The 57,671-nt window shown below is 38.0% G+C and carries 54 protein-coding genes and 1 riboswitch (2 of these 55 cut by a window edge); of the genes, 14 read left to right on the top strand and 40 right to left on the bottom strand.

Going from position 1 to position 57,671, the window contains the following annotated elements; translation table 11 throughout:
* Window positions 1-371, top strand: the 3' portion of a protein-coding gene (locus tag POF52_RS17795; protein ID WP_013055659.1) for a shikimate kinase. It extends 187 nt beyond the left edge of the window; the window shows 371 of its 558 coding nt (coding positions 188-558); its start codon lies off the left edge, out of view; the stop codon is at window positions 369-371.
* A 24-nt stretch (window positions 372-395) separates the two neighbouring features.
* Here the strand turns inward: POF52_RS17795 and POF52_RS17790 are convergent, their stop codons facing one another.
* The 3 genes from POF52_RS17790 to POF52_RS17780 all read right to left on the bottom strand — a co-directional run bounded on the left by POF52_RS17790 (window position 396) and on the right by POF52_RS17780 (window position 4,853).
* A complete protein-coding gene (locus POF52_RS17790) occupies window positions 396-1,427 on the bottom strand; it encodes a LacI family DNA-binding transcriptional regulator (RefSeq protein WP_013081964.1) in 1,032 nt (343 codons plus the stop codon).
* A gap of 146 nt (window positions 1,428-1,573) precedes the next feature.
* Window positions 1,574-2,899, bottom strand: a complete 1,326-nt coding sequence (locus POF52_RS17785) for an NCS2 family permease (protein WP_016763224.1) — start codon at window positions 2,897-2,899, stop codon at window positions 1,574-1,576.
* Between the two features lie 610 nt (window positions 2,900-3,509).
* Window positions 3,510-4,853: a 5'-deoxyadenosine deaminase gene (locus tag POF52_RS17780; RefSeq protein ID WP_271993744.1), complete on the bottom strand. Its 1,344-nt coding sequence runs from the start codon at window positions 4,851-4,853 to the stop codon at window positions 3,510-3,512.
* 520 nt (window positions 4,854-5,373) lie between these two features.
* Between POF52_RS17780 and POF52_RS17775 the strand changes: the two genes are divergently transcribed.
* Both POF52_RS17775 and POF52_RS17770 read left to right on the top strand, forming a co-directional pair.
* Window positions 5,374-5,943, top strand: coding sequence for a YkoF family thiamine/hydroxymethylpyrimidine-binding protein (locus POF52_RS17775; RefSeq protein ID WP_016763222.1), 570 nt, complete (start codon window positions 5,374-5,376; stop codon window positions 5,941-5,943).
* Window positions 5,944-5,996: 53 nt separating this feature from the next.
* Window positions 5,997-6,626, top strand: a complete 630-nt coding sequence (locus POF52_RS17770) for a hypothetical protein (protein ID WP_034654018.1) — start codon at window positions 5,997-5,999, stop codon at window positions 6,624-6,626.
* 243 nt (window positions 6,627-6,869) lie between these two features.
* A riboswitch (SAM riboswitch) is annotated at window positions 6,870-6,969 on the bottom strand.
* A gap of 169 nt (window positions 6,970-7,138) precedes the next feature.
* On the opposite strand, the gene POF52_RS17765 is transcribed toward POF52_RS17770, so the two are convergent.
* The 10 genes from POF52_RS17765 to POF52_RS17720 all read right to left on the bottom strand — a co-directional run bounded on the left by POF52_RS17765 (window position 7,139) and on the right by POF52_RS17720 (window position 21,626).
* Window positions 7,139-8,458: an aspartate aminotransferase family protein gene (locus POF52_RS17765; protein WP_016763219.1), complete on the bottom strand. Its 1,320-nt coding sequence runs from the start codon at window positions 8,456-8,458 to the stop codon at window positions 7,139-7,141.
* 360 nt (window positions 8,459-8,818) lie between these two features.
* Window positions 8,819-9,406 (bottom strand): histidine phosphatase family protein, encoded by a 588-nt coding sequence (locus POF52_RS17760; RefSeq protein WP_013081957.1) that lies wholly within the window; start codon window positions 9,404-9,406, stop codon window positions 8,819-8,821.
* Window positions 9,407-9,418: 12 nt separating this feature from the next.
* A complete protein-coding gene (locus tag POF52_RS17755) occupies window positions 9,419-10,225 on the bottom strand; it encodes an alpha/beta fold hydrolase (protein ID WP_016763218.1) in 807 nt (268 codons plus the stop codon).
* Window positions 10,226-10,261: 36 nt separating this feature from the next.
* Window positions 10,262-10,636 carry a J-domain-containing protein gene (locus POF52_RS17750; RefSeq protein WP_013081955.1) on the bottom strand — a complete coding sequence of 125 codons (375 nt, stop codon included), beginning with the start codon at window positions 10,634-10,636 and terminating at the stop codon, window positions 10,262-10,264.
* 454 nt (window positions 10,637-11,090) lie between these two features.
* Window positions 11,091-13,964: an ATP-binding protein gene (locus POF52_RS17745; RefSeq protein ID WP_271993739.1), complete on the bottom strand. Its 2,874-nt coding sequence runs from the start codon at window positions 13,962-13,964 to the stop codon at window positions 11,091-11,093.
* Window positions 13,954-14,322, bottom strand: a complete 369-nt coding sequence (locus POF52_RS17740; RefSeq protein ID WP_013081953.1) for a response regulator transcription factor — start codon at window positions 14,320-14,322, stop codon at window positions 13,954-13,956. Before POF52_RS17740 ends, POF52_RS17745 begins: the two co-directional genes overlap by 11 nt.
* Window positions 14,323-14,324: 2 nt before the next feature.
* Window positions 14,325-17,573 (bottom strand): hypothetical protein, encoded by a 3,249-nt coding sequence (locus POF52_RS17735; protein WP_271993737.1) that lies wholly within the window; start codon window positions 17,571-17,573, stop codon window positions 14,325-14,327.
* On the bottom strand, window positions 17,570-18,979 hold the full coding sequence (locus POF52_RS17730) for a glycosyltransferase family 2 protein (protein WP_271993735.1): 1,410 nt from the start codon (window positions 18,977-18,979) through the stop codon (window positions 17,570-17,572). The genes POF52_RS17735 and POF52_RS17730 overlap by 4 nt, the downstream gene beginning before the upstream one ends.
* Complete coding sequence (locus tag POF52_RS17725; RefSeq protein ID WP_016763214.1) at window positions 18,969-20,018, bottom strand: HEAT repeat domain-containing protein; 1,050 nt, start codon at window positions 20,016-20,018, stop codon at window positions 18,969-18,971. The genes POF52_RS17730 and POF52_RS17725 overlap by 11 nt, the downstream gene beginning before the upstream one ends.
* Window positions 20,019-21,626: a GGDEF domain-containing response regulator gene (locus POF52_RS17720; protein WP_271993732.1), complete on the bottom strand. Its 1,608-nt coding sequence runs from the start codon at window positions 21,624-21,626 to the stop codon at window positions 20,019-20,021.
* 485 nt (window positions 21,627-22,111) lie between these two features.
* Between POF52_RS17720 and POF52_RS17715 the strand changes: the two genes are divergently transcribed.
* The gene (locus POF52_RS17715; protein ID WP_016763212.1) at window positions 22,112-22,621 is read left to right on the top strand and encodes an N-acetyltransferase; all 510 of its coding nucleotides are present in this window, start codon (window positions 22,112-22,114) and stop codon (window positions 22,619-22,621) included.
* Between the two features lie 41 nt (window positions 22,622-22,662).
* On the opposite strand, the gene POF52_RS17710 is transcribed toward POF52_RS17715, so the two are convergent.
* The 18 genes from POF52_RS17710 to POF52_RS17625 form a co-directional block, all read right to left on the bottom strand.
* Complete coding sequence (locus POF52_RS17710) at window positions 22,663-23,397, bottom strand: sugar phosphate isomerase/epimerase family protein (RefSeq protein WP_271993730.1); 735 nt, start codon at window positions 23,395-23,397, stop codon at window positions 22,663-22,665.
* A 101-nt stretch (window positions 23,398-23,498) separates the two neighbouring features.
* Window positions 23,499-23,633: a hypothetical protein gene (locus tag POF52_RS17705; RefSeq protein ID WP_255293447.1), complete on the bottom strand. Its 135-nt coding sequence runs from the start codon at window positions 23,631-23,633 to the stop codon at window positions 23,499-23,501.
* Between the two features lie 142 nt (window positions 23,634-23,775).
* Entirely contained in the window at window positions 23,776-24,582 is an 807-nt protein-coding gene (locus POF52_RS17700) for a carbohydrate ABC transporter permease (protein WP_026106517.1), read from the bottom strand.
* A gap of 68 nt (window positions 24,583-24,650) precedes the next feature.
* A complete protein-coding gene (locus POF52_RS17695) occupies window positions 24,651-25,505 on the bottom strand; it encodes a carbohydrate ABC transporter permease (RefSeq protein WP_013055639.1) in 855 nt (284 codons plus the stop codon).
* A gap of 72 nt (window positions 25,506-25,577) precedes the next feature.
* Window positions 25,578-26,855 (bottom strand): ABC transporter substrate-binding protein, encoded by a 1,278-nt coding sequence (locus POF52_RS17690; RefSeq protein WP_097824219.1) that lies wholly within the window; start codon window positions 26,853-26,855, stop codon window positions 25,578-25,580.
* A 351-nt stretch (window positions 26,856-27,206) separates the two neighbouring features.
* Window positions 27,207-27,818, bottom strand: a complete 612-nt coding sequence (locus POF52_RS17685; protein WP_271993726.1) for a flavin reductase family protein — start codon at window positions 27,816-27,818, stop codon at window positions 27,207-27,209.
* Window positions 27,819-27,973: 155 nt separating this feature from the next.
* A complete protein-coding gene (locus POF52_RS17680; RefSeq protein WP_271993724.1) occupies window positions 27,974-29,242 on the bottom strand; it encodes a 3D domain-containing protein in 1,269 nt (422 codons plus the stop codon).
* Window positions 29,243-29,681: 439 nt separating this feature from the next.
* The gene (rbsB, locus tag POF52_RS17675) at window positions 29,682-30,602 is read right to left on the bottom strand and encodes a ribose ABC transporter substrate-binding protein RbsB (protein ID WP_013055634.1); all 921 of its coding nucleotides are present in this window, start codon (window positions 30,600-30,602) and stop codon (window positions 29,682-29,684) included.
* 11 nt (window positions 30,603-30,613) lie between these two features.
* Window positions 30,614-31,573 (bottom strand): ribose ABC transporter permease RbsC, encoded by a 960-nt coding sequence (gene rbsC / locus POF52_RS17670; RefSeq protein WP_271993722.1) that lies wholly within the window; start codon window positions 31,571-31,573, stop codon window positions 30,614-30,616.
* 1 nt (window position 31,574) lies between these two features.
* Window positions 31,575-33,056: a sugar ABC transporter ATP-binding protein gene (locus POF52_RS17665; RefSeq protein WP_271993720.1), complete on the bottom strand. Its 1,482-nt coding sequence runs from the start codon at window positions 33,054-33,056 to the stop codon at window positions 31,575-31,577.
* Window positions 33,057-33,070: 14 nt separating this feature from the next.
* The gene (gene rbsD, locus POF52_RS17660) at window positions 33,071-33,460 is read right to left on the bottom strand and encodes a D-ribose pyranase (RefSeq protein ID WP_013055631.1); all 390 of its coding nucleotides are present in this window, start codon (window positions 33,458-33,460) and stop codon (window positions 33,071-33,073) included.
* Window positions 33,461-34,339, bottom strand: coding sequence for a ribokinase (gene rbsK / locus POF52_RS17655; protein WP_271993718.1), 879 nt, complete (start codon window positions 34,337-34,339; stop codon window positions 33,461-33,463).
* Window positions 34,332-35,321 carry a LacI family DNA-binding transcriptional regulator gene (locus tag POF52_RS17650; protein ID WP_271993716.1) on the bottom strand — a complete coding sequence of 330 codons (990 nt, stop codon included), beginning with the start codon at window positions 35,319-35,321 and terminating at the stop codon, window positions 34,332-34,334. The genes rbsK and POF52_RS17650 overlap by 8 nt, the downstream gene beginning before the upstream one ends.
* Window positions 35,322-35,437: 116 nt before the next feature.
* Window positions 35,438-35,863, bottom strand: a complete 426-nt coding sequence (locus POF52_RS17645; protein ID WP_013055628.1) for a MarR family winged helix-turn-helix transcriptional regulator — start codon at window positions 35,861-35,863, stop codon at window positions 35,438-35,440.
* 162 nt (window positions 35,864-36,025) lie between these two features.
* A complete protein-coding gene (locus POF52_RS17640) occupies window positions 36,026-36,436 on the bottom strand; it encodes a hypothetical protein (protein ID WP_271993714.1) in 411 nt (136 codons plus the stop codon).
* Window positions 36,437-36,444: 8 nt separating this feature from the next.
* Window positions 36,445-36,975: an NAD(P)H-dependent oxidoreductase gene (locus POF52_RS17635; protein ID WP_014461382.1), complete on the bottom strand. Its 531-nt coding sequence runs from the start codon at window positions 36,973-36,975 to the stop codon at window positions 36,445-36,447.
* 18 nt (window positions 36,976-36,993) lie between these two features.
* On the bottom strand, window positions 36,994-38,619 hold the full coding sequence (locus POF52_RS17630) for a DHA2 family efflux MFS transporter permease subunit (protein ID WP_013081936.1): 1,626 nt from the start codon (window positions 38,617-38,619) through the stop codon (window positions 36,994-36,996).
* Between the two features lie 42 nt (window positions 38,620-38,661).
* Window positions 38,662-39,300 carry an HlyD family efflux transporter periplasmic adaptor subunit gene (locus POF52_RS17625; RefSeq protein ID WP_271993712.1) on the bottom strand — a complete coding sequence of 213 codons (639 nt, stop codon included), beginning with the start codon at window positions 39,298-39,300 and terminating at the stop codon, window positions 38,662-38,664.
* A gap of 352 nt (window positions 39,301-39,652) precedes the next feature.
* Between POF52_RS17625 and POF52_RS17620 the strand changes: the two genes are divergently transcribed.
* The gene (locus POF52_RS17620) at window positions 39,653-40,108 is read left to right on the top strand and encodes a MarR family winged helix-turn-helix transcriptional regulator (protein WP_016763199.1); all 456 of its coding nucleotides are present in this window, start codon (window positions 39,653-39,655) and stop codon (window positions 40,106-40,108) included.
* Window positions 40,109-40,200: 92 nt separating this feature from the next.
* Here POF52_RS17620 and POF52_RS17615 read toward each other — a convergent pair whose 3' ends face one another.
* The 4 genes from POF52_RS17615 to POF52_RS17600 all read right to left on the bottom strand — a co-directional run bounded on the left by POF52_RS17615 (window position 40,201) and on the right by POF52_RS17600 (window position 43,221).
* Window positions 40,201-40,962 (bottom strand): SDR family oxidoreductase, encoded by a 762-nt coding sequence (locus POF52_RS17615; protein WP_074893987.1) that lies wholly within the window; start codon window positions 40,960-40,962, stop codon window positions 40,201-40,203.
* A gap of 121 nt (window positions 40,963-41,083) precedes the next feature.
* The gene (locus tag POF52_RS17610; RefSeq protein WP_271993709.1) at window positions 41,084-41,911 is read right to left on the bottom strand and encodes an aldo/keto reductase; all 828 of its coding nucleotides are present in this window, start codon (window positions 41,909-41,911) and stop codon (window positions 41,084-41,086) included.
* A 31-nt stretch (window positions 41,912-41,942) separates the two neighbouring features.
* On the bottom strand, window positions 41,943-42,698 hold the full coding sequence (locus POF52_RS17605; protein WP_014461387.1) for an IclR family transcriptional regulator: 756 nt from the start codon (window positions 42,696-42,698) through the stop codon (window positions 41,943-41,945).
* Window positions 42,699-42,912: 214 nt separating this feature from the next.
* Window positions 42,913-43,221 carry a hypothetical protein gene (locus POF52_RS17600; RefSeq protein WP_013055618.1) on the bottom strand — a complete coding sequence of 103 codons (309 nt, stop codon included), beginning with the start codon at window positions 43,219-43,221 and terminating at the stop codon, window positions 42,913-42,915.
* A 499-nt stretch (window positions 43,222-43,720) separates the two neighbouring features.
* Between POF52_RS17600 and POF52_RS17595 the strand changes: the two genes are divergently transcribed.
* Both POF52_RS17595 and POF52_RS17590 read left to right on the top strand, forming a co-directional pair.
* Entirely contained in the window at window positions 43,721-44,056 is a 336-nt protein-coding gene (locus POF52_RS17595) for a DUF485 domain-containing protein (protein ID WP_042452898.1), read from the top strand.
* Window positions 44,057-44,072: 16 nt separating this feature from the next.
* Window positions 44,073-45,623: a solute symporter family protein gene (locus POF52_RS17590; RefSeq protein ID WP_013081928.1), complete on the top strand. Its 1,551-nt coding sequence runs from the start codon at window positions 44,073-44,075 to the stop codon at window positions 45,621-45,623.
* A 40-nt stretch (window positions 45,624-45,663) separates the two neighbouring features.
* Here POF52_RS17590 and POF52_RS17585 read toward each other — a convergent pair whose 3' ends face one another.
* Window positions 45,664-46,149, bottom strand: coding sequence for a DUF6985 domain-containing protein (locus tag POF52_RS17585; RefSeq protein ID WP_013055615.1), 486 nt, complete (start codon window positions 46,147-46,149; stop codon window positions 45,664-45,666).
* Between the two features lie 126 nt (window positions 46,150-46,275).
* Between POF52_RS17585 and POF52_RS17580 the strand changes: the two genes are divergently transcribed.
* The 3 genes from POF52_RS17580 (at window position 46,276) to POF52_RS17570 (ending at window position 50,068) form a co-directional block, all read left to right on the top strand.
* A complete protein-coding gene (locus POF52_RS17580) occupies window positions 46,276-48,018 on the top strand; it encodes an ABC transporter ATP-binding protein (RefSeq protein WP_271993706.1) in 1,743 nt (580 codons plus the stop codon).
* Between the two features lie 16 nt (window positions 48,019-48,034).
* Window positions 48,035-49,819 carry an ABC transporter ATP-binding protein gene (locus POF52_RS17575; protein WP_271993896.1) on the top strand — a complete coding sequence of 595 codons (1,785 nt, stop codon included), beginning with the start codon at window positions 48,035-48,037 and terminating at the stop codon, window positions 49,817-49,819.
* A gap of 114 nt (window positions 49,820-49,933) precedes the next feature.
* The gene (locus tag POF52_RS17570) at window positions 49,934-50,068 is read left to right on the top strand and encodes a hypothetical protein (protein ID WP_013081924.1); all 135 of its coding nucleotides are present in this window, start codon (window positions 49,934-49,936) and stop codon (window positions 50,066-50,068) included.
* Between the two features lie 87 nt (window positions 50,069-50,155).
* On the opposite strand, the gene POF52_RS17565 is transcribed toward POF52_RS17570, so the two are convergent.
* A complete protein-coding gene (locus POF52_RS17565) occupies window positions 50,156-51,139 on the bottom strand; it encodes a zinc-binding dehydrogenase (RefSeq protein WP_271993704.1) in 984 nt (327 codons plus the stop codon).
* Between the two features lie 163 nt (window positions 51,140-51,302).
* On the opposite strand from POF52_RS17565, the gene POF52_RS17560 reads away from it, so the two are divergent.
* Both POF52_RS17560 and rpoN read left to right on the top strand, forming a co-directional pair.
* On the top strand, window positions 51,303-51,650 hold the full coding sequence (locus tag POF52_RS17560; protein WP_034668472.1) for a winged helix-turn-helix transcriptional regulator: 348 nt from the start codon (window positions 51,303-51,305) through the stop codon (window positions 51,648-51,650).
* A 212-nt stretch (window positions 51,651-51,862) separates the two neighbouring features.
* Complete coding sequence (gene rpoN, locus POF52_RS17555) at window positions 51,863-53,200, top strand: RNA polymerase factor sigma-54 (protein ID WP_271993700.1); 1,338 nt, start codon at window positions 51,863-51,865, stop codon at window positions 53,198-53,200.
* A 57-nt stretch (window positions 53,201-53,257) separates the two neighbouring features.
* On the opposite strand, the gene POF52_RS17550 is transcribed toward rpoN, so the two are convergent.
* The 3 genes from POF52_RS17550 to POF52_RS17540 form a co-directional block, all read right to left on the bottom strand.
* Entirely contained in the window at window positions 53,258-54,109 is an 852-nt protein-coding gene (locus POF52_RS17550) for a class I SAM-dependent methyltransferase (protein ID WP_271993698.1), read from the bottom strand.
* 97 nt (window positions 54,110-54,206) lie between these two features.
* Window positions 54,207-56,582, bottom strand: coding sequence for a YhgE/Pip domain-containing protein (locus POF52_RS17545; protein ID WP_271993696.1), 2,376 nt, complete (start codon window positions 56,580-56,582; stop codon window positions 54,207-54,209).
* A gap of 192 nt (window positions 56,583-56,774) precedes the next feature.
* Window positions 56,775-57,260, bottom strand: coding sequence for a GNAT family N-acetyltransferase (locus POF52_RS17540; protein WP_271993694.1), 486 nt, complete (start codon window positions 57,258-57,260; stop codon window positions 56,775-56,777).
* Between the two features lie 175 nt (window positions 57,261-57,435).
* On the opposite strand from POF52_RS17540, the gene POF52_RS17535 reads away from it, so the two are divergent.
* Both POF52_RS17535 and feoB read left to right on the top strand, forming a co-directional pair.
* Window positions 57,436-57,666 carry a FeoA family protein gene (locus POF52_RS17535; protein WP_013055605.1) on the top strand — a complete coding sequence of 77 codons (231 nt, stop codon included), beginning with the start codon at window positions 57,436-57,438 and terminating at the stop codon, window positions 57,664-57,666.
* On the top strand, window positions 57,663-57,671 hold the 5' end (the start) of the coding sequence (gene feoB, locus POF52_RS17530; RefSeq protein ID WP_271993692.1) for a ferrous iron transport protein B. The gene runs 1,962 nt beyond the window's last position; 9 of the gene's 1,971 nt are visible here — the first part of the coding sequence; the start codon lies at window positions 57,663-57,665; its stop codon lies off the right edge, out of view. Before POF52_RS17535 ends, feoB begins: the two co-directional genes overlap by 4 nt.

The raw sequence follows: 57,671 nt of genomic DNA, 5'->3' as shown, positions 1-57,671 counted from the left end.
AGTTTTTCCGAAATAAAGAAAAAGAAGTAATTAGCCAGTTATCTCAGCAGCGTTTAAAAATTATATCCGTTGGCGGAGGCGCATTTCTTCAAGAAGAAATTCAAAAAATATGCTTATCAAATTGTATTGTATTCTTTTTAGACCTTTCATGGGACTCATGGAAAGAGCGCATCAGTCTCATTATTGACAGTCGCCCTGTTTTACAAGGAAGAAGTCTAGAGGATATTGAAGAATTATTTTATACACGACAAGCAATTTATTCCAACCACCACTCCAAAGTAGAAACTGACAATTTGGATATTGAAGAAGTAGCAAATTATATTGTTGATTCCTTGAAAATGGCTTGGGATATTTATGAACCGTCTAAATAATTCACAAAAAAAAGAAGCAGTTCATTAACTGCTTCTTTTTTTTGATGAGGATTCTCGAACAACTAACTGAGGCGTTAAAATAATGCGATGATGATGTTCTTTTTTATCAACAATTTGGTTATGAAGACACCGTGCAGCATCTTTTCCTATTTGTCTTGCAAAAGAAGAAACGGTTGTTAGAGTAGGGTGACATACGGATGATTCCATGACATTATCAAATCCCACTACCGCTATATCCTCTCCCGGAACAATCCCTTTCTCTTTTAAACCTTGCATAACACCAAATGCAACTAAGTCGCTAAAACAAAAAACTGCTGTTGGAGGCTCAGAAATGTCCAGCACTTGACGTGCAGCTTCTACACCGCCGCTTCTTGTCGGACCGCTCGGAATAACAAGCTCTTCATCAATAGAAATTCCTGCGTTCTTTAAAGCCGAGCGGTAACCTTCCATTCTTTCTTTCCACGTTGTAGAACCGGTTGTTCCTCCTAAAAATGCGATTCTTTTGTGTCCCTGTTCAAGTAAGTGTTGAACCGCTTTTTGAACGCCTAAGCTATAATCTACCCCTACATAATCTGACTCCACCTCAGGCAATTCTCTTACTGCTAGTACTGAAGGAACATCTAAATGCTGAATTTTTCTTATCGTATCTTCCGATGTACCCGCAACAGGACATAAAATAATGCCTCCTACCCGATGCTCTAGCATCGTAGAAAGCAGCTGATCCTGTCGATTATCCGAATCAAACGTTGTACCTAAAAACACCGTATATCCGTCTTTCTCGAGCTCCTCGTGTACTCCAATTAACAATTCTGTAAAAAACGTATTAGATATATCCGTAATAATAACTCCGATTGTTGATGAAGTTTGAGATCTTAAATTTGCTGCAATACGGTCATATACATATCCTAACTCTTTCATCGAAGCTAGAACTTTTTTCCTTGTTTTTTCAGAAACACTTGGACTATTTCGCACAATAAGCGAAGCGGTAGCTCGAGATACTCCCGCGTGTTCTGCCACTTGTTGTAAGGTTACACGTTTGCGTTTACTTTGTTTCAATTTATTCCACCAACCCTTTATAACGCACCTTTTATAATTATTTTACAATTATCTAAAATAAAAGAAAAGCTTCATCCTTTCACGATGTTCTCTGACAAGGAATCAGTAACAAAAAAAGACGCAGCGTGGGGCTACGTCTTTTCTTCCTAATGCGAACTCATATAAAAATTGATAAAAAAGGCAATCGTGATCACATACATCATCCAATGAATTTCGCGATGACGTCCTGTAAACAGTTTAATCGCTGTGTATGAAATGAAGCCGAACGCTAAACCTTCTGCAATGCTGTAGGTTAACGGCATCATGACAATTGTTAAGAAAGCGGGAACAACTTCAGTAAAGTCGTCGAAGTTAACGTTTCGAATGTCACTTAGCATAAGCGAACCAATAATAATGAGTGCTGGAGCAGTAGCAACGCTCGGGATAAATTGAATAAGCGGTGCAAAAAACAAAGTAAATATAAATAAGATGGCAACCGTTAATGCCTTTAAGCCGGTACGCCCTCCTTCTGCAATACCTGTTGCATTTTCAATATACGTATTTAACGCAGTGCTTCCAAAAATAGCACTCGCCATTGTACCGATTGAATCTGCTGCAAGCGCGCGATTTAAACCTGGAATTTTACCGTTTTTATCTACTAAGTTTGCTTTTTTAGATAGTCCAATCAATGTCGCTAGTGTATCAAATAATTCTACGATGGTGAAAGAAAATACAACTGAAAAAATGCCGTAGGCAACTGCACCCTTTAAATCCATTTGAAAAAATGTTTCTCCAACGCTCGGCGGCGTAGCTGAAAAGACGTCTTTCAAGGAATGAGGAACTGCTTGTACTCCTACAATCATCGCTAATATTGTCGTAGCAAAAATACTTATAATGAGAGCGCCTTTTACATTTTTAGCCATCAGTACAGCTGCTAATATCAGCCCAAAAATAGCCAGTAAGGGACCCTTATCCATGACATTTCCAAGCCCTACAAAAGTAGACTCGTTTGCCACAACTAATCCAGCGTTTTTCAAACCGATAAACGCAACAAAAAGACCAATTCCAACTGCTATGGAAGACTTTAATACGTTCGGAATGGCATCAATAATCTTTCCGCGTATTCCTGTTACCGTTAAAACAAAAAATAAGACCCCGGATATAAAAACTGCTCCAAGTGCCGTTTGCCATGACAATCCTTGTCCTAATACTACTGAATACGTAAAAAACGCATTTAAACCCATCCCTGGACCGGTTACAATCGGGAAATTTGCCCACAGAGCCATCAGTAACGTACTAAATACAATGGCGTAAATGGTAGCTGCAAGAGCCGCTTCTCGGGGGATACCGGCGTCAGACATGATAATGGGGTTGACAATTACCATATAACTGACCGTCATAAAAGTTGTAAGTCCTGCTAGTATTTCTTGTTTTGGTGTTGTGTTGCGCTCTGATAGTTTAAACAAGCGCTCTAATATTCCGTTACGCTCCAACACGCGCGCCTCCCTACTTCTAAAAAAAATAAAAAATCCTACCTATTCAAATGTCCTAAAAAAGACACGATTTAGGAGGATTTTACGTTGCAAAGTAAAATCTTTTGTCCTATTATAGTCTTAATTTGTAGATATGCAAAGGTAGAAAACGCTATCAATATAAAAATTTTTATCTTCCGTTAGTTTGGAATTTTGAAAATTTATTTCTCTTATCTTTTTAGTCTGGTGCAAGAGTACTCTTTTTACTCATTTATACAAAAAAGAGATTAAGACATAACTAAATAAATCCCATTTAAAGACGAACAAATTGGATAAATGATCTGGACTGCTTGTGACACCGCTGTTGATCTTCATGCAAGGCTTCGCTTTCCGAGGGCGGGGGATGAGCCTCCTTGTCGCCTATGCTCCTGCCGGGGTCTCATTCCTTCCGCTTTTCCCTCAGGAGTCTACGCCTTGTCCTCCAATCAACAGCTAGAAGCAACTAAACAGATGAAACCTACGTTCACCTTGACAACAAAAACTCGAATTATTAATCAATAACGCCGATTAATAATTCGAGTTTTACTTTTGTTAAAATACTTTTATTCCAGCCTCTTCTTTGTTTTACATCTTATGAAATCAAAAGCGGGATTCTTTTTAAAAGACGATCAATCGAATGATTTGCTTCTTTCAGCACAATTCCTTGGTCAATGGTTTTTAACACGCGATTTTCCATCACAATTTCTCCATCAACCATCGTTAATTCTACATCTCCTCGCGTTGCTGAATACACAACTCTGGAAATAGGGTCTACGCCGTAAGATGGAAAAGTATGAAGCTGATTTAAATTTAAAATAGCAAGATCCGCTTTTTTCCCGACCTCTAAACTTCCAATTTCTTTTTCAAGCCCGACTGCTTTCGCTCCGCCGATTGTAGCCATTTCTAGCACGTGCTTTGCATTCATGGCCGTTGGTCCGTGCGAGGGTTTATGAATTGTAGCGGCCAGCCTCATTTCGTTGAACATATCCAAATTATTATTACAAGGAGCACCGTCAGCGCCAAGACTTAAAAATACACCTTGCTCTAATAAACCGGGCACATCTGCGATTCCCGATGCAAGTTTTAAGTTTGAGCCTGGGCAATGACTAACTTTTACTCCTTGATTCTTAATAATTTGCTTTTCTTGATCATTTAGCCACACACAGTGCGCTAAAATAAGGCGTTCATTGGCTAATCCTAAATGATCTAAGTACATGATATTTCTCATACCCGTTTCAGCTTCTACGATGCGAATTTCTTCTTGATTCTCAGAAGCATGAGTATGTACATGGACATTATATCCAGCTGATAAATGGCTCACTTCACGCAGCAAATCTTCCGTACACGACAGCACAAATCTTGGGGAGAATGCGTATCGAATACGACCGTTATTTGAATTATGCCATTTTTCAAGCATCTCTACACTTTCTTTGATCGAGTCAGCCGTTGTCTCCTGCAGAGCTTTTGGCAGATCATCGCCTTTTTTATCCATCATTACTTTTCCTGCAAGAGCTCGGATTCCACTTTGAGATATAGCTTGAAAAGCAGAGTCCGTATGATGAACAGTTTCCATATCTACAATTGTTGTAGTTCCGCTTTGAATGAGTTCGCCGATCCCTAACAGTGCTGAATAATAGATAGATTCTTCATCATGTGAAGCTTCAAGCGGCCATATTTTCTTCTTTAACCAGTCTAGCAGCTCTAAATCATCTGCTTGCCCTCTAAAAAGCGTTTGACATAAATGAATATGAGTATGTATAAAGCCCGGCACAATCGTTTTATTTGCTGCGTCAATGACTTTATCTACCTTTTCCGGATGCAGGTTTTTCCCGATGGCTGCAATACGATTTCCAACAATATAAAGGTCACCGTAAATAATATCATTCTTCTCATTCATCGTAATAATCTCTGCATTTTTAATTAATGTGTGCGTCATACCTTCTTTCCCCTCTTTCGTAACATCTATCTATTTCTAGCTCAAGCCGAACACTAACATCTTCAAGCAATCTTTCTTACACTGGTCTTATATATATGGTGTATGCTCTGAGTTGAATAAGTGTAGGTAACCTCATGGGCGATAGAGAGTTTGGGTAAAAAAAATTCCTAGCTGATTATACAGCTAGGAGGTTGGATTTATGATAAAATCCCAAGTCCCTTTTTCAAGAGGTTATACGAAATCGCAGGAGAATAATGTGATCTTGTATTTATAATATGGTGTTTTCAGTCTATATACCAGCTTTTTGTCAGAAGTTCTAACATTGTTTTTTTATTCTTTTTTATTATGTGACTTTTCTTAACACCCTTATTTTTCATGTTATGCAATTTATTTTCGTTTCTTCTATGTAATATTTCCTAAAAATAAAGAATCTATCTTCTGTTTCTATACAAAACAGAAAAGTTATTTTATGATTTGTATGATTAAAAAACTACAAATCTATATTTTAGAGGTGATTAACTTGGAAAAAATAAATGTTGGCTGCCGTTTTACGCTTTCCGTTATGAGTGATAACTTTATCGATATTATTTTAGGCGCATTAAACGAAGTGGATATGTCTAAAGTTCAGCGAAAAACGGACCGTGTTAGTACGTTTATTGAAGGAACTGCCAAAGATGTATTTGAAGTTGTGCAAGCCGTTTATAAAAGTGCTGGAAAATCAGGAAAGCATATTGTGCTGAATGCCACGTTTTCAACAGGGCAGCACGAAGAATATTTCGAAGAAACAAAAATAAAACCAAAAGAAAACACGTCTTCAAACCAACAGCTTTGTGCTTCGTTCCCTGTATCCACTCAATTTTCTTTGTATCCATTAGATACGCCGCATTATGTAGACATCATCAAAAGCGGAATTGGCGCAGTTAAACAACAGGGAGTATTTGCTGAAACCGTGCCTTTTGCAACAGCTTTAGAAGGAGATGTGGACAAAGTATTCGCTTCTCTATACGAATGTTTTATGAAATCTGTACAGCAAGCTCGTGTCGTGATGACAGTTAATATGTCAGCACACAGTCCTTCTTCAAAACGATAAATTACTTCGTATCTATTTATAAAGATAGAATACTAGAAAGGATTTATATAAATATGGCTACAAACAGAACGTTTTTTTCTTTTTTCCTGATAAGTGCGTTATTATGTCTATTAGTCGTGCCAAACTCTGTTATGGCTAGTGAAAAACCTGCACATTTAACGGTTGCTTCTTACACGCAGTTCTTGAAAGCGCAAAGTGATAAAAGTTCACTGTATGAATTTTCAAAACTGTCGCGTCAGCAAAAACAAAAAGTTGTACAATCACTAAAGGATCCATCTCTGTTAAAAATGGATATTGAAGAGACTAGCGGCACGGTCGAAGCTGCAAGTACAGCAGCATACGGAGCAAGAACGGCTTCACCTTTATTCAAAACAGCAGCTTATACGGCTTCTTATAAAGCGGCTGGATTTACAACAACAAAACTAACGGTGTATGTAGACTATTACACGAAAAACTCATCGGTGACTTCAGTCAAAAGTGTACGAGGCGTCGTCACGAAAAATGTAAACCCCCTTGTGTCTATTTCAAAAAAGAGTTCAAAATCTTGGGTGCAAAATAATCGAGCCTACGGGCAAATTGACTGGCAGTGGAAAATTGCAGCTAAAAATGCCGGAATTAAAAGACAAACTGCTTACGGTACAGCTTCCGGCGCTTCAGGCGGATCAACAGCTATAGTTAATTGATAAAGAGGAATAAATAATGAAAAAAATGATGTGGTGGATTGTTGGTATTACAATTGGAGTACTTTCACTAGGAATTCTGGTAGGTTATTTATCATTTTACAGCATATAAAAACAGCAGGTAATTTCACCTGCTGTTTTTTATCTAAATGTCATCTTCTTGTCATAAAATTAAAACCTCCACTTACAGTGTCTAAGTGCCTGTAAGAAGAGGTTGGGATCACAATTGTTAGTAAGCCTGGTCTCTTCTTATCTTTCAAGCACTGCTTGTGGGAGTTAGCACGGTTCTATAAAGTCCGTTGCCGAGGTTTCAAAGGGCCTATCCCTCCACCTCTCTTGATAAGAAGTTTGTCGAATTTTGTTGATAATTGTTGATAAGATAAATATTATGTTACATGCTGCACAAACAGATGTCAACTACTTTTCAGAAAATTGTTTTCCCTCTAAAACTATGATATCGCTACCATTACTATGACAACTAGGTTACAAATATATAAATTTTTTATATTTTTTTATCACGCTTTTACAGCTGACTTTTTCTCAAAAGAAGTAATAGCCTCATCTAGCATACGAATGCCGGCATCTATCTGTTCTTTTGTTACAGTAAGCGGAGGTACCATACGAATAACTTCACTTGCATTTCCGCAAAAATAAAATAACACGCCTTTTTCTAAAGCTAAGTCCAGAATCTCAAATAAGGCGTCTCCATCTCCTTCTCCCGTATCCGGATTAACAATTTCAATTCCAATCATAAGCCCTAAACCACGGATATCCCCAATAACTGAATGTTTGTCCTTTAAAAGATGCAGCTTTTCTAACGCATAAGCGCCCATTTTTCTTGTGTTATCAAGCAGTTGTTCTTCTTTCATCACTTCAAGAGTTGCAAGGGCTGCTGAACATCCAATAGGATTTCCTCCAAATGTTGTACTATGTGTGCCAAGGGGCCACTGCTTCATTAATTCTTGAGAAGCTACCGTTGCACTAAGCGGAATTCCAGAAGCAATTCCTTTTGCTATAGCCATGATATCTGGCACGACATCAAACGTTTGTCCAGCAAACCATTCGCCGGTACGGCCAAACCCTGTTTGGACTTCATCGAAAATAAGTAATATTCCGTGACGATCACAAATCTCTCTTAATTTCTTCATCCAACTTTTCGGAGGAATAATATAGCCGCCTTCTCCTAATACTGGTTCCAAAATAACGGCCGCCACTTCTTCAGGCGTGACTTGGTGCTTAAAGAGTATTTCAAAATCTTTTTCAAGCTTTTCAGGAAAGTACACATCGCTGTCTAGCTCCGCAGGGCACTCTTTTGGATTGGCATATGGAATTTGATACGTCAGTCCCGAAGGCTGCTGAAATTGTCTATATTTGCTTTTCGAGGTTGTAACACTTAAAGCTCCCATCGAGCGGCCATGAAAACACCCTAAAAAAGAAATAACATACGGACGCTTTGTGACATGTCTCGCTAATTTCAAGGCTCCTTCAATTGCTTCGGTGCCACTATTTCCAAAGAAAAAGCAGTCTAAATTGCCCGGCGTTACTTTTCCTAACTCATCCGCTAACTTTAATATCGATTCGTACATAATAACACCTGAAGGACCGTGCAATAATTGATCTGCTCCGTCTTTGATTGCTTTTACTACTTTCGGATGTCTGTGTCCTACATTTGTCGTAGCGATTCCAGAAGTAAAATCGAGATATTCTTTACCATCCAATCCATAATAATAGCATCCTTCTTCTTTCACAACGGGCAAATTCGGATGGTCTTTAGCCATCGTCGGTGCTAGCAATTCAGGCATTCTTTCAAATAAGTGACTCCAATCTTTTGACATACTACATCCTCCTTGAAATTATACAAATCAATTAATCTTATTCCGAAATATAGTTACTTATTAAACAATATTAGGAAATTCAGTTATACTAAACGCTTTAATAGAATAGTAATAAAACTTATTTTACTATGCATTTTTATTAAAATCAATTGTATAAATATTTATATATAAAATTAATATGCGGGGTCTCATCCCTTCCACTTTTCCCGCAGGAGCCTTCGCCTTTCCCTCCAATCAACAGCTAGAAGTACTTACATATATGAAAGCTACGTTCACCATCACCATAAAAAAATCCGAACGATTAATCGTTCGGATTTTCCCTCAACTAAAATACTACTGCCACAGCCTCTTTAAGTATATTTATTCAAGATGTTTGGCATCATTGATCGTTTCAAGACGCCATTTCCCACTTTCATAAGCAAAAGTTGTAATCGATGTATTTTGTAAAATAGTAGTCCCCGTTCCTTGTTCTCCGCTTGTTACATGATGAATGAATGTATTAATTGCCGCCCCGTGACTAACAACTGCTACTTTCTTTCCGATAGACTTCTTCATAATTTCCGTTAACCGCCGAACCATCCGTTCTTGAGCGGCTTCGAGTGTTTCGATATTATATAAAGGTTCTTCTCCCCAATTTGTTACATAGTTTGGCACAAGCTCATGCAAAACTTCTACGTTCTTTGATTCTAGTTCTCCAAAAGAGCGCTCACGCAGCTGCTCACAAACTTCAATTTTTTCTACTTTAGCAGCTGCTGCAATTTCCCTAGCCGTCTCCTGCGCACGAAGCAAATCGCTTGTATAGATTACGTCAATATGGATATCTCGAAAACGTTCCGCTACGCGTTTAGCTTGTTGCTTTCCCGCTTCGTTGAGCGGAATATCAGCATGCCCTTGAATAAGTTTGTTTTTATTCCAATCTGTTTGGCCGTGTCTAATTAAGTAAAGCATCGTAATCCCCCTTTAATCCCGTTTTAAAAATTGATAGACAGCTTTATCAACCTCTGAGCTTTCATGTAAATCTGAATGTGCTTCATGAAACGTTTGGAGATGAATGTGTTCGGTGAACTCTTGCAGTCCGTACGCACTTTCTACTGTTACCACTCCATCTGTCTTATCTCCCACATCTCCTGCTCCTGAAAAAACGTCGATTTCTTTTGAGAAATCTTGACGACTTTCATAAAGCTTGTTTAACGCTATAGAGTGAAAAGCTAAATCACGAGCACCCATAGATTCAATATGATTGCGTGCATGAGGATACATCTCCATTAATTCCTGATAATCTAATCCTTGAATTGGCGATCCTAACGTAACTAACTTTTGAATATGCTGAGGGTTAGACAAACTAACAGCTGCTGCTGTTACTCCTCCCATACTATGTCCAACTAAATCAACAGAAGATGCTTTATATGTATCACGTACATCTTGCATAATAGCTTCAATCCATTTTTGCTGCTGTGCAATACTGGCATCTGGCTTTTTAAAGACGATATGAATAAGCGGAAGTTTTCCCTCTTTTGCTTTCATAATATGCTTCCACTGAATAGCTCCATCTTTTTGAACAACGCAGTAACCTACTTTAGTTCCCCATCCGTTTTGTTCAAATCGTTTAATCATTTTCCCTAAGCTTTTTTGACTGCCTAAATAGCCATGAATAAATAAAACCGGCACATTTTTCGATTGGGCACCTCGTTTTATTTGTGGAGCAAAAATATAAAAACAAAGCGAAATAAATAGTATGATACTGATCAATAAAATTAACAGCCGCAAGTTCTCACCCTCCGATCGTCTGGTCCATTACACTCATTAATAAAAAAATTTGGAGTAAATTTTATTCTGATACGTCCTGTAAGCTGCAGAACTTGTCATCTTTTTCTTGCCAACGAGCTGCTCAAAGCGCAAACGCTTTTCCGTAAGCATCTCTGTTAGCCTTTGTTCTTCATTAGCATCCGTGCATATAGAAATCAATTCTTCTATTGTAGCTATATCTCGTTTCAGCTCTTGTTCATCCGTTATCATGTTTGCATTTTTTAATATCCTATACGCTTGGCGCAGTTCTTCAGGTATGTGTGACAAATCTTCTAACTTTAATGGTTTTCCTTCCCCAGGCAGCTTATCAAAGTCACCGTCTTTTATTGCTTGTCTAATTCTTTCTTCAGCAATTATATACGCAATATCCAAGGAAAGACCTCCTTTAAGAAAATATAAAATTCAACCTTACCTTCTATATAAAAGATGTATAATAAACACAGCTTTTATAACCGTATTTTTTATTATACTATGATTATAAAAATTGAACTACCTTCACTTCTGGGATAGACTATCCTCCCTTGGTAAAATGATTTCCAGAGCTTCACTCCTTTCACTATCAAACTTTCTTGAGCAGTTTCTTAACTAGCTGAAATTCAATAAACGATTCTGCATCAGGTTTTGTTATCTTATCTTACTATATTTATACAAAAAAGCCTCCTTACGCATGTAAGGAGGTGGAAAAAGGTAATCCTAAGGTCATCATGTTATGCCTACTTACTATAAAACCACAATTTGATAGCGTTTTCAACGTTTTTTTATTACTTTACTAATTTTCTTTTCGTTTAATGAGACTCCGTAAATATAACGAAGCCTCACCAAATTTCTACTCTTCTTTATCTGATGGAATCATAATTTCTCCTTCGTGCTCTTGTTTTTTCAAAAGCAGCTGGAGAATCGTTTTGGATAATTTACTAGGCTGATAAGGTTTAATCAGAAACTCACACACTCCAAGCTCTAACCCTTTGCTTCTTTCGTCTAAAGCAGATGAGATTAAGATAGGAATTTTTTCTGTCTCTGTATTTTCTTTGAGGTGTCTTAAAACATCCCACCCGTCTAACTTATTTTCTCCTAACATAATATCTAGAACAACCACTTCAGGCTTTTGCTGATGAATAGAGTTTAATGCGTCTTCTCCGTTGTTAAAATACCGAACATGAAAACCGCTTTCTTTTAATTCTACCTGTAAAAGCGTCGCTAAACTTTTATCATCTTCTACAATCACTACGCTTTTACGGTTATCATTCGCACTTATCATCTCTTCGTCGTACTGAACTTCATATAGAAGAGGCAGAACAACCGTGAATGTTGTTCCTTTTTTCCATTCCGATTGTACAGTAATGTCTCCGCCATGAGCTTTTACAATTTCTTTTACAATTGCTAATCCTAGACCCGTTCCGCCAATTTTGCGCATATCGGAGTTATCTACTCTGTAGAACTTGGTAAACAATTGACCTAGCGCTTTATTTGGTATACCAATTCCTTCATCTTGAATATCAATATAAACAGCATGCTCCTTTTGATACACTTTAACTGTAACGTTCCCTCCATCGGGCGAATATTTCACTGCATTGCTAATTACATTATTAAACAATTGCAGCAGCTTATCTTTATCTCCCATTACTGTAAAATGCTCTTGATCGGAAATCATATCAAATTCATGCTTACTTGTTTGTATTTTCTGGACTTCAACCACCTGCTTAATAAGCGGAAGAATGTCTTGATACTTTTTATCGTAGGTTTGTTTCCCAGCTTCCATTCTTTGGACGTCCAGAAAATCGTTGATTAAAGAAGTTAACCGCTGTGCTTCCTGATAAATAGTAGTTAAATACTTCTTTTGTCTTTCTTCTTTTAATGTTTTGTTTAGCATAAGCTCAGTGAACCCTAATACACTTGCTAAAGGTGTGCGCAGCTCGTGACTCACAGTGCTTACAAATTCCGACTTCATCTGATCAACTTCAAATTCTTTCGTAATATCACGATGAACGAACAATACGCCAAACATCTGACGGTTTCGATACACGTATTCGCTATAAACTTTTATAACTTTTCGCTTACCTTCCGTGTGCAGGTAATAAACAAAAGACTTTTCTACTTGCTCTCCCTTACAAATGGCTTCAACGTATTGTCTTAGCTGCCCTATATTTTCGACTTTTTGAGAGAGAGCATCTAGCCATTGATCGAGAGAGAGCTGAAGAAGCCCGCTTTGATGCTCATATTGAAACAATTCGCTAATCTTCGTATTCACTTGTAGAATCGTACCGCTTGTATCTACAAGCTGCATTCCTTCTTGAATCGAATTTAAAATATCTTGAGATAGCAGTCGGTCGTGCTCAGACTCTTCGTAAATATAAATTTTTTCAAGAGCAATCGTGATTTGTTTGGCCAATATTTCAAATGTCTGTAGTTCATGCTCTGTGTACTCATCCGCATAGCGACTGTAAAACATATAGGCTAGCATATCTCCCTGTGAAGACAGCACCGGTACGATAACATCATACAAATAAAACTTTTGCTGATGATATAGGCGCTCATGTTCTATACACTCTCTTTTTACTACCATACATTTTTTTGTCTTTTGCACATGATCAACGTAATTATTATGAAGATTTGCCACCATCTGTTGAACACTTGATGAAGATAGACCAAATGAAGCATGTGTCTTTTCATCGGCTAGCATAATAAACCCGTGATCAGCTTTCATCACCCGGCTCATGTTTGTGACAGCACTCGTGAGAACCTCTTGCTTGTGAAGAGAATTTGTTAGTCCATGCACAAATAAATTACGCAATTCCAACTCTCCTTCTCGTTCCTTTGTTAATTCTAATGCGTGCTGAAGTTCATCTTGCTGACTGTGCAATTCATCTTGCTGTGCAATCAGCTCCTCATTTTGAGCCGTTAACTCCTGTTCATTATTTTGCAAAGTCGATACCATTTTGTAAAAGGCTTGAGATAGCATACCAATTTCATCTCTTCTATGTTCATCAAATGTCATAGGCATTTCTTTTCCGGCAGCAATTTCGCTTGCCGTATATGCTAGCTGACTCAGTGGCTTTACAAACTTATTTAGCAGTATCCGTGTAAGCAATAATAAAATGACCACTGTAAACGCTAAAAATAAAATAAAGAGCGTTTGGCTTTTCTGCATGTCACTCGACGTATCATCATACTGTGTATTTAAGCCTTTAGTTAATTCATTTTGGTAGTCATCAAGTTCTTTTTGCATTTGTTCTATTGATTTAGAAGCAGCCTTCCGCTCAGGACTAGAGCGGACTCCTTCAATACCTTTTTTGTCGTAAATATCTTTAAAATAAGGAAGCGTTTGATTAAAATACGTGTTTAACATCACCGTCGCTTCATTTACAAACGTACGCTCACGTCTATCTGCGGCTAGACCTGAAAGTCGAGCAAGATTTTCTTCGATAATTTTTTGCTGACTTGCAGCCTCGTTATACATATCCTCTGAATCAAATGCAATAAACCCACGAGCCTGCAAAAAAGCTCTGTTCATTGATTTATCAATTGTAGATAGCAGCTGTGTCTTTTCCCGTACTTGTGCCCTGTACTGGGCATAATCAGCTGTGATTTCTTTTTGTCGTACGACAAGTACAGTTGAACCCGCCGCAAAAGCAAGTAAAAGGATACTTGCTAAGAGGATGAACTGGGTTGAAATACTTTTTCGTTTTAGTTTATTGTTCATCTAAAATTTCCTCGATACGTTCGGCTAGCAATAGGGGACTAAACGGTTTAGACATAAAATACGCAGCCCCTGCTTCTAACACCCGGCTTTGATCAGCAGCTTGATTCTTAGCTGAAAGCATCAATACTTTTGTATGGCGCTTATCTTTCATTTCTTTCAGCTGCTGAATGACTTCAAGCCCGGTGAACACGGGCATCATATAATCCAAAATAATTAAGTCAAAATCACGTTCTTTAATAAATTCCAAAGCTTCTTCGCCATTTTCTGCTTCCGTCACATCATGTCCTTCATCTTCAAGGGTATCTACCACTAACATACGAAGCACTTCTTCATCTTCCGCTAATAAAATTTTTGCCATTGTTATTCCTCCGCTTGTAGTCGTCCATACGTTTTTTGCAATATGAAGTAGGACGGCTTTATTCGTTCGTGAAAAGTTGGATACTCCCAATTTTTCCACTTGTATAAGTAAAAATCTTTTAATAAAAGTTCTCCTTTTTTCTGAGTCGGAAACGTATCTTCCACGTCATTGCTCTTCTTATTAACAGCTACGACTCCCACTTGAATTCCTTTTATTTTCTCGCTGGATTCTAATCCTTTTTTGGACCAAATATCTCCCATTATTTCTTTTTGACTCGGGTCTTTTACATTTAAAAGCGCCCATGGAATGCGAAGTTCAGCAATTCCACTTGATTCATTCACTTTAAAATCTGCTAGCGAATCAAATGAAGAAGAATTAGGATCGCTGTTTCCTTCTTGGAGCTTACCAGTTTCATAGGCGTCAAAAGGAATGGTTCTCTTGTTTTTCCCCTCTCCAATCGCTAACTCTTTGTTAAGGGCGAGCCTGATTGGATTAAACATGCCGTTGTCTTTTGTATCGGTTCCTTTTACGGCCGGAATCATTTGAAGCTGGTGAGCATATGAAAGATAATACGTATCGTAATAGCTGTCTATCCATAAATGACTGTCTTCTTTCCCGTTTAATTCTGCTACAAAATCAATTCCTTTTGTTTTTAAGGAAGGAATTTGAGAAATCTTTGACTGTCCCTGATTGTTAATCGTGTTAAACAAGAAATAAAGCTTTTGATTTTCCAGTTCTTTTGCACTCACGTGTAGGTATAAGTAACCTTCATCACTTGTAATGTTCAATGCTTTTAACTTCTTAGACGGCTTATATACCGACTTGCTGTTCAGCTTTTTCCAATCATCTGATTTACCGTCTACTTTGACTTTCAGCTTCGTTCCTGGATCAAAACTCAGCAGTCCAAAATGCTGCTCTCCCGTTTGCAAATTCGTCCAAAATGGCCTTCGGTTCGGATTGTCGTACTCCATCGTATTCCACGTTCGCTTAAACCATTCATCTTGCCATGTAAAGACCATACCGCCAGCCATTTTTTCTTCGACAATGTCTTCATATAAGCGTGACAGAATCTTTCCTTGTTCTTGTTCCGTGTGAAAGCCTTGATCCCACCCGTATACGTTTCTATGGGTGAGTCCTCGCGAAGCCGGAATGCCAAATTCAGCAACAAGAACGGGCATATGATGAACTTCTTTCATATTTTGCAAATAGCCTGCATAGTTATTTTTCTCTCCTCGATGATCTTGATAAGCGAGATAACGAGGTTCATAGTTTAAGAAATCAGGATAGTACGGATAAATATGATAAGAGGCAAATAATCCCGGCTCAAATTTTTTAGTTGCGTGAATTAAATTAGGATTAACAGACACTTTATCCTCGTCTTCAGAAGGCTCATATGGATGAGTCAGCAAATCCGTCGTCACCCAGTTTGTAAAGCTCATAGGCCGCTGCCAATCATATTTATCCTGCTCATAGGAAATTGTTTTTTCCATAAGCTGAGCAAGCCAAATTTCAAAGGGGTTGCCTTTTTCGGTATAGATATACTGCCCTTTAAAATCTTTCATTCCTTTATGTTTTTCATTTGTCGAAAGAGCTACCGTGGGATCCCATTCAACTCCTATAATCCAGCCCAAAACATAAGGAGAAACGTCTGCTGTATACGTTCCGCTAGCATGTCCCGTCCGTTTTGGCAGTGTTGCCTTTCCATGAATAACGTTTACAATCCTTTTCATTTCAGCTTCAAATTCTTTTGTATTTTCCTTTGTAAAAGCATCTTGTGAATCATAGAAAACTTCTTCATTCACCCATACTCCATGAAAAAGATAAATGGGTTCTTTGGCTTTTTGATTATACTCAGCAAGCGCTTCATAAAAGGCGGGAGGATGAATGGTGTATACGCGGATTGAGTTTGCGTTCATCTTTCCGATTTCTTTAAACCAGCGCAAATATTCTTCTTTCGAAATAGCAGTCTCACCGGGGAAATGTCCTGGCTTACTAATACCCATATTTACTCCTTTAATCAGCAAATCTTGCCACTTGCCATTTTGATAAACTTGCAAATAATCTTTTCCTACTTTCCCTGCTACTTTAAGGTCAGCATCTTCATAGATTTCCATATTTTTATTAAAAGTAACAGAAGCAGGCTGAGATTCATTTTGCTGGTGATCTATGATCTTATTCATAAGAGGCAGATAAACAGTCCAGTAAAAAGAAGACTCATCTTCTTTTCCGATTTTCTCTGTCCATTTCTTCCACACCGGGTAAAAAGAGGTTTGATAAATGGAAGGTACTTCTCCTTGATCTGCAAAATTTCCTGCAAAGTAATAAGTATCATACCGCTCTTTATTATGATGAACGACTGCTGGTATGGACAAAGGGATACCATTTTCCTTTAGCTTGTTTTTTCCTTCAGAATCCAAGTGAAAGACAAACTGAGCCTGCACATCACTTTTTTGCTGGGGTGTAATTACGTCAAACCAATATTGATAAGCAGATTCATCCTGTAAATTTAATGTTTTATTTCCTTGTTTTGTATATTGAAACCATACTGGATTTTCTTTTAATTCTTTTTCCGTTATAATAACGAGCTTATTGGATTCATTAACGAATAATAAGCCTTTTCCTGTAAGGCTCCACTCTTTGTTGTACTGCTTTTTGTAACCACTTTTCACCCAAGCAGGAACTTCTTCACTGCCGAATTCCTCAAAGTAGCGACCAATCCAGCCGGACCACGTAACATTGTACAATTCATACAGTTCTTTGCGAACATCTAAGGAAGTAGGGCTTCCAAATGTATTAAACTCTCCAATCAGCGTTTTTGTACGTCCATTCAGCGCTTTCTTAACGTAGCTCACGTCTTCAGAAGTCATGCCGCCGTACACCAATTGAGAGCGATCTCCTCTTTTAGCTTTTACGCCTAAATCTTCTTTGTATACACCATACGTGTCGGTGATATAAATCATATCTGCAGAGTTTGTTTTTGGCAGAGATTTAATGCTGTATGTTTTATCTTCTTTCGGGTAAAACCCTGCATAATCTTTTGAGATTTCATAAGGCTTCCCGTCTTTGCGTACTTTCGCTTGATTCAGCATCCACATTAAGCCTTGATGCTCTCGAAACGTTTGATCTGGCACTGTTTTATCAATGACAAGCATATTCAAATCAGCTGGTTTCTTTAGCTGCCAAATAAGAAATGGAGAAGCCGTTATTCCCATAACCAAAATAATGCCGCCGATTAATAACCATTTTTTCATTGTGAAACTCCTTTTCGCTGCATGTCTCCCCAGCCTTTTTTATTGCGAATAACATCCAACAATCCATGACAGCGCCATATAACAGTTAGAGGGCGATACCAAAAGGATTCAGTCAGGGAAAAGACAAATAGCTTAGCAATATCGGATACTTTTGGATATTTACGAAGGCTCCACTCTTCTAGCAAAACGGCCGCCATTGAATAAAGAGAACCATATACAACCATTAAAAGAAAAAGCAAATAAGCAAATTCTACATAAATCCCGCCTACAACTAGAGAAATAACAATAAACAAATAGCCTAACATTTCCATGACCGGCCCGATTAATTCAATAAACACAAAATAAGGCATAGAAATCATTCCGATGCTTCCGTATTTCGGATTAAACAGCATCTCTTTATGCTTCCAAAGACTATCAAATAAACCACGGTGCCAGCGGTTCCGCTGTCTTCGCAAATATTTGATTTCATCGGGTGCTTCTGTCCAGCATACGGGATCTGGAATATAAACAATTTGATTGCTGGTTTTTTTCTGTTTAATCAGTCGGTGCAGGCGAACAACGAGCTCCATGTCTTCGCCGACTGTATGAGAATAACCCCCAGCTTCAATCACCCAGCGTTTAGAAAATACGCCAAATGCTCCTGACACAATAAGCAATAAATTATGGCGACTGAGACCAATGCGCCCCATAAGAAAGGCACGTAAATATTCAATAATCTGCATCACAACAAGCGGCTGCGTATCAAGTCCAATCGATACGACCGCACCGTTTTCGATTTTACATCCGTTTGCAATTCGGATACTTCCCCCTGAAGCAATTACTTCTCCGTCTGAATCAATAATTGGCTTCATAACTTTTAAAAAAGCATCTCTTTCTAACACTGAATCGCCATCGATCGAACAAAAATAAGGGTATTTGGATAAATTAATTCCTGCATTTAATGCATCTGACTTTCCCCCATTTTGTTTATCCACTACATATAAATAATCGTATAATTTAGAACGATATACAGCTTTTACTTCTTTCGTCTCCACTTGCTTTCTCACAACTCGATTCATTTTCACAAGAGAAAACTCTTCGATGAGCTTTTCTAACGTATCATCTGAAGATCCGTCATTTACTACAATTACTTCATATTCCGGATATTCAATTCCAAGCAGCGAACGCACGCTTCCAATAATCCCGACAGATTCGTTATAAGCGGGAACCAATATAGATAACGGCGTTGTATAGCTGACCGCAAGCAAATCTTCATAAGGTTCTTCATCATTTAATTGATATTGCTTTCGCAGTTGAAAAGCCGAGATGATAAACATCATAAAATAAAAACAAAGCACAAAAATCATATAAGCAAATACAGCCCATCCACAAATGGACAATAAAAGATGCCAAACACTATTCCACAACCATAATTCCTCCTTTTTCGAGCCATTCTGCTGCCATATCTTTCGAAAACTTGTCATCAGTCGTTTTGTATACTTGAACTAAGTATTCTTTACCTGTTGGGATTTTCATCATTGACTGAGCAGCATTCGAACGCACAAGAAAATGAGAATCTTTTAGCGACTGCTCAAGAAGTGACAATCCCTTCTCATCTCTCGTTTTGCCTATTAGTTTTGTAGCCATCATTCTTTCTTGCCAAATACCTGACTGAAGATGGTTCGTGAGCTCTTCTATTCTTAATGGAAAAGATAAAGCATTAAGTGATTTCAATGAACGAATTCGCAGTTCTTCTGATGAACTTTTCATGTGCATTTTTAAGAAATCTATATACTCTAACTTATGATTGATACCGATCATATCGATAAGAGGCAGCTGAATTTCTTCTTGCAGGTCTTCAAATTTATTAATAAATTGCTGAAACTGCTCACTGTTCATAGTTCCAAACAAAGAGCGGTACATGAATTCAGACAGCGGTCTAGAAGCGTTTGTCATGTACATAACAAACTCAGGGCGATTCAGCTTAACTAAAATTTTTAAAATTTGATTTTTTTCAGCCGCTGTACTATTTTTTTTCTCATATATTTCTACTAATTGGTCTGTTAGCGTAGTTAGCCCAAAATCTTCAATAGCATAAAGGGCATTCATTCTGACACTCCATCTAGAATGATGCAGCTCTTTTTTATATTTGGGTGTAAACACCTTCTCCGCATAGAGCGTAATGTTATTTAGAATTTCATCGCCTTGTACAGCTGCAGAAAAACCGCTCAATAGTTCCTCTACACCCGCCAGCTCTATTCTATTTTTAGGCTCTACCCGATGTTCTTCATCTTTTCTGTATAAATAAATAAAAAGAGATTCTTTCATACTATCTTTATAGGATTCTACTTTTGCTCGAAAAGCGTTTAAACGCGCTTTTTGAATAAGTAAATAACTCAGAAAACAGACTAAAAGCAATAGCAACCCGCCAAATAAGACATATACCACTTGAATTGACATCGCCATTTATTTCACCTTCTTCATTAAATGACGCACGCGCGCTTCAAGCTCCATTAACTTAAATGGCTTTGTCATGTAATCGTCTGCCCCAAGTTCTAATGCTCTTTGAATATCTTGTTCGCTGTTTCTTGATGTAAGCATAATAACCGTATACTGATCGTGACGTTTATTCTGTCTTAATTTTTGCAGCACTTCTAAGCCATCCATTTTAGGCATCATTCCGTCTAAAATAACAAAGTACTGATCGCTAGAATGAATCCATTGGGACTCAAAGAATTCGATGCCATCTTTAAACACTTCTATTTTCACTTCATAGCGATCTCCTACATCAATCTTACTTAAAAGCTCTTTCAGCATCGTTCGAATGATAGAATCATCATCAATAATAGCCATACGAAGCGTTCGCTTTTTAACCAGCTTGCTTTCAGAAGAAGCTACAATTTTTTGACGTCCTGATTCCTTCGCTATATATAATGCCTCATCAGCTTGATGAAGAGCTTTTTCTAACGGCCATTCAGTGTTATGAACTTCTACAACTCCGCCGGAAAAGCTGCAATAAAACGAAGTGCTTTGATGTGTGAACACTTTTTTCACAAAGGAATCCAACAGTCTATTTAATACTGTTTCTGCCTCTTTTATATTGGTTTTTGGCAGTAAAAGAATAAATTCTTCGCCTCCATATCTAAAAATGTGATCTGTTGGACGAATTTCATGCTTCATATACTCTACAAATGCTTGCAGCACGCGGTCTCCCATAAGATGTCCATATCGATCATTTATTCTCTTAAAGAAATCTAAATCTAAAATCGCTAAACAAAAAGGATCTTTTAAACGGTCGTAGCTGGATAGCTGCTGACTGTAGATTTCTTTTAAATACGTTCGGTTATAGGCTCCTGTTAATTCATCAAACATTAAATAGGAGTTAAACATCTGCTTTCGTTCAATATGGTGACCAATTCGAAGCAGACTTTCTTCCATATCGAGAGGTTTAACAAAAAAATCATCGGCCCCTAATTTAAAAGCCTTCAAACGCGTCTCTCTTTGATTATCAACGCTCATCATGACAATGGGGACGAACAGTTGCTTTGTTTTATCACGTAAAAATGACAGAATGTCAAAGCCTGTACAGTCTTTCATATGTACATCAACAACAAAACAATCCGGCTTTAATTCGTAAAAAGCCGTAATGGCTTTTTCTTTAGAGGCAGTTGCTAATACGTACCAACCTTGTTTTTCAAACTGTTCTTTTAAATACATCAGCATTGAAAGATCATCATCCACAAGTAAAACATTCGCTGTTTGTTCACTAATTTCTATCGGTTTATTTATATCTTCTGCGGATTGAATTTCATCTTGATAACAAATTTTAATAATATCTAATAAAAATGTATTTAACTCCGCGTAACCCCAGGTTTTTTTCTGATTTTTTTCAACAGCTTCCATTAACTCGCGGGAACGATCTCCTAAATAATTCAGTCCAATGGTTGCAGACGTTCCAGAAATTGAATGCAAAAAGCGGTACACTTCTTCATGAGGTATTTCTTCATTTTGATCGGTCCACTCTTGCAGCTGCTTACGCACATTAGCTAATAATGCAATTTGATATTTATCCATCTTATACACCCTTTGTTCGATATAGTTAACATTTACCCCATATTACTCCATCCATTTTTTATAATATTTTGTAAGTAAATGAAATATTTTCTTGCTTTTATTTTAAGTATGTTTTTTTTAAATGAAAAGCAATTCCTTTTTAACCATACTTTTCCTCCAATGATTTTACTTTAAAATGATTCTTTTTTCACTCATTATTTTTTCTTCCCAATAGACACAATGACCTGTTATCTTCTTTATAAATAGACCTACAACCTTATTGACAAAATTAATGAGTCTTTGTTACCCTTATACACGTTGTGAAAAATTTAAAAGTGAATGCTAAGGAAAGCAGCCGTTTTGATGAATAATCAATCAAATCAGGTTCTTTCCTTTTTATATTTTTACTAAGGTAGATACTTTGCTAAATAAAGTTTCGCTTTATACACCGTGTCCTCTTTGTCATAGGCGCACTTAGACCGAAAACAGACGGAAAGGAGTATAAAATGTTTACTCAGCTTACAGAAAAAAATCAGAATGCAGAAGAACTAAAAGAAACACTTGATGATTTAGAGTTTCAGCTATTTCGCATGCAGGATAATTTAAAAGAAATTGCTAAAAAGTATGAAGTTATTGGTGTCGATCAGCCTGAAGATAATCAGTTAGTTATTGTATCGGCACAAAATGACGGAAACGCATGTAAAATTATGCTAAATGAATGTACAAAAGCCTATAGAGGGGCTTGGGATTTTGCCATCGATGGCGTATATGAAGATAATCACACGATTTTTATTGGTGACATTAAAGGGCCCGCTAATAAGGGATATGGCTCTGTATGTATGAATTATTTAAAAGAAGTAGCGGTTGATCAAAATGTTCATGTCATTAAAGGCGATATCGCTGAGCGCGATTGGGATCATCTCGAAAGATTGATTCATTTTTATGAAAAACATAACTTTGAGGTGAATATTGATTATACGAATAAGTGCGGAGAAATTGAGTGGACTCCAGCTTAGCTTATCAATAAAAAAACGAACAGACGCTGTCTGTTCGTTTTTTATTTGATATATGCTAAGCTTTTTTTAATGCTGCTAAGAGGACTTTCTATACAGTGATCTTGTTCAACGATCCACCATTTTACGCCTGCTCTATGTCCTTCTTGCATTACAGCCTTTATATCTACTCCTCCGGTACCAAGAGGAGCAAAAAATTGTTCGCCGTCTGTTGTCATATCTTTTAAATGAATAAAAGGCGTACGATTTTGATAATGCTTCATCCACTCCACTGGATCTTCGCCTGCTTTAGTCAGCCAATAAATGTCCAACTCTACGTTTACCTCAGTTTCTTCTAAGATTGTTTGGAGAGCTGACTTTCCAGTTGACAATTTCTTTAGCTCAAAATCATGATGATGATAGCTAAACGACAGGCCTTCTTTTTTACAATAAGCATCAATGTAATTTAAAGAATCAATAAGTTCGAAATATCCTTTTTCAGTTTGTCGTTCAGGCATTAAATAAGGACAAACAATATGTGAATTTCCAACTTGTTGCTCAAAGTGAATCACCTGCTCTAAATTTGATTCTAATTGTTCAAGCGGCACATGACTAGAAGCTGCCTTCAGCTGTAAATCCGTTAACCATGCTTTTACTTCTTTTGCTGTATATCCTTCGTACCCCGCAAACTCTACCCCTTGATACCCTAAAGCAGCTACTTTTTGAAGCGTTCCTTTAAAATCTTTTTTCGTTTCTTCACGCAGCGTATAAAGCTGAACTCCTACAGGTATTTCTCCCATTTTCTCTCCCCCTGTTCATTAAGAAAGTGATTGAACTATGGCTAAATCAACCCAATCTAAAGACGAACAAATTGAATAATTGAACTAGTATGAATTACTTGTTACACAGCTGTTGATTTCCGTGCAAGACTTCGCTTTCCGCGGGCGGCCGGTGAGCCTCCTCGTCGCTTACGCTCCTGCGGGGTCTCACCTGTTCCGCTTTTCCCGCAGGAGTCTTCGTCTTGCCCTCCAATCAACACCTAGAATCAATTACGTTCATCTAAATCTACGTTCATCCTAGAAAGGAAAAAATCCGAACGAATTTGATTCTCAATCAACAATAAGATTCGTTCGGATCCTCCTTTAACTAACATACTTTTTTTCAACATCTGCTGCTTTTTATTTTACTGCACTTCCAAGCATTCCGGAAATAAAATGACGCTGAAGTGCTAGGAAGAAGACAATGATTGGAATGGTTGCAATCGTTACTCCCATCATTACTTGACCGTAATCAATAATCGATAAGCCAATTAAGCTTGAAAGAGCAACTGGCAATGTAGCCATTTCGTTAGATGTAGTCGCAACTAAAGGCCACATAAAGTTATTCCACTGTGTCATAAATAAGAAAATAGCTGCTGCAGCCATAGCAGGCTTCATAGAAGGAAGCACAATAGTTAAAAAGATTCTCATCTCTCCAGCTCCGTCCAAACGAGCTGCTTCAATAAGTTCCGTTGGAAAAGCTAAAAAGTTCTGACGTAATAAAAAGATAGCAAACGGAAAGCACAGCTGCGGAACAATAAGTGCAAAATACGTATCAAGCAAATTAAAATTCGACATCAGCTGAAAAAGTGGAATGAGCGTTGCTTGATATGGAATCATCATAGACAATAAAAGCGTAGTGAAAATTGCGTTGCGGCCTTTGAATTCAAATTTAGATAACGCATATGCAGCTGTGGAGCAGACCATTAAAGCTACAATCACATACACGACTGAAACAAATACTGAGTTAAAAAAGACGCGCCCTAAATCAATTGAAGCATTTAAATTTTGTAGATTTGTCATAAATTGATCGCCAGGCTTCAGCGTTGGAGGGTTTGTAAACATTTTTCCTGATTCATTCGTAGCGCCGATAAACATCCAGTAAAAAGGAAAAATTGAGATAATCGTAAACAGCCCAAGCAAGCTGTATAGTCCTATTTTGCGCATGATGTGCCTTTTCTTTTTGACCTTAGGAACGGTAACTACTGCGGTTGCTTCTACTCTCTCTAATACACTCATGATTTATCACCCGTAAATTTAAATTGGAAGAACGTTAAAATACCAACTAATAATACAACAACGTACGCAATGGCTGATGCATATCCAAAATCAAAGTATTTAAAGCCATTTTGATAAATATATAAGCCTAACGTCATAGTAGAATCAGCAGGGCCGCCTTTTGTTAAGTTAAAAGGTTCGTCAAACAATTGAAGGGTGCCAATTGTTGATAAAATAGTAGCAAACAAGATAACGGGTTTTAATTGTGGAACCGTTACGTGGAAAAACTTTTGAATACGATTTGCTCCGTCTAAATCAGCTGCTTCGTAAACTTCATGAGATAAACTTTGAAGAGCTGCTAGAAAAATAACCATGTTATAACCTGTCCATCTCCAAGTCATCGCAACGATGATTGAGACTTTAGCCCAAAATGGATCCCCCAGCCACTGAATGGCATCGATACCGAAAAACCCTAAAATAGTATTCATAATTCCTTCATCTTGAAGAATGATTGAAAACAAAATAGAGTAGGCAACTAGTGACGTTACTGCCGGCAAGAAAAATGAAACTCGGAAAAAACCTTTTAGTCTTAAAAGCTGACTGTTTAACGCGTTAGCTAGTACAAGCGCTAATAAAATCATAACGGGTACTTGAACGATTAAAATAATTCCCGTATTCCCAAGCGCTTTCCAGAAAATATCATCTCCGAGTAAGCGTGTATAGTTTGATAACCCGGTAAATACATACTTTCCGCCTTCCATACTCTGAAAGCTTAGAACAAACGATGAAAAAATAGGATAGATTGTAAACAGCGCGAACAGCAAAAGTGCTGGAGCAATAAATAAGTAAGGCAACGATTTATTTGTCTTCATGATGACCTCCTAGTACCGCAAGAAGAAGAGATAGAAGGCAATTTTCCATAAATCACCTTCTATGCTTCTTGATTATTTTTTAATTCGGTTTTCTAAGCGTTTTTGAGCTGCTTCAAGCGAGTCTGTAACGCCCTTACCATTTGTTACTTCTGACACAGCTTTGACTGCTTCACTGTTTGCAACTGAGTAATTGCCCGTAAAATTAACCGGCTTAATATCTTTCATTTCATCTGCGAATGTTTTCCAAATCGTCTGATTGTTAAAGTACTCATCTTGTGCAGTGAATAATTTTGAAGAGTATACGGTATTTAATGATGGGAATAATCCGCCCTTCATCGCTTCTTCTTGAACTTTATCCGTTGTTGAGAAATACTCCATAAATTTGTACGCTTCATCTGCTTTTTGACTAGTTGCTGAAATCACATAGTTGCTTCCGCCTAAGTTAGAAGCACGGTTGCCTCCTTCTTCAAACGAAGGTAATAAAAACACTCCCCATTTTCCTTTTAAATCCGGAGCCTGCTGTGTAATAGAACCGGATAGCCAAGCACCAGATGGTGAACTTGCTACTTTACCTTCTGCTAAGGCACTGATTGAAGCATCCCAGCCCACTGTATTTTTAACAATGCCTGCTTCTTTTAACTTCTTATTTAACTCCATTGCTTTTTTCGCTTCTTTAGAAGTTAAATTTAGCTTTCCTTTGTTATTAAAATAGAACGTACCTTGCTGTGTCAGCGTCATTCGGAATAAGCCATCGTCATTATTAAAATCTAAACCTAGTAAATCAACGCCAACTTTTTCTTTAATTTTCTTACCAGCTGCAATGTAATCATCCCATGTTTTGATACTGTTTGGATCTACGCCTGCTTTTTCAAAGTAATCTGTGCGATAGAATACGCCTGTTGGACCTGCATCAAACGGGAAGCCGTACATATCTCCATTCTTTGATAAAAGGGCTCTCTTAAACTCAGGAAACTTATCTTCTTGCTTATCAAATCCTTTTTTAGATAGGTTTAAAAATGCTTTTGGAAATGCATCTAAATATCCTTGGAAACGATCGTCTTCTACTAATACAATATCAGGAAGGCCTTTTCCGCCAGCTTGCAATCCTGTTGTTAGTTTTGAATAAACATCTTCACGTCCCATATCCACTACTTTTAATTTAAACCCTGGATTCTCTTTTTGGTATTCTGCTGCTGCTTTCTTTAATACCGGTACGTTAATATTCCAAGCCCATGCAACAACTTCTTTTCCACCGCTACCACTTGTTTCATTAGCGGACTTTCCTCCGCATCCTGCAAGTACTAGGGTTAAAATGAGTGCAAAACTGATTAAACTAAACCAACGTTTCAATGAATACCCCTCCTATAATCTCGTCTCCTAGTGTGGCAAGTTTTTTTGTAGACGCTCATGACTCTTTCTCCAGAGAATTATTGAAAAATAATTCTGTATATTGAAAGCGTATACAATTTACTTAATCTAAATTATATGAATGAATACCTTTTTCCTCAATGGTAAATATAAAAGGCAAAAACCTTACATTTTTGCCTTTTTCTAAATTGATTTTGTTATTATGGTTTCTATTAACTTTTTCGTTCATGAAAAAAAGCGAATGTACTGTCGTTGTTGAAACAGAACACAATCGCTTATTTAAAAAAATCCAATGTATACTATTTTTTTGCTACATAAGTAATACTTTCTTGCTTATTTGGGACGTTCTAAGGAAAATAATTGCCCCAATTTACTATAGTTAGAACCCGCAAGCCGGCTGACTGGCTTCACACGTTCTGCAGAAACGCGATCGTTTTCTATCACTTTTTCACTAATATGAAACATCACAACTTCACCGATAAACAAATCTGAGCTGTATGCCTCATCCGTTCCTAATGGAACAATTTGGTGAAGCTTACATTCCATTCGAATGCTTGCTTCTTGAATTCCGGGAACCTGCACTTTTTTGCTCGGTGCTAGTGTTAACCCTGTTTCTTCGACTTCACTCACGGAAGAAGGGTAAGAAGATGCCGCTTGATTCACTTGTTCCACTAAGTTTTCGTCTACAAGATGAACTACAAATTCTTTAGATGCACTAATATTTTTGGCCGTATCTTTCGTCATTTGACCTTCACTTCTCGAAACCGAAACGGCAATCAGCGGAGGCTCTGCCGCAACTACATTAAAAAAACTAAACGGCGCGGCATTCACTACACCGTCATCATTTTGAGTTGTAATAAACGCAATTGGCCGAGGAATGATGACACCTGTTAGCAAATGATAATTGTCTTTTGCACTTTGTACCGCTGGATCCACTACTTTCATTTTACCCACTCCTTTTCTTCCATTTACTTTATTGTATGGTAACGAAAAGAGCATAGATTAGCTAGCAACTTGCTCACCAACACAATGAAAAGATCCGAACGATTACTCGTTCGGATCTTTCTTCAACTAAACTGCTTTTGTCTCAGCCTATTTCGTTAATTTAACACCGTAATTTTCACTGTACGACGTCCAAATGCTTTTGCAGCTGACTCGGAAGGTACTAATACGTCAATTCGATATCCTTTAATCGCACCGCCCGTATCACCTGCTGTTGCCACTCCGTATCCTTCTACGTATACTTTTGAACCTAATGGAATAACGGATGGATCTACCGCAATAATTTTATGAGTGCCTGAACTTACATTTTGTCCAGTGGCTGTTACACCGCTGCAGCCTGCACAATTAGCTGTATAAGCTGTTGCTTCTACATACATTTCTTTTCCAGAATGCTTTTGTGTGCTTTCTTCTTTTTTCGTTTCTTTTGCTTCTGAAGAAACGGCTGCTTTCTTCTCTGTAGCTGCAGCTGTTTTTACTTCTTGTTTTGGCTCTGTTTTTACTTCTTTTTTAGCTGTTGCTAGTTCAGCTTGACGCTTTGCTTCTGCATCAGCCTCACCCTTTTCAGTCGCCTGCTGTTTTGCCACTTGCTCAGCTTGCTTTTGAGCTTCTTCTTTTTCTTTTGCAATCTTATCTTGAATGCCTGTTAGTTCAGACTGAAGATTTGCTTTTTCTGAAGAAGCTGCATCAATTTCATTTACGACCGTACTGTATTTTTCTTGCATAGTTGTTAACGTTGCTGTTTGTTTCGCAACGTTTTTATCTAATTCAGCTTGTTTAGCCGCTAGGCTACCTTTTGCTGCTTCTAATACTTTTTCTTGCTTATCAATTTCTTTTTTATCTTTTTCAATTTGATCTAAGTCATTTTGATGCTGCTTTAAAATATCATTATCTGCTGACAATAAAGTTGTGACAGCACCCATACGCGCGACAAAATCTCCAAAGTTATCAGCATTCATTAATGTATCAATAACAACGCTTGTTTTATCGTCTTGCTGTAAAGCAACTAATCGATTTTCAATAATATCTTTACGACTTAACACTTTTTCCTGAAGCAAAACGATTTCTTTTTTCTTTTTCTCAATCATTTTGTTCGCTTCTGAAATCTGCTTTTCAGTCGATGCTAACTCTTTTTTATTGCTAGAGATTACTGTATGTAATGAATTTAATTGTGATTGAATGTTTTGAACATCTGAATTGATAGACTGTTTCTCTTTCTCTTTTTGTTGAACAGCCTTTTCTGTTTCTTTAATTTTATTTTCAGTACTCTGGAGCGCTTCTTCATTCGATTGGGCGTGAGTCTCTGTGATGCCGGTCATGAAGAAAATTCCTGTGACTGCTGCAAGAGTCATACGCTTAAAAATTTTCATAAAGTAATAGTCCCCTTTCCTCATAGACATAGTTATACCATAAAAAACTATCTGTTTATGTTACAATACAGTTAAAAGTTTCCCATAATCTGTATAACCAAGAATCTCTTTCTGGGAATTCATCACCAAAATCCCTTGATAGAGAGGTTTACTGTTTATTAAAAAAGATATATTTTTATCATAAACAGGGCATATTTGCTCTTTAAAAATAGAAATAAACGCTTATTATTACAGGTATATTACAAATTTTTCACAGAAAATTATGTGTTTTACCGTCTTTTTTCGGTGTTTTTTACTTTTTATTACATAAATTCCACCTACATAATTCCTACACTATTTATAAAGTTATGACTTTTTCACTTCTTTTTTACACTTTATATACATAAAAAGACGCCCATAAATCAAATGAGCGTCTTTTTTCTGCACACGTATAAAACCATTATTTGTCAGAGGTTACTAGTTTTAAAGGCACTGGAATTTGCTTATCTACCTTTTTGCCTTGAAGAACATTTTTAGCAGACTTTACGGCAAGTTTACCGATTAAAACAGGCTGCTGAGCTACAGTTGCTCCTAGCTTCCCTTCTTTTACCGCTTTAATTGCATCGTCGTTTCCATCAAACCCTACTACTAGCACATCTTTTCCTGAGCTGTTAATCGCTTGAATAGCTCCTAATGCCATTTCATCATTATGAGCAAATACGGCTTTGATACCAGGATTTCCTTGAAGAACATTCTCCATAACGTTTAAGCCTTTTGTACGGTCAAAATCAGCCGACTGTTTAGCCGTAATATCTAGCTTTTGATCCGCAACGTTGTGGAACCCTTTTCCTCGTTCACGAGTTGCTGAAGCTCCCGGCACGCCTTCAAGTTCTGCTACTTGAGCTTTCTCCCCTACTTTTTTCACAATGTAATCAGCAGCCATTTGACCACCTTTTACATTATCTGAAGCTACGAGGGTTTCTACTTTTCCTTTTTCTGCTGAACGATCTAGTGTAATAACTGGAATACCTACATTATTAGCCGATTGTACAGCTGTTGAAATAGCAGCTGAATCCGTTGGGTTAATAAGCAGAATGTTAACACCTTGCTGCATTAAATCTTCCACATCGTTAATTTGTTTTGCTGAATCATTTTGAGCATCTACTACAACTACTTCCATGCCCAGTTTTTTTGCTTCTTTTTGTACCCCTTCTTTTAGCGAAACAAAGAACGGATTGTTTAATGTAGAAACGGATAAACCAATTTTAATATCTTTTAAATTTTTACTTTCAGATGGTTTCGCCCACTCAGGAGGCTGAAGTGAACAAGCCCCTAACAGTAATAATGAAAATGATAATAGCACGAGCCAAATTTTCTTCATGTTTTTCCCTCCTAAGCTGACTTTTTGCGATCAATTAATACCGCGATTAAAATAACAATTCCCTTTACGACCATTTGGTAAAAGGACGAAACGCCGAGTAAGTTTAAGCCGTTGTTTAACGTTCCGATAATCAGCGCACCAATTAACGTTCCAACAATGCGTCCACGTCCTCCAGAAAGGCTTGTTCCACCCAGTACTACTGCAGCGATAGCATCTAACTCGTAAGACGTACCTGCCGTTGGCTGAGCAGAGTTCAAACGAGAAGTCAAAATCGCTCCTGATAGCGCTGCCAATAATCCTGCTAGTGAGTAGATCATAACCTTAACTTTTGGTACTTTAATTCCTGAAATAAATGCTGCTTTTTCATTTCCCCCGATTGCATATGTTCTACGGCCAAACGGCGTTTTATGCAAAATCACCCATAGGACAGCAAATGCTAGTACCATCGTAATTGCCGGAACAGGAATACCTAGAAAATAGCCGCGGCCAAATAACTGGAAGTAATAGTTTTCGCCTAAGCCCGTAATCGGATTTCCATCTGTATAAACAAGCGTTAACCCTCTAAAAATTGTCATCGTCGCTAGCGTTGCAATAAACGGCGCCATTTTTCCTTTTGTAATAAGCAAGCCGTTAATCATACCCATTACAGCTCCTAACACACATCCTATTAAAATAGCTAAAATAGGATCTACACCTGACACAATCATACCTGCCATTAACGCACTTGATAAAGCAAGTATAGAGCCAACCGATAAATCAATTCCGCCTGTTAAAATGACAAACGTCATACCGAATGCAATTAAGGCATTAATGGCTACTTGACGCAGCAAGTTTAAAATATTTAAAGGTTCTAAAAAGCTTGGATTTAAAATCGATACAATGACAATAAGAATAAATAGACCTAGTAACGGACCTAGCTTTTGCATCACGTTATCAACGCGATTTTCTTTGATCCCTGTGTTTGCTTTCATTTTACTGACCTCCTGTTGCAAATGTCATAATTTTTTCTTGAGTTGCTTCTTCACTTGTCAGTTCACCTGTTATTTTTCCTTCATGCACAACCAAAATGCGATCGCTCATGCCGAGTACCTCTGGAAGCTCTGAAGACACCATGATAATAGCCACGCCTCTGTCTGTCAGTTCATTCATAAGCTGATAAATTTCACGCTTTGCCCCGACGTCAACTCCTCGAGTTGGTTCATCTAAAATCAGCACTTTTGGTCCAATGCCAATCCACTTGGCAATAACTACTTTTTGCTGATTTCCTCCCGATAAGTTACCCGCACTCGTCTCAGACGACTCGGTTTTGATCGTTAAACGTTTAATAAGTAAATCTACAAATTGCTGCTCGCTTTTTTGTTCAATAAAGCCTTTTGGCGAAAAGCTGAATAGACTTGGAAGCGCAATATTTTCTCGAATAGAAAAATCCAGGACGAGCCCTTCTGTTTTACGATCTTCTGTAATGAACCCGAGACCTAATTTAATGGCTTGGTCGGGCTTTGTGATACTGACCCGTTTGCCATTTAATATAATTTCGCCTTTTTCTAACGGATCAAGCCCGAAGATAGCGCGCATAATTTCGGTTCTGCCAGCTCCCATTAGCCCCGCAACACCGACAATTTCTCCTGATCGCACTGAAAAATGAACGTCTTGAAATACACCTTTTCTCTCCAAGCCTTTTGCTTCAAATACAACGTCTCCCTTAGGAGATGTCCTAGCAGGAAATCGATCCGTTAGCTCTCTTCCTACCATTTTGCGAACAACATCATCGAAGCTCGTTTCTGGAATCGGCTTTTTGTCTACCGTCTGTCCGTCACGCATGACCGTAATGGAATCACAAATAGCGAAAATCTCTTCCATACGATGTGAAATATAGACAATCGATACACCTTGTTTTCGCAGCGCATTAATTACGTCAAATAACTTTTGAATTTCTCTTTCAGTAAGCGCTGCGGTTGGCTCATCCATGATAATGACTTTTGCATTCGTCATCAGCGCTTTGGCTATCTCAATCATTTGCTGCTGTCCGACAGAACAAAGTCCCGCTTCTTGGTCAAGAGGAATGGTCACAGCTAATTTTTCAAACTGCTTCTTTGCTAACGCTTTCATTTCTTTTGTTTTTAAAAAACCTAAAGGCGTTTTTAATTCTTTGCCAATAAATAAGTTCTCAAGCACCGTCATTTCAGGCCAAACGTTCAGCTCTTGATGAATAAAGGTAACTCCGTTTTGTTCTGCTTCTTTTGGGTTTTGAAAATACGTCTCTTTGCCATCAATCAGAATCTGCCCTTCATCTTTTTTATGAAGGCCGGTTAAAATATTCATCAGCGTAGATTTCCCCGCTCCATTTTCCCCCATTAGTGCGTGAACTTCACCTTCATGTAATTCAAAATCCACGCCCCTTAGTACACAGTTTGCTCCAAAGGCTTTATGAATCCCTCTCATTGCAATATGCATGCTGTTCACCTCTTTTAAAAAATAACTCCCGCTTGTAAAATGCAGTTTGCATAAGGAGTTGCTTCTCCTGTACGAATCACAACTTTCGCTTTGCTTGTCAGCATTTTTAATTGTTCATGCGATACTTCTTCTACTAAGATGTTTTGCTTCTCCATCAACTCGTAAGCCTTTTGATTTCTTTCTTTCATTTCAGAAGCAATCACTATTTTTTCTGTAGCCATATCTTCTAACACAGCTACTACTACATCTTCAAAGCTAGGCACCCCTAGCTTTAAAGATAAATCAATTTTAGGCACGTCACTCGGAACAGGTAACCCTGCATCTGCAATGACAATAGTGTCTGTATGACCTAGATCTGTTAGTATTTTCGTAATATGACTGTTAATCATTCCGTGACGTTTCATTTACAGACTCTCCTCCACTTCTTTTCGAGTCGGCATACCGCCTTGCGCACCAAATTTAGTGACGGATAGCGAAGCTGCGCGATTAGCAAACTGAATTCCTTTTTCAAAACCCATTCCTTCGGCAAGTGCCACAGCAAGCGCTGCGTTAAATGTATCTCCTGCTCCTGTTGTATCAATCGTTTCTACTTGATAAGAAGGAACCAATACTTCTTTCTCGCCGTTAAAATAGCGCACACCTTGTTTTCCTTCTGTAATAAACAATTTATTTGGATACTGTTTTAATACTTCTTCTTTTTCTTTTCCTTCAAATAAAAGCTCTGCTTCATGTTCATTTGGAGTGATGTAAGAAACTTGTTCAATCACTTCTGCTTTTAATGGTCTTGCAGGCGCTGGATTTAACAAAAGCGGTACTTTAAGTTCCTGACAAAGCTGAGCAACATATTCAACCGTTTCTTCTGGAATCTCTTGCTGAATAAGTACGATATCCGCTTCTTTAATTTTTTCTTTTGCTTTTTCTACGTAGTCTGGAGTAATATAATCGTTTGCTCCTTTGACAACTACAATGCTGTTATCTCCTTCAGCCAGTATAATGTGAGCTGTTCCGCTATCTAAATATGTAACCGGTTTCACATTTTTCACAGATACACCGTTTGATTTGAAATTCTCCAGAATTGCTTTTCCGTAATGATCTTCGCCCACACACCCAATCATACTCACATCAGCTCCAAGACGGGCTGCTGCAACAGCTTGGTTCGCTCCTTTTCCTCCAGGAACAGTTTTGAATGATTCTCCTAACACTGTTTCTCCAGCTCCAGGACGAATATTTGATGTTACTACTAAATCCATTGATGAACTTCCAATCACAGTTACTTTAGCCATGTTCCTCAACCTTTCGTGTCGTATTTCGTTCAATAAACGTAACGGGTAGTTGTACTTGCTTTTGAATTAAAGGTTCTTTCTTAATACATTTCATTAACAGACCTGCTGCTTGCTTGCCCATTTCATAAGCAGGCTGACGAATTGTAGACAGCGCTGGAAACGAAAAGCGGCTGTGCGGAATATCATCAAAACCAATTACTTGTAGATCATCGGGCACGCTTTTTTCTAATCGAAACGCCTCGTGTAAAACGGCTGTGGCTACAATGTCATTACTTGCAATAATCCCGTCCGTTTCAGGGTACTTTTGAAAGATTTCCTTTGCCCATTTCTGCGCATCGTCAAACGCTAGAGAATTTGTATTTAATACGTAAAAGTCTGCATCAGACTGACTCAAAACAGACAGAGAGCCTTGAAAGCGTTCCTGAGCAGGCTTTACATTTACTGGACCTTTGATAAGTGTAATTCTTTTACTTCCTCTTTTGATTATTTCTTCTGCAGCAAGTTTTCCACCCTCAAAACCATCAGCATAAACGGATGGATACTGATCAGAACTTCTATCTAAAAACACGACGGGAAATGTAAGACCTTCATATAGTTTCTGAGCTAGACTTGTTGTTGCCGTGATCATCCCCACTACATGGTTTTGCGTAAACGTTTGGAGATAGGTTAATTCTTTCTCTAACTGCTCATCACTATTGCCAAGAATTAAACGAAATCCATGGCTATGTACTTCATCTTCTATTCCTCGTGCAAGCTGAGGGAAAAAAGGGTTTGTAATGTCTGGAAGCAAGAGACCAATCAAACGCGATTCACGTGTATAAAGCGAACGGGCTACCTCGTTAGGGCTGTAGTTTAATTTTTGAATTGTATTCATTACTCGCACACGCGTGTCTTCTTTTACATATCCTGTACTGTTTAAAACGCGCGAAACGGTCGCAACGGACACACCTGCTTCTTTTGCTACATCACGAATTGTTACCACTTTATTTCCCTCCCTTCATATATGTAACCGTTTACACAAATGATAACATGGAAAAGTGAAGTTGACAATCTTTTTATTAAAAAAAATCACTTCATTAAGAAGTGATTTTTCTTTCATTAGATATTAGCGTCTAGTTTCTTAAATAACTTCAAAAATTGCTCTTGATCTTTCGGTTCATAGCAAGAAAAGAAATGAGCAATCATCTTTTGCACAATTTCATTTGCTTCTTCAATCACTTGTTCACCTTTAGCTGTTAACTCAATGTTTACTTTGCGGCGATCCTCTTTAGAGTGATAGCGTGAAACTAACTCTAAGTCTATTAAACGATTAATAACAGGAGTAATCGCACTAGGCTTGACGCGCATCTCTTCTGCCAGCTTGGTTACCCCAATGTGACTGCACTTACCGATAATTAATAAGATATGATATTGAAAAGGTGTAATCCCTTGTGAAAGTAACCTTTCTTTTATCTCTGTCATTACCTTTTTGTTAAGGGATATCGAAATTCTCTGGACCTCTTCAATAAATGTGAGCTGTTCCATGTTTTGACGTCCCCTTTCTTATAATCAGGGAGTCGATGTTAACATGTCAGCCCCCTGCTGCACTCCAAGCGAAACCTAGCCTGGGGAGAGCGGCTGGTTTCGCGGAATGCTTATAACCTATTTTCTATCTATTTTATTCCGTACTATTATAATAGAAGAAACTCATTCACTATCGTTTTTCTTAAACGATCTTAAAGCCTTACGAAAAGCGTCATCATTCATAACGTCACGTTCTTCTTTTGTAAAAACCGTGTCGTCTTTTTCGCCTTCTCTAAACTTTTGCAGCACTTGACGATACATATCATCGTTCATGACATCTTTTTCTTTCTTATGTCTAGATGTTCTCGTTTCCGTCTTGGCCTGCGGCTCTTTTGGCTCTTCTTTTGGTGCTGCAGGTTTTTTTTCTGCCACTTTTTTCTCTTCTACTTTTGGCTCTTTAGGAGCATTTGAAGCAGCCGCTTCTTTTTTAGGTGGAACTGTACGCTGGCGCTTAGGAGATGATGCTTTAGCATTCATTGTAATAATTAGTACAACCAGAATCACAGCTACAACGATCAGTAAAATACCTAACATACTGTCACCTACTGTCCTTGTGTCATTCGTTTAGTCACTTGAACAACACGTTCTCCTAACGCTTTACCTAGCGCTTGGTCGTTCTCTGTTAATAATTCGTCACCTTCGATTGGACAAGTAATTCCCACACCGTAATAAGTACCGTACAGCGCATTTTCTGGAATGTTACCTGGTAAGCCAGCGATAACCATTCCTTGATGAAGCATCGGTGTAATTAAATTTAAAAGCGTTGCTTCTAAGCCCCCGTGCGTTGTAGCTGTTGTACAGAACACCGCACCTACTTTATCAATTAATTTACCTTCTGCCCATAAATAACCTAATTTATCAATCCACGTTTTTAACCCTGAACTGATTGTTCCAAAATGCCCTGGGCAGCCCCAAATAATAGCATCCATTTCAGGCAGTTCACGTACATCTGCTTCTTCTACATGCTTTACATATACAGTTGCTTCTCCAGACAGCTCGGCGCCAGAAGCAATCGCTTTTGCTAATGCCTCTGTATGTCCGCCTTCACTATCATATACGATACAAATTTTCATCCTTTATCCCTCCGTTGCTTATGAGTTCATATCTTTTGGTGCCGGTAACATACGAATATCGTCTGTTGTTTCTTTTTCTGTCTCTTCTACTTCTACTACTGCATCTTTACGAACATCACGTAGGAAGAAACTTAAAATCAATCCAATAATGGCAATAATAACTGTCCAATAAAACGCGTCGTTAATTCCTTGTACAGTTGCTTGCGCTTGAACTTTTCCAGCTAATGTTGTTAAAGCTTGTTTTTGCGCCTCTGTTTGAGAAAGGTGAAGCGTTTGAGCAATCTTTTGCACAAATGCCTGGAAGTTATTCATAAAGAATGGATCGGATGTAGTCATGGAACTGCTCATTTCATTCACATGATATGTTGTGCGATTTGTAAAGATTGTAGTCATTAAACTGATACCGATTGAACCACTCACCTGACGAAGCGTGTTCGCCATTGATGTACCATGGCTGCTTAATTTTGCCGGCAGCTGATTTAAACCAGCCGTCATAATTGGCATCATCAATAATGACATACCGAATGCACGGATCATATAAATAATAACAATATGACTAAATGGTGTTTCAAGCGTTAATTTTGTAAATTCAAATGTTGTCACAACTGTAATCAACATCCCGACAATCCCTAGTGGACGCGGTCCTAATTTATCAAACAGCGTACCAGAAATTGGTGACATAACTAACATAACAAGTGCACCAGGCAAGATTAATAAACCTGAATCAAATGCTGAATAGCCACGGATGTTTTGCAAGTAAATTGGCAATAAGAACATACCAGCATACATGCTGATTGTAATGGCAATACTAATGATATTAGATAATGAGAAAATACTGTATTTAAATACTCTCACATCAAGTAATGGACTCTTAAGTCGAAGCTGCTGCACGACAAAGATGATTAATAAGACAATACCGCCAATCATCGTTGACAATACAACTGAATCCGTCCAGCCATCGTTTCCAGCTTCACTGAAGCCGTATAGAAGTAAAGCCATACCTGCAAGAGATGTAAACACAGAAATTAGATCTACTTTTACATTTTGAGGCGGTTTAATATCTTTTAATTTAAAAGCTGCAATAATAAGTACGAGTGCACCTAGTGGCACCATTCCCGTAAATAAAATGTGCCAGTCATAGTTTTGAATAACCCATCCTGAAAGCGTTGGTCCAATTGCTGGAGCGAACATCATGGCTAAACCAAAGATACCCATTCCTTTTCCGCGCATATGAGGAGGGAAAATAAATACGATAATGGTCATAACTAGAGGTGCTAGCACTCCGCCTCCGACTGCTTGAACCAGACGTCCAATTAGCATAATCGAGAAAGTAGGCGCAATCCCGCAGATAAGTGCACCTATTGTAAAGCAGGCCATTGCAAATAAGAATAAGCGACGAACTCCAAAACGTTCAATTAAATAGGCTGATAATGGAATAAGTGCACCATTGACAAGCATATATCCTGTAAGCAACCACTGTGCGGTATTAGCCGTAACGCCAAACTCTGTAATCAGATGCGGAATCGCAACATTTAGCAGCGTTTGGTTTAAAATTGCTAAGAACAATCCAAGCATAAGTACGACTAGCAGCGGGATATGCTTTTTAACTGAGCTTTCCTCTGGTTGTATCGTGTTTGCTGACATCAGTTCCTTCCTCCTTTCTTCTCTTCTTAATCATGTACGTTCTTAGTTTTTAGAGATTTTAACTTCTGCGTTCATACCTGGTAGTACGTTTTCAGAGTAGTTAGAAATAGAGATTTTAACAGGAACTGTTTGTGATACTTTCGTATAGTTGCCGTCTGAATTAGAACTTGGCATTAATGAGAAAATTGAGTTTGTTGCATAACCGATTTCTTCTACTTTTCCATCGATTGTTGTTTTAGTATCTCCGTCAACTGTTACATCAACGTCATCGCCAGCTTCAATATCTTTTAATTTGTCTTCTTTAATGTTTGCAATGATGAATAAGTTATTCATATCTACTTCGCTAGCAATTTGTTGACCAGCTTGAACCATTTGATTTTCTTTTACCTGTGTTTTGATGATTTTACCGTCTTCTGGTACTGTAACTGTTTTTTCTCCATCTTCTGATTGGATTTTAGCTACCTCATCATCTTTTGAAACATCTTTACCTTCTTCAACGTTCCAGCTTGCTACTGTACCTGCCGCTGGCGCTACTACTGTATAAAGGTCACCGGACACTTTTGCATTGTCTGTGGATACATAATTAGATTTTTGAATATAATAGTATCCCCCACCAATAATTAAAGCTAATACTACAATAATTCCGATAAAGTTCATTAAAATTAAACGCCCTCTTGACATTTATTTTACCTCCTTAATATTTCATTCAGTTAAGTATTACGCTAGATAACTTTATCACAAAGATATTTAGTTGTAAATAACTTTGTTTTTAATTTATTTTTAAAACTAAACATTTATGTTTCATAAAGTTTTCCCGACTGAATACTTTACTACATCTTTAACTGAAATACAACTTAAAAGTTTTGGTTTCTTTACAAGTACTTTACTTTACTTTAAAGTTAGATATATAAGCATAGGGTTATACACAAAAACAGCTTCTTTTTTCGGAACAAACTCCCTATATACATAAACCACAATAGGTAACTAGCAGCAATTGTTTAACACCTATAATGATAAAGAAAAGGTGATTATAATGGATCAGCAGTTAATAGATAAACTAGAAAAACTTGACCAAGTTAAAACCTCATTATTTGAACTCAAGCGAAAGCTCTTGGAAGATAAAATCAGTGAGCAGCCCTATAATTTGACCATTACGAAATTTTTAATTCTAAAATTCATTGGAGTCAGCTCTAAACGTATGGTAGCTGAAATTTCTTCAAATCTAAAGCTAACCTCCGGAGCTACTACCATTTTATTAAATCAATTAGAAGATGATGCACTCATTAAGCGCGTACGTGACCAAAAAGACCGCCGAATTGTATGGATATCCTTAACAGAGGCTGGCGAAACATTAGTGAACTATGTAATTGAGCAGCGAAATTTATTTTGGCAAGACATGCTTTTTGCACTAACTCCTGAAGAACAGGATGAGTACCTCCGCATGCTTGAAAAAATGGAAAAACGAATTAGACAAACTGTAGATCGTTAATGCTAAAAAGCGTGTGTTCATTTATTTATGGACACACGCTTTTTATAACCCGCTACTATTGACGAGTTTAAGAAGCTTTTTGTTTGCTGTCTTTAAAATTCAGGATTATTTTTTAAAAAACCATTCCAAGCCTGTGCTGTAGCTTTCTCAATTTCTTCTTTGGAAGCATGAAGCCTCTTAGCGCTGTCTCCATAGCCAATTTCGATTTTACCTTTTTTCAATTCTTCAAATATCGAATCAGCAAAGTCATCAAGCGGTGCTCCAAATGTATGAAGTCCCGGTCCTCCTAAATCCGTGTTCACGGCTGGAGGAAGAATTTCTATCACTTCGGTATTTGTTTCTTCTAATTGATGTCTTAGACTAATCGTAAACGACCTCAACGCCGCTTTTGTTGCGCTGTAGATTGGTACCCATGCTCCAGGTGTTAAAGACAGCCCGGACGTTACATTAATAACCGCAGCACGTTCTTGCTGAACAAAATGAGGAACCAATAACGACGTTAAATGAATAGGAGCACTTACATTACTCATTAGTTCTTTTTCGTAATACTGCCACTCTTCGTGCATGTGTAAAAGATTTACGCGCTGCTGAATGCCTGCATTATTCACAATAACATTTAATTTCGGGAACCTTTCAGTCGCCCATTTTACTAGCTCTACTCTGCTTTCTTCCATTGATACGTCGCACACTTTTGTATGTAATGAAGGGAATCTTTCTTTTGCTTCTTGCAGCTTTGACTCCCTTCTTCCACAAATAATGACTTCATTTCCTTCATTTAAAAACCGTTCTGCAAGCGCCAACCCAATTCCGGACGCTCCGCCCGTAATTAAAATAGTGTTTCCTGACATCTTCATTACTTTTCCTCCTCGTTCAACTATCAAATTTATTTGTTAATAAACAAAGCGCTACTGCATGAATGACAATAGCGCTTTGTTTATTATTTATCTTACAAGACGTTTTAGTCTTGCTTTAAAATTAAAAGTCAAATTTATCTGGATCTGGACCTACGCGATGATTTTGATTTAATGCGTTAATTTTTTCAACTTCTTCTTCATTTAATTCAAAATCAAATACGTCTGCATTTTGGATAATACGATGTTCTTTTGTTGACTTAGGAATAGTTACTACTTCGTTTTGCAAGTCCCAACGTAAGATAACTTGAGCAGTTGATTTTCCGTGCTTTTCAGCAATTTGAGTTAACACTTCGTTATCAAGCAGCTCACCTTGTGCAAGCGGTGACCATGCTTCCACTTGGATTCCTTGTTTTTTGCAGTATTCACGCACTTCTGTTTGTGTTAAAAGTGGATGAAATTCGATTTGGTTTACCATCGGCTTGACTTCTGCATCTGCAATCAAGTCTTCTAAATGATGTACTTGGAAATTCGATACGCCGATTGCACGAATTTTCCCGTCTTTATAAAGCTTTTCAAGTGCTTTCCACGTATCTTTATACTTACCTTCAACTGGCCAGTGAATTAAGTATAAATCTAAATATTCAAGACCTAGCTTGTTTAAGCTTGTTTCAAACGCTTGAATAGTTGTGTCATATCCTTGATCTGCATTCCATACTTTTGATGTAACAAACAGTTCTTCGCGAGAAACACCTGATTCTTTGATCGCTTGTCCCACGCCTTCTTCATTTTCATAAATTTTAGCCGTATCAATGCTTTTATATCCAGCTTTGATTGCATATTTAACTGAATCTACAACTTCTTGACCATCTTCTACTTTATAAACACCTAAACCTAACCAAGGCATTTTAACGCCGTTTGCTAAGGTCGTAGTTGACTGTAAGTTTTCCATGTTGCTGTTCATCCCCTTTTTTACTATTGAATTATTCGTAAAGAGTAATTGCTTGTGAAATTTGTTCTGCACACTGTTTAACAAGTGCAGCATGTTCTTCGTCTTTCTCTTGTGAAATACGAAGGGATGGACCTGATAAAGCAATAGCCGCCATTATTTTTCCTTTTCTGAAAATAGGGGCTGCAATACAGCGAACGCCCGGCTCCCGTTCTTCATCATCGACAGCATATCCTCTTTCCTTACTTAAAGCCAAATCAGCTTCAAGCTCGTCCAGCTCGGTGATCGTTCGATCTGTATAAGCTTCAAGCGAAAGTTCATGAAGAATAGATTTTTGTACGCTGTCCTCTTGATAAGCAAGAATACACTTTCCAATAGCATTTGCATGAAGCGGCTTTTTATTTCCTACTTCGGAATGCGTACGAGTGCTATATTGCCCGTTGACCACCTGAGTTGTAACCATTTGTTTATGATGGAGAATTCCCGCGTAAATGGTCTCTTTGGTCTCTTCACTCAGCTTCTGCATAGCAGGAACAGAGAGCCAATTCATTTCATAGTTCGTATGCATCGTATTTTGCACGAGTGCCAGCACCAGTTGTGGTGAAACCGTATAGCGGTTAGACGGGTTTCTTACAATAAATCCGTTTTGTTCAAGCGTGCTCACAAGACGATACATCGTACTCTTATTAAAACCGAGCGCTTCCATCATTTCTGGAATAGTCATATTCGGACGGTTTAAAAGCAAAGAGAAGATATCTAATCCTTTTTTTAAAGTTCCAACCTCGGACATGCCCTTCTTCCTCCTTTTATCCGAACCACAATTTTATTATAAAGCAAAGCTCTTTATCGTATCAAATAAGGAAACTCACCTAAGGTTTTTCCCCATAAGAGAGAATATATGGCGTAATTGTTCTTCTTAATCTATTCCACTGTTTTTTCTATTTAAACATAAAAAAGCCTTAACAATAGAATTTTTTTACAGTTTTTTAAATTAGTTTTGCTTTTCACTCGTTAACTTCTTCAAATCGCTTCAGCTGCTCCAGCTGATTTTCCTTTTTCATAATTTCTTTCTGACGCTCACCTAGTAAATCGAAATGAGGATAGCCGGATCGATTATCAATATACTTAGCGGGAATACCATACTTTTTTCCCCACTTAATCAGCTTATTTAAGTCACTGCAACCTACTTTTGTTACAGTAGTTGCATGTGGAAAACGCTCATCAAGCCAATAATGAGTTAAAAATGCGATCTCTCCTCGCTTAACAGCTGCTTTCCATGCGTTTAGTTCCGGGCGTTTAATTCCAAATGCCATTATTTCACCTTTTCTCTTTTATACTAAGTAGTCACATGATTTGTTTGCTATAAAGAAAAAATATCATTCATATAGAAATCTTTCATAATATCTTGTCTATTTATAACCATCTCTAAATAATAGCGTACTTTCTCAACCTGTTTCCTATCTAAACATTATTGTGTGCATATGATTTTATCATTATCTTCTTTTCTTTTTCAAAAGATCAAACAAAAAAATAACGCCTAAATAATAAAGAAAAGCCTTATATGTAAAAGAAACTAAGGATTAATTTCAATATTTCTTTTTCGAATGATTCTTCCTTTGTATTGAATGTTGTTCTTTTTTTATTATGGCAGTATGCATTTATTGTGAACCTTCAGTATATTAAAAAACTTATACAGTTACCATTCTCACAAAAAGACAGAATTTACTTTTTATTCCGAAAATAATATAATTCAAGTGATATGAAGCTTTTCGCTTCATCTATTTATTATCAAAGGGGGAATTCTGCTTGGCGATGAATGAAAATTCTTTAAAGAAGGTAAACAATGCTTCTTCCTCTCCTAATTACACAGAAATTGCACAGTCTGCTTCATTTCAAAAGCTTTTGAAACAAAAACGCAATTTTATTTTACCGCTCTCTCTGTTTTTTCTTGCTTTTTATTTTACCTTGCCTATTTTAACGGCTTACACAACCGTCTTAAACAAACCAGCTTTTGCTTCTATGACCTGGGCGTGGGTATTTGCTTTTGCACAGTTTGTGATGACCTGGACCCTATGCATTTTATACACAAAAAGAGCCTCGAAATTTGATGAACTTGTTGACACGATTAAAAAAGAAGCTGCAAATTAAATAGGGGGTTAAATGAATGAACGTACTAGCTTTTTCACTTTTTTTAGCCATTGTAGGTCTTACGCTAATCATTACGTATGCGGCATCCAAGCGGACAAAAACGACCAGTGACTTTTATACAGCAGATGGAAGTTTAACCGGCTGGCAAAACGGTATGGCGATTGCCGGAGATTATATGTCTGCTGCATCATTTTTAGGTATAGCTGGAATGGTAGCGCTTTCTGGATTTGACGGTTTTTTTTACAGCATCGGCTTTTTAGTTGCCTACCTGGTTGTGTTATACATTGTAGCTGAACCACTTCGCAACTTAGGAAAGTACACGATGGCAGATATGATAGCAGCTCGTTTTAACGAAAAGAAAGTGCGAGGAGTTGCTGCGTTAAACACGATCACCATTTCCATTTTTTATATGATTGCGCAGCTTGTTGGAGCAGGAGCATTAATTCATTTATTACTTGGTCTAGATTACGTGTACTCTGTCTTGATTGTCGGCGTCTTGATGACGGTTTACGTTGTATTTGGAGGAATGACAGCGACTAGCTGGGTGCAGATTGTCAAAGCCTTGCTTCTGATGATTGGTACGTTCATTATTTCCATTATCGTATTTTCAAAATTTGATTTTAGCTTAGCTAAAATGTTTTCCGAGATGAAAACTGCAACTCCTCTTGGTGACGGCTTTTTAAATCCAGGAAATAAATTCAAAAATCCGCTGGACATGATTTCGTTGAATTTAGCTCTTGTTCTTGGTACAGCAGGCCTGCCTCATATCCTTATTCGTTTCTTCACAGTAAAAGATGCCATCACCGCAAGAAAGTCTGTTATTTATGCAACGTGGATCATTGGCGTTTTTTACATTATGACAATCTTTTTAGGATTCGGTGCTGCTGCTTTTGTAGGATATGATGATATTATCAAAGCAAATGCAGCAGGAAATATGGCGGCTCCTCTGCTCGCTCAAGTTCTTGGCGGAGACTTTCTTTTTGCGTTCGTTTCAGCTGTAGCATTTGCTACAATTTTAGCTGTTGTAGCCGGACTCGTGCTCTCAGCAGCTTCAGCATTCGCGCACGACTTCTATAGTCATATTCTGCGTAAAGGAGCTGCTACTGAAAAAGAACAGGTAGTGGCTGCACGATGGGCTTCTATTGGGGTATCCATTTTATCTATTATTCTTGCATTATTTGCTCAAAACATGAACGTGGCATTTTTAGTGGCACTTGCGTTTGCGGTAGCAGCGAGCGCTAACTTGCCAATTATTCTTCTCACTATTTTTTGGAAACGTTTTAATACAGCAGGAGCAGTCACTGGCATGCTGGTTGGACTATTCAGCTCCCTGTTTTTAGTTGCCATTAGTCCAAACGTGTGGGCACCTGAGCCGGGAGCTGCTATCTTTGTAGGTGAACCGCTCATTACGCTAACAAACCCTGGTATTATCTCTATTCCTCTAGGCTTCTTAGCTGCTTTTATAGGAACACTTCTTTCGTCTAAAAAAGCAGACGAAAAGAAATTTGATGAGATTTTAGTAAAAGCAAATACAGGTATGGGAATCGAAGAGCCCGTCAAACATTAATGCCAAAAAGCCTTGAAGCACTTTGCTTCAAGGCTTTTTACTAGAATAAATCTTCTTGTAAACCAATAGCGGAAATTTGTTCATTTCTAAACTTTACAGCTAACATATGCTCTTCTTCCCACGTACATTCAAAAAACAAACCAAGTTCTCTTGTATCATGAGGTGCTTCAGGAACAAAGATTTGAATACACTCAACTAAAAACCCGATGTCTTTTCGCTTTTTTACATTCGGAACTAATAAGTCTACCACGTCTTTTTCAACTTGAGTTCTGTATTCATCTCGCACCTGTTGATAATAATCAAAAAGAGCTTTTTCCGTCCTCTTTAACAATAATTCACCTTGAAGCCAAAATGCTTGAAAGGCCTCCTCTTGTCGTTTTTGAAATGGCTTCTCTTTATCTCCATCAATTGTCAGCAACACCTGTTGTTTTTGTCCAAAGAAAGTGACCTGTTTTTCTCCAACCCAGGCCGAGTCATATAACAAAGATCCAAAAAGCGGATGATGTACTCGTAATGTTTGATTCATTGCATACCTGACCCTCTCAAAAAGTGGATTTCTGCTTGCATTGGCGTATAATAAATGGTGCTTGAAACAAACTTCTAAACTTATTCTATGTTACCATATTTTTTACAGAAAGGAGTGCCACAATGTGTGAATACAATTAAATCTTTGTACCCTTACTTAAAACCTTACAAATGGCTCGCGCTGTTTGCCCCGCTGTTGATGGTAATTGAAGTGTTAGCTGACCTTCTTCAGCCTACTATTATGCAGCATATCATTGATTATGGCATTGCAAACAACGATCAAACATATGTTATCACTCGAAGCATCCTTATGCTTATGTTAGCAGTCATTGGCTTAGCTGCCGGTATCGTCTGCGCCATCCTTAGCACAAAAGCGGCAGTGAATTTTTCTACCGATATTCGGAAATCGCTTTTTGAAAAAATTGAAAACCTCTCAAACAGCAACAGAGACAAACTAGGGACTGGTCACTTAATTACCGTCATGACAAATGATGTAACGAGTGTTCAAAACGCATTGAATATGACGCTAAAAGTATTAGTTAGAGGTCCTTTACTTTTTGCAGGAAGTATTGTGATCGTGTTATTAACCGCTCGTTCTTTGTTTCCTATTATCGTCGTGGTCGTCCCTATTTTATTTTTATGCATTTGGTTTGTGATCACGAAAGCTGGAAAACTTTTTAAAAAAGTTCAGCAAATCGTTGATCGTGTAAATACAAAAGTCCAAGAAAATTTATCAGGGATGCGTGTAGTAAAAGCGTATGTAAGAGAATCGTATGAAATTAATCAGTTTAAAGAAGCAAACAGTTCCTTGACGCGAGCTAATATGAGTGCTGTTCAGCTTATTTCGCTTTTAATGCCCGTTATTTTATTTGTAGTAAATATCGGAATGGTAGCTACTCTATGGCTGGGAGGACTTCAAGTCGAAGCAGGAAAAATTGAAGCAGGTGTGATTTTAGCTTTTATTAATTACTTAACGATTATTTTAAACGGACTTATGTCAAGCAGCATGGTGCTGATGCAAATTACACGCGCATTCCCTTCAGCTGAACGAATCGATTCTGTTTTAAAAACAAAAATAGACATCCCTCCAGCAAACTCTGCTGCTCAAATCAACAGACTTAAAGGTGATCTATCGTTTCAAAACGTTACATACAGCTATAGTAAAAATGGCGAAAACGTATTAAAAAATATTTCGTTCACTGCTAGACACGGAGAAACCATTGGCATTATCGGCTCTACTGGAAGCGGGAAGTCGACGCTTGCAAAACTTATTTCCCGCTTATATGATCCTGATGACGGCGAAATCTTCGTAGATGGAAAAAACCTTACGGACTATGACGTAAAAGTGCTTCGCTCATCCATTGGGTTTATTCCTCAAAAAGCTACGCTGTTTACCGGCACGATTGATATGAATATTCGAATGGGAAAAGATCAGGCTTCTTCCTCAGAAATTGAAGATGCTGCGGATTTTGCATGCGCAACGGAGTTTATTGAAAAACTTCCAGAAAGATATGAGTATCCTTTAACGCGAGGAGCAACCAATTTATCAGGAGGGCAAAAGCAACGTCTTTCAATCGCGCGTGCATTTGTTAGAAAGCCCGCTATCCTGGTCATCGATGATGCAACTTCGGCATTAGACGCTGTCTCAGAAGCGCAGGTACTAAAACATTTAAAAGAAGAGTTTGCTGATGCGACCGTTATCATTATTGCTTCTAAAATTTCGTCTCTTCTCCACGCTGATCATATTATCGTCATGGATGAAGGCAAAATTGCTGAACAAGGGACTCATGAAGAATTGCTTCGTTATCGCTCTCTTTATTACGACATTTACCTTGCACAAGGCGGAAAAGAGGTGTTGCCTAGTGAATAACCAAGGTAAAAATCAAATGAGCTCTATTCGCGGCCCTAGAGGAATGATGAAAGGCCCTGTAGTTAAGCCAAAAAATGCGAAAAAAACACTGTACAGAATCTGGTCATATATGGGGAAACGAAAACCTCCGCTTGCAGCTGCGATAATCTTAGTTATTGTGACTTCCCTGCTTAATTTATTAGGCCCTTATTTAATTGGGGTTATTATTGATGAGCATATTATTCCCAAAGATATCAGCGGAACGATACGAATGTCCCTTATTCTTGCAGGAATTTATATTACGACATCTTTGTTAACATGGCTGCAAACCTATTTAATGGTGAACGTTTCGTTTACGACTATTGGAATGCTTCGACAAGATTTATTTGCAAAGCTTCAGACTCTCTCCCTTCGCTTTTTTGACAAACGAGCTCACGGAGAGTTAATGAGCAGAGTCACAAATGATATTGATAATCTAAACAGCGCTCTGAGTCAAAGCGTTATTCAGGCTCTGTCCTCTATTTTGTCTTTAGTCGGCATTACCATTGCGATGTTCTCGCTCAACTGGATTCTTGCCATTATCACGCTGATTGTTATTCCCTTGATGGTTATAATCGTTCGACAAATATTAAAACGAAGCAGTGAAAATTTTGTCAAACGCCAAAAAGACTTAGGCGAGCTAAACGGCTTTGTAGAAGAAGCAATCTCTGGAGGAGAAGTTGTTACGCTTTTTAGTAAGGAAAAAGACTTTTTAACTGTTTTTAATGAACGAAATGAACAGCTGAGAAGTTCAGCAACAAAGGCGGAAACATTTTCAGGCTTTTTAGGTCCTGTCACAAACTTTATTAACAACTTAGGCTTAGCACTAGTGATCGGAGCGGGCGCATTTATGGCTGTTCAAGGTAGCGTTACAGTTGGGATGATCGCTTCATTTGTTAACTACTCACGTCAGTTCTCTCGCCCAATCAGTCAAATGGCAAACTTAGTAAACACCATTCTTTCGGCTATTGCCGGCGCAGAGCGCGTGTTTGCGATTATGGATGAGCAGCCGGACGTCACAAACAAGCTAAACGCTCTTTCTGTTACAAAATTTGCAGGAGACGTTGCTTTTGAGAACGTATCATTTGGCTATAACGATGAAAAAATGATTTTAAAAAATGTTACACTGACAGCAAAAAAAGGTGAAATGGTTGCTTTGGTCGGTCCGACAGGTTCTGGTAAAACAACCATCATTAACTTGCTCACACGATTTTATGACATCTCAAACGGAGACATTAAAATTGACGGACGTTCCATCAGTGACTATAACATTCATGATTTACGAAACCGAATCGGCATTGTTCTTCAAGATACCTATTTATTTTCCGGTACGATTGCGGATAACATTCGATTTGGCCGGTTAGATGCCAGCGACGAAGAAGTAAAAAGCGCCGCAAAGATGGCCAATGCTCATTCGTTTATCAAACATTTGCCTCAGCAATACAATACCGTGATTTCAGCTGGCGGAGGAAATTTAAGTGAAGGTCAAAAGCAGCTTTTATCGATTGCTCGAGCCATGCTTTCTGACTGTGATATTTTAATTTTAGACGAAGCTACTTCCAACATTGATACAAAAACAGAAATTGATATTCAACGAGGAATGAGTAATCTATTAAAAGGAAAAACAAGCTTTGTCATTGCCCACCGCCTTAAAACGATTGAAAATGCAGATCAAATCCTTGTCTTAAAAGACGGACAAATTATTGAAGAAGGAAATCATCGCGAGCTGCTAGAGAAACAAGGGTTTTATCACAAGCTCTATACGCAGCAGTTTACGATTTAAAAGCGGCTAAAATAAAAAGTATGTTAGTTTAAGGAAGGTCCGAACGAGTACTCGTTCGGACCTTTTCATTGTGTTGGTAAACGTAGGGTTCATCCAGTTAGTTGCTTCTAGCTGTTGATTGGAGGGCAAGGCGAAGACTCCTGCGGGAACAGCGGAAGGGATGAGACCCCGCAGGAGCGCAAGCAACGAGGAGGCTCAGCGGCCGCCCGCGGAAAGCGAAGCCTTGCACGGAAATCAACAGCGGTGTAATAAATGGTCGATACGAGCTCATTTATTCCATTTGTTTGTCTTTAGATTGAATTGATGTAGTTATGTCTCAATCTCTTTTTCGTTCTATCATTTATCTATTACAGCTACAATTTTCCCTTTTACTCGACGAGTCGCCAGTTCATCTAATGCTGCTGGCACTTCTTCTAGTGAAATGACTTTTTCCACGAGTGCATTTAGCGTATTTTCTTGTAAAAGCAAAAGCATTCTATTTCCCATCTCAGCAAGTTTTTGCTGTTCTTTTACGTTATTAGACTGATGTACACTTCCTAATGCAACTTGATGAAACGATAGTGGGTGCGCAAACGAAATCGCATCGTTTACATTAGGCGGTCCTGCGATGAATGCAATTTGACCATTAAAAGCAAGAGCCTTTACCGACTCGTCTGCATTGTCTCGACCAACGGTATCCAAGACTAAATTTACACCGATTCCATTGGTAAGCTCCAGCACTTTTTTCACAAAGTCTTCTTTACGGTAGTCGATTACATAATCAGCACCTAAACTTTTTACGAACTCATGATTGGCAGAAGATGCGGTTGTGAGCACTGTAAGGCCTGCATTTTTGGCAAGCTGAATGGCAAACCCTCCAACCCCTCCAGCACCTGCGTGAATTAAAATCGTTTGCCCTTTTGAAGCGTTCATTTTATGAAACAATGCTTGATATGCTGTATATCCCGCACATGGAATAGCCGCAGCGTCTTCGAATGAAACCCCTTGCGGAATAAGAGAAACTGTGTGGGCTGTTGTCACTCCGTATTGTGCAAACCCGCCTTTTTTTGATAAATCGCTATGATATACAACGCGGTCTCCGACTTTGACAGTTGTGACTTCTTCTCCCACTTCCTCGACAACGCCCGCTGAATCAAGTCCTAATACGTGAGGATATGTCCAACTAGGATTACCGCCGTTTCCTGTTTTATAATCTACAGGGTTCAAAGCAGTAGCTTTAATTTTAACTAAAATTTCACCTTTAGCTGGATGCGGCTTTTGGATATTTCCGACTTTCATCTCACTTACTTTCCCTTTGCCTTCTAGCAGTAAAGCTTTCATCAAGATCTCCCCTTTTACATTTCTTCCTTCAATTAAAAGTTCTTTTTCAGTATAATAAATACATGTTGTTTACAAAAGACGGCACTTTCATGTAACCAGGTACCTTACCGGTAACCTAGGTCTATGGATATTAAATTATTATATCCATATTTCATATCTGTTTATGAATGGAGGATTAACGGTGAAAGCACCCCACTATAATGTACCTGTTGAAGCAACGCTTGAAGTAATTGGCGGTAAATGGAAAGTCGTTATTTTATGCCTATTAAAAGAAGGTGAAAAACGTTTTAGTGAACTTCAGCGAGCTATGCCTGCTATTACCAAAAAAATGCTGTCTCAACAGCTAAAAGAATTAGAAAAAGACGGTGTGGTCAATAGAAAAGTATACAATGAAGTTCCTCCTAAAGTAGAGTACTCACTCAGTGAAGAAGGCGAAACCTTACGAGAAATTTTAAATATGATGTGCGCATGGGGAGATAGAAGAATGGGAAACACCCCAAATTGCAGCTAAGTTCTCCTAGCGGCTCTGTTAAAACAAACGAATAGCTATTGCCAGAAGCTATTCGTTTTTGTTTTATCTATTCTCCTACTCTTTCTTGCGATTCGCCCCTGTGTAAGAACATCTGACAACACTATAGAATTCTTTCGCATTTTCAGCTATGATGATGTCGAACGATGCAGCCAGAATTGTCGAAATAAAACTCAAGAATGATAGGTGATTCAATGATGCAATTAGGTTTAGATTTATCCCAAAAACAACTATTAAAATTGGCCATGACACCTGAATTACGTCAGTCTATCAACATTTTAAATTATTCTACGGCCGATTTAGTTCATTATCTTCATCAGCAAGTCAATGAAAATCCTGTAATTAAACTGTCTGCTGGCGACTCTCAGCAAAAAGATTCATTTGATACTCGAGAACAGCGTTCATATTCAAAAGGTTATACCGATGACGAGTATAATCCGTTTAATTATATATCTGATCAAACTGTGACATTAGAGAGTCATTTATTAGAGCAACTGTCTATGCTAAATCATTTACACACACACCAAAAACACATCGTTCAATTTCTAATTGGAAACTTAAATAAAAACGGCTTTTTAGCAATTGAGCCAAAATTGGCAGCCGAACTGCTGAATGTTTCAATTAACGAAGTCAACGATATGATTCACGTTTTACAAAGCTTTGATCCGATTGGCGTGGGCGCTCAAAATTTTGTCGATTCACTGCTTATTCAAATTAAGGCCAAAAAGTCAAAGCCTCCTCTTTTATACGACGTGGTAAAACACAATATTGAAGATATTGCCAACAAAAAATATCGGAACATTTCAAAAAAATACTCTATTTCGATGCGTGAAGTACAAGAAATTGTTGACTGCTTGCGGACATTAAATCCTCGTCCAGCAGGAGATTTCCATGTCCCGCTTACGAAGTACATCTCGCCTGATGTAACGGTACAAAAAGTTGACGGCCGCTATCATGTTATTCTTCATAGCGAGCTGCTTCCGCCCATCGAAATTAACGGCACCTACCAAAAGCTGGTTCATCGCTCTGCATGCGTAACAACCGATCGATACGTACAGGAAAAAATTCATGAAGCTACTTGGCTAATCAATAGTATTGAGCAGCGTAATGCGACGATTTACAACGTGTCCAAAGCCATTGTGGAACATCAGCAAGATTTTTTTGAAATGGGTATTTCGGCGCTAAAGCCGCTTACCTTAAAAGATATTGCTCAAAAAATAGACTGTCACGAATCAACGGTAAGTCGTGCGACTAACGGAAAGTATATTCAAACGCCACGCGGGCTGTTTGAGTTAAAATACTTTTTCACCAATTCTTTAGAGCGAACTGATGGCGAACAAAGCAATTCTACTGCCTTTATAAAAGAAAAAATCAAAACATTAATTGCCGAAGAAAATAAATTAAAACCTCTTTCAGATCAAAAACTCATGTCTCTTCTTTCCAGCGAAGGAATTCAAATTTCAAGAAGAACAGTAGCTAAATACCGTGAAGAAGCAGGAATTGAAAGTTCTTCTAAGCGGCGACGATTTTAATATTGCTTATTCTAAATTACAGCTTTATCCCTACTAAAAAGAACCCGTTGATTTTACTCAACGGGTTCTTTTTATCGGTTTCCAATAAATAAAAGCCATATGATATTGATACGTATATTCATATGTGCCATTTATTTTCTTTACATACTGTAAAATAATCTTCTCAGTTTCTAACTTGTCAATATCTTTAGAAAGCACCTTTGTCGAGTTCTTTTTGATGAGATCTTCGTACGTCTCATAGGTTACCGTTTTGGTTATAGGAACCAGCTTACAATCTGCGTAAATACCCAGTTCATATAAAATATTTAGTAAGTCAATATATTCCTTACGGCGCCATTTAATCTCGTACCCAAGCTTTCTATGTAACTCTACGTAGTGAGGCTTTTCTGGACCTGTTGACATGCCTATAACCGCCAAACGATTAGCCGAATCATTCATATTTAAGAGACCATCGACAATATTATGCATACGGTAAAAACAGTTTATTCCTACTACGGCATCGTAGTTATCTGTTAGACGCTCATACTCCCATTTACCTTCTATGAACTTTAGATTAGAGCGGGCATCTGATTGCGTTTGTAAGTAGCGAATAATGCTTGGCGAACAATCCATACACGTAAGTTCTTTTACACAATCAGCAATCGAAAACGTATAATTTCCCCAGCCAGGGCCAATTTCCATAACAGAGTCATTTGGATTCAAAAAAGCAAGAAGTTCTTGTTGAAGTTGTTTTACTACAGGGTCATTTACTGAATTAAAAGACATTTTCTCTAAATACTGCTGCCAAAATTCATCTTCAGCTCGGTCGTTTATCATCCGTTCCGATATTGAACCGTCCCATTCTTTCAGCCCTTCTTGCCACTTTTTTACACGATCACTTTCATATACCGAAAATTTTGTAAGCTGCATGCCTTCACGTTCCCCTCTTTTATACGTAAACCTATACTATCATAAAGAAAAAGAGAGTTCCTTTTTAAACTGGAACTCTCTTTTTATGTTAGTTAAATTATGCTGCTGCCTCTTCCTCTGTGTGATGCTTCTCTTTTCTAGCATTGATATAAAACATTATCAATGAAAGAGTGATGAAGATTGCTGCAAAGATTCCAAGTACGCCAGCCTGATGCCATACATAACCGAAATCATCACCAATTGAAATGATTTCACGGAAACCGCGAATTGCATAGGTCATAGGCAAGTACGGATTAATTACCTGGAAGAATTCCGGCACAAGTGCTTTAGGGAATGTACCTGCACTGCCGCCAATTTGAAGCAACAGAATAATGAAGGCTAAATACTGCCCTACTTTTCCTAACCCTGTTGTTAAGAACAAGATAAGTGTAAAGAACGTCACACCTGTAATCATGGTAAAGATATAGAAGTGCCAAATGCTTGTTACGTTTAAATGCAAGCCCCATAGAAGAGCTGTAACAGCAATCGCTGCCTGCAGCATACCTACAATAGTGATGACACTAAACTTACTTAGGAACCACGAAATGCCTGATGTCGGTCGAATTGATGGCTCTTTCATTGGATATACCGCTGAAAACATTAACGTTCCCGCAAACAAGCCAATACATAAGATGTATGGAGCTAATCCGACACCGTACTTATCTACGTTGTTTTGTTTATCTGATTTTAAATCCGTCGGATTTGAAAACATGCTATATGTTTTATCATCCGCTTTAACATCTTTTGCATCTTTTGCACCATCTGCTAAAGATGAATGAAGCTCGCTTGTTCCATCTGATAATTTAGATGAACCATCATATAGTTTGGACGAACCATTTGTTAACTCTTTAGAACCATTTGCTAATTTGGTTGCCCCGTTTTCTAGCTGTGTTAAACCATTTGCTAGCGCTGCGCTTCCTTGTTCAGACTTCTTAAGTCCATCCACAATTTGCTGCTGCCCGTCAGCAAGCTTTCCAGCTCCTGTATGAGCGTCAGCAATACCGCTGTTTAGTTCCGCAAATTTGCTGTTGAACTGCTTTTCTCCGTCTGCTAGTTTAACAGCACCGTTGTATAATTGAGTTTGGGCATTATATAATTTTGTCTGGCCATTGTACAGCTGACTTTGTCCATCAGCAATTTTATTAATAGCGCTTTGAATATCTTCTCCGCCTTTAGAGAGCTTTTGAAGAGCCGCAGATAACTCTTGCACTTTATCTACTTTTGCTTTTAACTGCTCTGCTTTTTGCTGCTGTTCATCCATAAACTGCTGAGACGTGAGTTTTTTAATTCCTGCAATCAGCGTTTGTTTTTGCTCATCAGGAATGGACTCGCTGCTGTTAATGCTGTCAATGAGGGCTTGCTGCTGCTGTTCAAACTCTGCTTTTTTTGAATCAACCTGCTGTTTAATCTGCGTAATTTCCTGTTCCGCTTGATTAATTTGCTGCGTAACGCTGCTCACTTCAGCGTCCACTTGATTTAAGCCGCTTGTAAACTGCGGTAGTTTCCCTTGAAGTGTCTTTGTTCCTTCATTGAGTTGCTGTGTTGCTCCTTGCAGTTTTGCAGTTCCGTCTTGTAGTTGTCCTAATCCATTGCTAAGCTTTCCTGCACCTGTTTCAAGTTCTTTAGAAGCTGCATAAAGCTGTCCGCTCCCACTTTCTAACTTCCCTAAACCGCTGTTTAGGCTACCTAAGTTTTCATTAATTGTGTCCGCACCGTTTAGTAGCTTAGCTGCACCAGCATTTAAATCTGTTGCTCCTTTTCTTGCATCCGTTAACCCATTTGCTAATTTAGCTGTACCGTCTTCGAACGTAACCGTGCTGTCTGCTAATTTTTTCATGTTATCTCGCAGCGTTTTCGAGCCATTTTCTAGCTCTCCTGCACCGTCACTTGCTTTTTGAAGACCGTCCGCTACTTGTTTAAAGCTGTCAAATACCGTTTCAGCATACTGCTTTGTGACTGCTTCTTTAATCTGATCATTGATTTTAGCCACTGCATTTGAGCTAATTTGAGCGCCTGAATAGTTCTTTCCGGCATTTGTATGGTAGATAAATTTCATTTTTTTAGGATCTTTATCCATTAATGTTGTTGCATTTTTGGAGAAATTCTTTGGAATTTCCAAAACTAAATAGTAGTCCTCATTTTTCAAGCCTTCTAACGCTTCTTCTTTGTTCGTAAATTTCCAGTCAAATTTATCGTTTTTCTTTAAATCATCAACAAAATCACGACCGACATTCAATTTCTTTCCATCTAACGTAGCACCTTTATCTTCATTTACCACTGCAACTGGAATTTGATCTGTTTTTCCATATGGATCCCAGTAAGCAGATAAAAAGATGACATTATAAAGTAATGGAACAAATAACAATCCGCAAATCACAACAATAGTCATTGGTTTGGAAAAGATTTTTTTCCATTCTCCTTTAATCATATTCATGTTTTTTAGCCTCCAATAATCCTTACTTCCGCCTGACTGTTTGACCGAAAAACATTTTCGGTCATTAAGTTCTGATTAATGTTACCATATTCACAAGAATAAGGTCAATCGTTATTCTGTAATTAAAAGCTGATTTTTAGCAGAAAGTTTAAAATCAGCTTTTTAAGATAACGTTCACACTAAATATCAGGCTTAAATCATGAGCTTCATTCGCATCGTTCTTAATAAATGCCCGTCAAATTCATCATCAAATTCATCCACAAGCTGGAAACCTTTTGATTGATAAAATGCACGGCCTATTCCGTTTTCCCTTTCTACGTTAATGTAAACGATTTTTAATTCCTTCGAGCGCTTCATTCCTTTTTCTAACAATTGCGAACCGATTCCTTTCCCTTGATAAGCAGGAAGTATATAGATAGATCCTAGTTCTATTTCCCCTCTGTTTTGTAGTCGGAAAAAGTTAGCGTACCCTACGATTTTCTCATCAATAGTTGCTACATAAATGAACGAATTGCGCAAGCGCCACAGCAGCCTTTTATTGGAGTATGCTTCTGAAAGAAACCGATTCTGAACGCTTCTAGGAATAATTCCTTCATATGTATCATACCAGCTCATCTTTGCGACGTATTGAACAGACGTAATATCTTCTTTTCTCATTTTGCGAATGATTATCTCCACTCACATCCCTCCTGACAATTTGCTGCTAAAATCGTACATAATTTCACCTGAAAAATATAGTTATAAATATATATTTTTAATTGTAACGCTCTAGAAGCATTGATTGATTTTAGAACCTTATGTATAATCGAGATAGATACAAATTGAAAATGATTATCATTAACAGGAGTGCTGAATGATGAATTTAACTACCGTGAGTATTGGCGACAAAGTAAAAGTTAAAAACATTGAATTTTTAGATAGATCATTAGAACGCCGCCTTCTTTCTTTTGGAGTAAAAAAAGGCTGCGAACTATGCATGAAGCAAAAAACCATCTTAGGGGGACCTTGTATTATTGAATGTCAAGGTCAAATGATTAGCATCCGAAAACGCGATGCGGCTAAAATTGAGGTTGAGACAGCATGAGTACA

The sequence above is a fragment of the Priestia sp. AB genome (genome assembly GCF_028369225.1).
Lineage (GTDB): Bacteria > Bacillota > Bacilli > Bacillales > Bacillaceae_H > Priestia > Priestia megaterium.
This window is presented reverse-complemented; position numbering and strand designations above follow the sequence as displayed.

Excerpts from the sequence above, each read along its gene's own strand:
- POF52_RS17780 (WP_271993744.1), bottom strand. The coding sequence starts at position 4,853 with ATGACGCACACATTAATTAAAAATGCAGAGATTATTACGATGAATGAG.
- POF52_RS17770 (WP_034654018.1), top strand. The coding sequence starts at position 5,997 with ATGGCTACAAACAGAACGTTTTTTTCTTTTTTCCTGATAAGTGCGTTA.
- POF52_RS17765 (WP_016763219.1), bottom strand. The coding sequence starts at position 8,458 with ATGTCAAAAGATTGGAGTCACTTATTTGAAAGAATGCCTGAATTGCTA.
- POF52_RS17760 (WP_013081957.1), bottom strand. The coding sequence starts at position 9,406 with ATGCTTTACTTAATTAGACACGGCCAAACAGATTGGAATAAAAACAAA.
- POF52_RS17745 (WP_271993739.1), bottom strand. The coding sequence starts at position 13,964 with ATGAACAATAAACTAAAACGAAAAAGTATTTCAACCCAGTTCATCCTC.
- POF52_RS17740 (WP_013081953.1), bottom strand. The coding sequence starts at position 14,322 with ATGGCAAAAATTTTATTAGCGGAAGATGAAGAAGTGCTTCGTATGTTA.
- POF52_RS17735 (WP_271993737.1), bottom strand. The coding sequence starts at position 17,573 with ATGAAAAAATGGTTATTAATCGGCGGCATTATTTTGGTTATGGGAATA.
- POF52_RS17725 (WP_016763214.1), bottom strand. The coding sequence starts at position 20,018 with ATGGCGATGTCAATTCAAGTGGTATATGTCTTATTTGGCGGGTTGCTA.
- POF52_RS17720 (WP_271993732.1), bottom strand. The coding sequence starts at position 21,626 with ATGGATAAATATCAAATTGCATTATTAGCTAATGTGCGTAAGCAGCTG.
- POF52_RS17715 (WP_016763212.1), top strand. The coding sequence starts at position 22,112 with ATGTTTACTCAGCTTACAGAAAAAAATCAGAATGCAGAAGAACTAAAA.
- POF52_RS17710 (WP_271993730.1), bottom strand. The coding sequence starts at position 23,397 with ATGGGAGAAATACCTGTAGGAGTTCAGCTTTATACGCTGCGTGAAGAA.
- POF52_RS17700 (WP_026106517.1), bottom strand. The coding sequence starts at position 24,582 with ATGCGCAAAATAGGACTATACAGCTTGCTTGGGCTGTTTACGATTATC.
- POF52_RS17695 (WP_013055639.1), bottom strand. The coding sequence starts at position 25,505 with ATGAAGACAAATAAATCGTTGCCTTACTTATTTATTGCTCCAGCACTT.
- POF52_RS17685 (WP_271993726.1), bottom strand. The coding sequence starts at position 27,818 with ATGAAAGTAGTGGATCCAGCGGTACAAAGTGCAAAAGACAATTATCAT.
- POF52_RS17680 (WP_271993724.1), bottom strand. The coding sequence starts at position 29,242 with ATGAAAATTTTTAAGCGTATGACTCTTGCAGCAGTCACAGGAATTTTC.
- rbsB (WP_013055634.1), bottom strand. The coding sequence starts at position 30,602 with ATGAAGAAAATTTGGCTCGTGCTATTATCATTTTCATTATTACTGTTA.
- rbsC (WP_271993722.1), bottom strand. The coding sequence starts at position 31,573 with ATGAAAGCAAACACAGGGATCAAAGAAAATCGCGTTGATAACGTGATG.
- POF52_RS17665 (WP_271993720.1), bottom strand. The coding sequence starts at position 33,056 with ATGCATATTGCAATGAGAGGGATTCATAAAGCCTTTGGAGCAAACTGT.
- rbsD (WP_013055631.1), bottom strand. The coding sequence starts at position 33,460 with ATGAAACGTCACGGAATGATTAACAGTCATATTACGAAAATACTAACA.
- rbsK (WP_271993718.1), bottom strand. The coding sequence starts at position 34,339 with ATGGCTAAAGTAACTGTGATTGGAAGTTCATCAATGGATTTAGTAGTA.
- POF52_RS17645 (WP_013055628.1), bottom strand. The coding sequence starts at position 35,863 with ATGGAACAGCTCACATTTATTGAAGAGGTCCAGAGAATTTCGATATCC.
- POF52_RS17640 (WP_271993714.1), bottom strand. The coding sequence starts at position 36,436 with ATGTTAGGTATTTTACTGATCGTTGTAGCTGTGATTCTGGTTGTACTA.
- POF52_RS17635 (WP_014461382.1), bottom strand. The coding sequence starts at position 36,975 with ATGAAAATTTGTATCGTATATGATAGTGAAGGCGGACATACAGAGGCA.
- POF52_RS17630 (WP_013081936.1), bottom strand. The coding sequence starts at position 38,619 with ATGTCAGCAAACACGATACAACCAGAGGAAAGCTCAGTTAAAAAGCAT.
- POF52_RS17625 (WP_271993712.1), bottom strand. The coding sequence starts at position 39,300 with ATGTCAAGAGGGCGTTTAATTTTAATGAACTTTATCGGAATTATTGTA.
- POF52_RS17620 (WP_016763199.1), top strand. The coding sequence starts at position 39,653 with ATGGATCAGCAGTTAATAGATAAACTAGAAAAACTTGACCAAGTTAAA.
- POF52_RS17615 (WP_074893987.1), bottom strand. The coding sequence starts at position 40,962 with ATGAAGATGTCAGGAAACACTATTTTAATTACGGGCGGAGCGTCCGGA.
- POF52_RS17610 (WP_271993709.1), bottom strand. The coding sequence starts at position 41,911 with ATGGAAAACTTACAGTCAACTACGACCTTAGCAAACGGCGTTAAAATG.
- POF52_RS17605 (WP_014461387.1), bottom strand. The coding sequence starts at position 42,698 with ATGTCCGAGGTTGGAACTTTAAAAAAAGGATTAGATATCTTCTCTTTG.
- POF52_RS17600 (WP_013055618.1), bottom strand. The coding sequence starts at position 43,221 with ATGGCATTTGGAATTAAACGCCCGGAACTAAACGCATGGAAAGCAGCT.
- POF52_RS17595 (WP_042452898.1), top strand. The coding sequence starts at position 43,721 with ATGAATGAAAATTCTTTAAAGAAGGTAAACAATGCTTCTTCCTCTCCT.
- POF52_RS17590 (WP_013081928.1), top strand. The coding sequence starts at position 44,073 with ATGAACGTACTAGCTTTTTCACTTTTTTTAGCCATTGTAGGTCTTACG.
- POF52_RS17585 (WP_013055615.1), bottom strand. The coding sequence starts at position 46,149 with ATGAATCAAACATTACGAGTACATCATCCGCTTTTTGGATCTTTGTTA.
- POF52_RS17575 (WP_271993896.1), top strand. The coding sequence starts at position 48,035 with ATGAGCTCTATTCGCGGCCCTAGAGGAATGATGAAAGGCCCTGTAGTT.
- POF52_RS17565 (WP_271993704.1), bottom strand. The coding sequence starts at position 51,139 with ATGAAAGCTTTACTGCTAGAAGGCAAAGGGAAAGTAAGTGAGATGAAA.
- POF52_RS17560 (WP_034668472.1), top strand. The coding sequence starts at position 51,303 with ATGAATGGAGGATTAACGGTGAAAGCACCCCACTATAATGTACCTGTT.
- rpoN (WP_271993700.1), top strand. The coding sequence starts at position 51,863 with ATGATGCAATTAGGTTTAGATTTATCCCAAAAACAACTATTAAAATTG.
- POF52_RS17550 (WP_271993698.1), bottom strand. The coding sequence starts at position 54,109 with ATGCAGCTTACAAAATTTTCGGTATATGAAAGTGATCGTGTAAAAAAG.
- POF52_RS17545 (WP_271993696.1), bottom strand. The coding sequence starts at position 56,582 with ATGAATATGATTAAAGGAGAATGGAAAAAAATCTTTTCCAAACCAATG.
- POF52_RS17535 (WP_013055605.1), top strand. The coding sequence starts at position 57,436 with ATGATGAATTTAACTACCGTGAGTATTGGCGACAAAGTAAAAGTTAAA.